This is a genomic window from Streptomyces sp. NBC_01176, assembly GCF_045039825.1.
GTDB lineage: Bacteria > Actinomycetota > Actinomycetes > Streptomycetales > Streptomycetaceae > Streptomyces.
The window spans coordinates 3,843,421-3,901,091 of the sequence record NZ_CP108600.1 but is presented as its reverse complement, the minus strand read 5'-3'; the positions used below and the strand labels follow the sequence as shown (position 1 = coordinate 3,901,091).

Here is a 57,671-nt window from a genome sequence, read left to right as displayed (position 1 = left end):
CGCCTCCCGAGCTGGCTGGACGCTGGGAACTGCCCGGCGGCAAGGTCGAACCGGGCGAGGCGCCCGAGGCCGCCCTCGTGCGCGAGCTGCGCGAGGAACTCGGTGTCGTGACCGAGGCCGTCGAACGGGTCCCGGGGGAGTGGCCCCTTCGCGTGCCGTACGTGCTGCGGGTGTGGACCGCGCGCCTGCTTCCCGGCTCGGACGACCCCGAGCCGCTGGAGGACCACGACGAACTGCGCTGGCTGACCCCGGACGAGATCTGGGACGTGGACTGGCTGGACCAGGACGTCCCCGCCGTGAAGGCCACGCTGCCCCACTGGGTCGGACCCTCCGCCTCCGCCGGCGGTCCGCCCGCCGAACACCGGTCGTAGCCCGTCGCCCTCGTCACCCCCGCGTCCGCCGCCGTACGGGGTGGGTGAGGGGGTGTGGGTCGGCGCGGTGTGCGAGACGTCTTGATCGGTTGGGATTCCGTACGCCGTTTGTGCCACAGTGCTCCTGCCCGCGCGGTAAGCAGCCGTGGATATCGGGTATGTGCCCATTAACCCCACGAAACCGGACATGCGTGGGTTCCTGTCCTGGGAAGTGATCGGCGTGATCGACACCGTAGGCGACTGCGCCGAGTGGACCTTTCCCGCGGAGCCGGGGGCCGTCCGCACGGCCCGCGCGGTCGTTCGCGGCCAGCTGCGCACATGGGAGCTGGACGTCCTCGGTGACGTGACCGCGCTCCTGGTCAGCGAGCTGGTGACGAACTCCCTGCGGTATGCCACCGGCCCCATCGGCGTTCGCCTCGTCAGACCCGCGGGCGTGCCGGACGCCCTCCTGGTGGAGGTGTCCGACCCGCTGCCCGACCCGCCCCGGGAGCGGGCCGCGGGCGCCGACGACGAGAGCGGGCGGGGTCTGCAACTGGTGGCCGGTTCCTCCCGCCGCTGGGGCACGCGCCCCGGGGACACCGGCAAGACGGTCTGGTTCGAGCTCGCGGTCCCCGGCTGACCAAACCGCGCCGAACGCGTCCCGCCGAACACGCCCTGCCGAACGTGCCGAGCTGCACATGCCCTGCCGAACGTGCCGAACGTGCCGAGCTGAACATGCCCGGCTGAGGGATCGTCGGGAAGCTCCACCCGGGAGCCTGTCGGGCATCCGTCCGAGAGCCCGTGCGCCGCCCGTCCGACGGCCCGTCGGTCGTCCGTCTGAGGGTCCGTCGGACGGGGGACGGGGCGGTCGATCGATTCGGGCCACGAGTGTTGTCCGGACTCTTTGATTCGATGGGGCGCCACCTGGTTAGAAGACTGGGAGTATGTCGCGGCCGGTCCAAAAACCATCGGGACCGTGCTGTGATCGTGAACACCGTGTTGTGCGGCGCCGTAGTGCTGGATACTGCGGGCAGCCGCCCCCGGTGACCGGTGCCGGGCGCGGTGAGCTGGAGGGGACGGTTCGCGTGAGCGAGATACCAGCGAAGGCCACGGAGTCCGAGGACCCGTCGGACCGCGCGAGGGCTGAGGCCGCGGGCGATTCCGCCATGGCCGCGGCGCCGGACGGCCCGAGCGACGGCGTGTCGGACGACGCGACGAACGGTGCGTCAGGCGGCGCCGCCGGCGGAGCCACGGGCGACGCTTCGGCCGGGACACCGGCCACGGCGACGTCCGGGACGTCCGTCGAGGTGCCGGTCGAGGCACCCGTCGAACCCCTGGCCGAAGCGGCCGGCGACGTGGTGTGGCAGAGCAGTCCACCCGGCTCCATGTACGACTACATCAAGGTCGCCTCGTTCTCCATCGGCGCCGACGGACTCGTCGACCAGTGGAGTCTGCGCGCCGAGCAGCTCTTCGGCATATCCGCGGAGCGCGCCGTGGGCATGGACCCCATCGAGGCGTTCGTCGCCGCCGACCGGCGTGAGTTCGGGCAGCGCAAGATGGCGGAGATCCTGGACGGCCGCGAGTGGACCGGCGTGGTCCCCTTCCGGTTGCCGCCCTCCGACGGCGGCGACGAGGGCGCCGAGGGCCTCGCCGAGGTCTATGTGATGCCCACCACTACGGAGGACGGCGAGCGGGCCGCCGTATGCATCGTCGTGGACGTCCGGACCCTGCGCCGGATCGAGACGGACCTCGCCGCTTCGCAGGCGATTTTCGGTCAATCTCCGTTCGGCTTCCTCCTGATCGACACGGATCTCCGGGTCCGTCGCGCCAACCAGCGCTTCGCGTCGGTGTTCGGCGGCGACGTCGACGGCCACCGGGGCCGCACGGTCCACGACTACCTGCCGCGCTCCGAGGCCGAGCGCGTCGCCGCGACACTGCGGCGGGTCCTGGAGACCGGCGACTCCATCACGGACATGCACGTCGCCGGGTTCGTGCCCGGCTCCGAGGAACGCCGTCACTGGTCGGTCAACCTCTACCGCGTCCACAGCGGCAGCGGCCGCCCCATCGGCATCGCCTGGCTCGGAACCGACATCACCAGCCGGCGTGCCGCGGCGCGGGAAGCGGCCGCCGCCCGCCGCAACCTCGCCCTTCTGAACGAGGCGGGCGCCCGCATCGGCAACTCCCTCGACCTGGAGACCACCGCCCGCGAGCTGCTGGACGTCGTGGTGCCCGGCTTCTGCGACCTCGCGACCGTCGACCTCTACCAGGGCCTGCTGGCCGGCGACGAGACGCCGCCCGGGTTCGCCGACGGCAGCGCGGAGCTGCGCCGGGTCGCCTTCGCCAGCGCCGTCTCCGACGCGCCGTTCGTCGGCGGACCCGCCCCGGTCGCCGTCGGCGCCGTTCACCACTTCCCGTTCAACTCGACCTGCGCGGACGCCCTGCGCACCGCCCGCCCCCAGCACGTCCCCGCCGAGGAGGGCGGGCTCATCCAGTCCACGCTCGCCGTGCCGATGGTCGCGCACGACACCGTCGTGGGACTCGCGCAGTTCTCCCGCACGAAGGGCAGTGAGCCGTTCGGCGACCGCGACCGTTCCCTCGCGGTGGAACTCGCGGCGCGCGCCGCGGTCTGTATCGACAACGCCCGCCTGTACCGCCGCGAGCACGAACGCGCCCTGATCCTGCAGCGCTCCCTGCTGCCGCCGGGCGACCCGGAGGCCTCCGGCCTCGACATCGCCTGCCGCTACCTGCCCGGCAACGCGGCCACCGAGGTCGGCGGCGACTGGTTCGACGTCATCGAACTCCCCGGGCACCGCACGGCGCTGGTGGTCGGCGACGTCATGGGCCGCGGGCTGCGCGCCGCCGTGGCGATGGGTGAACTCCGCACGGCCGTACGGACCTTGGCACTCCTCGACCTCGAACCCGCCGAAGTACTGTCGGCGTTGGACGAGATCGCTCGTGGCCTGGGCACGCCCGGCGGTGTCCAGCAGGCGACCCGCGCGGCCCGCCAGCCCCGCGACGCGGACCTCTCCGAGGTGTATCTCGCGACCTGTGTGTACGCGGTCTACGACTCCGTGACCCGCAGGATCACCTTCGCCAACGCGGGCCATCTGCCGCCCGTCCTGGTGGAGCCGGGCGAGAGCGCGCTGATGCTGGACGTGCCGCCGGGCATGCCGCTGGGCGTGGGCGGCGAGCCCTTCGAGGAGGTCGAGGTCGAACTACCCGAAGGTGCTCTTCTCGCGCTCTACACGGATGGACTGGTCGAATCGCGCGACCATCCCCTCGACGAGGGCCTGCAGGCCTTCGTCGGAGCGCTGACGGATCCCTCCCGCCCCCTGGAGGACGTCTGCGACCACGTCCTCAACACCCTCGACACCCACCACGGTGAGGACGACATCGCGCTGCTGATGGCGCGCGTCCAGGGGCTGCCCGCCGATTCCGTCGGCGACTGGACCCTGCCGCGTGAGCCGCGCAGCGTGGGCCGGGCCCGCGAGTACGCCCGTACCCAGCTCACCGCCTGGGAACTGGAACCGCTCGTCGACACCGCCGAGTTGCTGGTCAGCGAGCTGGTGACGAACGCCCTGCGCTACGGCGAGGGCGAGATCCGGCTGCGGCTGCTGCTCGACCGGACACTGGTGTGCGAGGTCTGGGACGCGGGCCTCGTACAGCCGCGCCGCCGCCGGGCCCGGGACACGGACGAGGGCGGCCGGGGTCTTCAACTCGTCGGTCTGCTCTCCGCCGCGTGGGGCTCACGGCGCACGCCGCGGGGCAAGACGGTCTGGTTCGAACTGCCCCTCCCGGACGCCGGGACGACGCTCACGGACCCGGCGGAGGCGTTGCTGAGCCTGTTCTGACCGGTGCGGGGGCCGACACCGCCCGGCGGTAGCGCGTGCGCGGGCCCCCGAAGCTCGCGACGCCGCCGGAAGCGACAGCGCCGGTAGGGACAGCGCCGGAAGCGACAGCGCCGGTTGGGACGCTGCTGGAAGCGGCACCCTCAGCAGGGGCGCTGTCGGCGGAGACGTCACCGGAGGAGATGTCAGCGGCGGCGCCACCACCGGAAGCGCCACCACCGGAGGCGCCACCGTCGGGAGCAACGCCACCGGAGGTATCGGCACTTGACGTGTCGGTGCTGGGCGCGGCACCAGCCGACATGTCGCCGTCCTGGACCGAGTTCCCGCGCAGGATCCCGCCGAGCACGGCGCCGCGGACTCCGTCGCCCTCCGGTCCGGCGTACGGATTGCCGTACGTCCGTACGTCCCGCTCCGCGAGCTGCCGGGCCTCCCGGGCGAGCGCGTCGGCCCGCTGGACGTCGGCGAAGCCGAGGGGCGAACGGGCGAGATGACGTTCCGCCTCCGCCAGCCGGGTCCGGGCCTCGGGGCCCACCACCGCCCGGTGCGTCGCGACGAAGTCGTCCGCCGCGGTGACGGCGCTGACGGCCACCGGACACGCCTCGTCGAGCAGGACCCGCTCGCGTTCCTCGTCCCGGCCGAGGGCGGGGGTGCCGGCCAGTGCAGCGGCCGTCCGGACCAACCGGCGCAGGGCGTCGAGGGGGTCGTACGGGCCGCTCTCCGTCTCCCGGCGCACGTCCGCGACGACCGAGCGGGTGTGCGCGACGCGACCGGACAGCGCCCCGCCGACCGCGCCGGCCGGAACCGCGCGGGCCCGTTCGAGGTCGGCTTCGGCGCCGGCCAACGCGGCGGGCAACCGGTCGGCCGCGGCGTCGAGTTCGGCGGCCAGCCGGTCGACACCGGTCAGCAGGACGTCCGCCTGGCCGATGGCGCCCTCGGCGGCCCGCAGATACGCCGTGGCCCGCGCGACCTCGCTCCGGTCGAGCGACTGCCGCGCCCGGTTGAGGTGGGTCGTGGCGAACACGAGCCTGTCCTTGGCCTGTTCGACGTGTCCGGCGACGGGCAGGGACGCGGACGGCGCGTACCGCTCGTGCAGCCCCGCCAGCGTCGCCTGCGCGGCGGGCGCGCGATGGGCGAGTTCCCGGAAGCGGGCCTCCGCCGACTCCACCGCGGCGGGCGTGGAGCGTTCCAGGGCGCGCAGCAGGTCGAACCCGGCGGCCTCCGCGTCCAGCCGCCGCCCCGCCTCCGCGCAGCGGGCGCGGATCTCCTCCAGCGTCCGGCGCCGGGTTTCCTCGTCGTCCGGCGCGGTGTCGTCCAGCCGCTGCCGCAGCCGGAAGGCCACCATCAGCTCGGAGCGCGCGAACGCCACCGCCTCCGCGTAGGCTCCGACCGCCTCCCGGCCGAACAGGGCCGCCGCGGAGTCGAGTTCCTCGGCACTGGTGCGCACACAGTCGTCGGTCACGACGAGCGACTTCCGGACGAGCCGGTCGAGTTCGGCGAGCGGCACGGTTCCCGGGACGGCCTTGCCCGGGGTCGTACGGGTCCTCGCGCGGCGTATTCGCCGGACGGAGGCGTAGGCGGCCAGCGAGCCGGCGACCACCACCGCGACGACGGGCAGCACCAGATCGTCGGCGGACGTACCGCCCTGCCCGGGCGCCGCCGATACCTCCTCGACGACCGGTCCCTTCCCCGGCCACTCCGGGGGATCCCCGGCGCCCGGCCGGGTGACGGGCAGCAGCAGCCACCCCAGCGCCATCAGCCCCCCGAGCACGGCATGCGCCACCCGCACGGCTATGGAGGACGTGGCTCGGCGCGACCGGGACCGGCTCAGGGGCGACGTCACATTTGGGAGCGTATGACCGCTCGCCCGCGGGCGCGACCGGGGTGCGCCGAGCCGGGCGCACCTAAGGTACGGGGGATACAGGGGCTTACGGAGGGGGCGCGGGGATGGGTGCGGGGCGGACGGAACCGGGTACGGGGCGGGGCGAGGAACCGGGCACGGAGGGCGGACCGGCACCGGCGGCGGCACCGCCCGAGCCGGACATACGAACGGGAGCGCCGGACGCGCCCACCGGAGCACCGGACGCGCCGACCGGAGGGCCGGACGCGCCGGTCGGGGGTTCGGACGCGTCGGGCGAGGTTGCGGACGCGTCGGCCGAGAGGCCGGACCCGCGGACGGCTTCCGCGCGCACCCCCACCCCCACCCCCGCTCGCCGCGCCGCGACCCCGTTCCGGCGTCTGGCCGGTGTCTGGCGGCGGCCCGCTCTGCGATGGCCCCGGCGCATCGCGTCGGCGCTCGTCCTCGTCCTGCTGCTCCCGCCGCTGGCCGCGGGCATCACCCTGCGCGTCAACTACGGCGGAGACCCGGCCGCCGGTACGTACACGAGGCACCGTGACGCCCTCTGGATGGGCCACGCCTGGGTCGACGGCCGGAAGAAGGAAGCGGACGTCAGGGCGCTGGCGGCGCGGCTGCGCACGACCGGCGTCCGGGACCTGTACGTGCACGCGGGCCCCCTGGAGCACGACGGGACGCTGCCCGCGTCCGCGTACCCGAGGGCGCGCTGGCTCATCGGGGCGATCCACCGGGAGATGCCCGGCGTCCGTGTGCAGGCCTGGCTGGGGGACGAACTCGCGACCGAGGGCCCGGTCGGGCTGCGCCTGGAACGCGCCGCGACCCGGGCAGCCGTGGTCCGCTCGGCCGGGCAGGTCCTCGACGCCGGATTCGCCGGTGCCCACTTCGACCTGGAACCGCTGCACTCCGGCGACGCCGACTATCTCTCCCTCCTCGGCGACCTGCGCCGCGTCACCCGCGCCCACGGCGCCCTGCTCTCCGTCGCCGCCCACCAGATCGACCCGCTGCCGTCGCTGCACTCCGTCTGGGGCGGCGTCACGGGACACCCCAAGTGGTGGTCCCAGGCGTTCTTCGGCCAGGTCGCCCGCCGGGTCGACCAGATCGCCGTGATGTCGTACGACACCGCGCTGCCGCTGGAGAGCCTGTACGGCGGCTACGTCGCCCAGCAGACCTCGCTCGCCCTGGAAGTCACCCCGGCGAAGACCGATCTGCTGATGGGCATGCCCTTCTACTACGAGGACAACATGGACCATCACGGGTCCGCCGAGACCGTCGCGGCGGCCGTCCGGGGCGCCCGCCTCGGCCTCTCCCGCACCGACCGCACCCGCGAGAACTTCGGCGTCGCCGCGTACGTGGACTTCGCCGCCCGCGAGAAGGACTGGACGGCGTACGAGCGGGGATGGGTCCGATGACCCGACGGCGGACCTCGAACAGGGCGTCCGGTCAGGAGGCGGTCAAGTGTCTGGAGGTCCGGGAGCCCCGCGTGCCATGATCGGAAGGCGTGCCGGGTGCGCACGCCAGGGGGAGGGAACCGATGGACATGACCTGGGTGACGGTGGGCGTGCTCGTCCTGGGCGCCCTGGCAGGAGCCGGAATCGTGGCGATCACGACGGGCCGGCTGCCGCCGCTCGGCCGCGACCGGGTCCTCCGGCCGCGACTGTGGGGGTACGGAGCACTGGTGAGCGCGGTCGGCCTCGGGGTCTTCTTGTTCCTCGGCCCGTTCCATGGGCCCGACCTCCGCATGGCGCCCTACGCGCTGTCCGGAACGGCCGTGTTCCTGGTGGGCTCGGCGCTCCAGATGGCGGCCCGCCGTCCGGGCCGCCCCGTCACGCCTCCCGCCTCCTGATCTTCGAGCCCAGCCACACCAGCGGGTCGTACTTGCGGTCGACCGCCCGTTCCTTCAGGGGAATCAGGGCGTTGTCCGTGATTTTGATGCCCTCGGGGCAGACCTCCGTGCAGCACTTGGTGATGTTGCAGTAGCCGAGGCCGTGTTCGTCCTGGGCGGTGCGTTTGCGGTCGAGGCCGGTGTCGGCCGCGGCGTCCAGCGGGTGCATGTCGAGCTCCGCCACCCGCATCAGGAAGCGCGGCCCCGCGAACGCCGGTTTGTTCTCCTCGTGATCCCGCACGACATGGCAGGTGTCCTGACACAGGAAGCACTCGATGCACTTGCGGAACTCCTGCGAACGGTCCACGTCCTCCTGCTGCATCCGGTACTCGCCGGGTCCCAGCCCGGCGGGTGGTACGAAGGCGGGCACCTCCCGCGCCTTCGCGTAGTTGAAGCCGACGTCCGTGACGAGATCCCGGACGACGGGGAAGGCGCGCAGCGGCGTGACGGTGATCGTCTCCTCCCGGGTGAACACCGACATCCGGGTCATGCACATCAGCCGGGGGCGTCCGTTGACCTCCGCCGAGCACGAACCGCACTTGCCCGCCTTGCAGTTCCAGCGGACGGCCAGGTCGGGGACCTGGGTCGCCTGGAGGCGGTGGATGATGTCGAGCACCACCTCACCGTCGTTGACGTCGACCGCGAAGTCCTCCAGGCCGCCGCCCTTCACGTCCCCGCGCCACACCTTGAAGCGGGCCTCGTAGCTGCTCACTCGTAGAGCTCCTCTTCGGCGAGGTACTTGACCAGCTCCTCCTTCTCGAAGAGGGCGAGCAGGTCGGGGCGGATGGGCTCGGTGTTCTCTCGGGTGAGGTCGATCTGGCCGTGCACCGGGTCGGTCGCCGCCAGTCCGCCGGTGGGATCCGTCAGCCGGCACAGCAGGTTGACCCGGCGCCAGACCCGCTCCATCACCGGATGGTCCTCGCGGGTGTGACCGCCGCGGGACTCCGTGCGCTCCAGGGCGGCGCGGGCCACGCATTCGCTGACCAGCAGCATGTTGCGCAGGTCGAGGGAGAGGTGCCAGCCGGGGTTGAACTGCCGGTGCCCCTCGACACCCGCCCGGCGGGCCCGTACCCGCAGGTCCGCGAGCTTCTCCAGGGCCTGCTCCATCTCGGCCTCGCGCCGGATGATGCCGACCAGGTCGTTCATGGCCTGCTGGAGTTCCTGGTGCAGGGTGTACGGGTTCTCCGGCGGCCGGCCGTTCTCCTCGCCCGGCGCCGGACCCTCCGCGGAGAAGGGTCGCAGCGCCTCCGCGGCGGCCGTGTCGACCTGGACGTCGTCGACGGGCGGGCGGTCCCCGGCCAGGCCGGCGGCGTACTCGGCGGCGTGCAGTCCCGCCCGCCGTCCGAACACCAGCAGGTCGGAGAGGGAATTGCCGCCGAGCCGGTTGGAGCCGTGCATACCGCCCGCTACCTCGCCGGCCGCGAACAGACCCGGGACGCCACGGGCCGCCGCCGACTCCGAGTCGACCGCGATGCCGCCCATGACGTAGTGGCAGGTGGGACCGACCTCCATCGCCTCGGCCGTGATGTCGACGTCCGCCAGCTCCTTGAACTGGTGGTACATGGACGGCAGTCGGCGCCGGATGACGTCCGCGGGCATGCGTGTCGACACGTCGAGGAAGACGCCGCCGTGCGGCGATCCGCGGCCGGCCTTCACCTCGGAGTTGATGGCGCGCGCGACCTCGTCACGGGGCAGCAGCTCGGGGGGACGCCGGTTGTGGTCCGGGTCCTCGTACCAGCGGTCGCCCTCCTCCTCGGACTGCGCGTACTTCTCCTTGAAGACGTCCGGGATGTAGTCGAACATGAACCGCTTGCCGTCGGAGTTGCGCAGCACGCCGCCGTCGCCGCGGACGGACTCGGTGACCAGGATGCCCTTCACCGAAGGGGGCCAGACCATGCCCGTCGGGTGGAACTGCACGAACTCCATGTTGAGCAGCGGGGCGCCCGCCAGCAGCGCGAGCGCGTTGCCGTCGCCCGTGTACTCCCACGAGTTGGACGTCACCTTGAAGGACTTGCCGATGCCGCCGGTGGCGATGACGACGGAGGGCGCCTCCAGAACGAAGAAGCGTCCGGACTCGCGCTCGTAGCAGAAGACCCCGGAGACACGGTTGCCGTCCTTGAGGACCCGGGTGACAGTGCACTCCTGATAGACCTTCAGGCGGCTCTCGTAGTCGCCCGTCTCCCTCATGTCCTCCTGCTGGAGGGAGACGATCTTCTGCTGGAGGGTGCGGATGAGTTCGAGTCCCGTCCGGTCGCCGACATGGGCGAGCCGCGGGTACTCGTGTCCGCCGAAGTTGCGCTGGGATATCCGCCCGTCCGCCGTGCGGTCGAAGAGAGCACCCCAGGTCTCCAGCTCCCAGACCCGGTCGGGGGCCTCCGTGGCGTGCAGCTCGGCCATCCGCCACTGGTTGAGGAACTTGCCGCCCCTCATGGTGTCGCGGAAGTGGACCTGCCAGTTGTCACCGGAGTTGACGTTGCCCATCGCGGCCGCGATGCCGCCCTCGGCCATCACCGTGTGCGCCTTGCCGAACAGCGACTTGCAGATCACGGCGGTACGGGCGCCGCGCTCGCGTGCCTCGATGGCGGCCCGCAGCCCCGCGCCGCCGGCGCCGACCACGACGACGTCCCACTCCTGTCGATCGACCACGGACATCAGAAGAACCTCGGATCGTCGAAGGCGCCGGACGCGACCAGGAACACATAGAAGTCGGCGAGCGCCACACTCACCAACGAAGCCCAGGCGAGCAGCATGTGACGGGCATTCAGCTTCCCGACCCACTGCCACATCCGGTACCGCACGGGATGCTTGGAGAAGTGTTTGAGCTTTCCGCCGACGATGTGCCGGCAGGAGTGGCAGGAGAGGGTGTACGCCCAGATCAGCGTGATGTTGAGCAGGAAGACCAGGGTGCCCAGGCCCATGTGTCCCCAGTGGTGGTGCTCGTCCCGGAAGGAGAGCACGGTGTCGTACGTGAGGGTGCCGGCGACGAGGATCGCGGCGTAGAAGAAGTACCGGTGGATGTTCTGGAGGATCAGCGGGAAGCGGGTCTCGCCGGTGTACTTCTTGTGCGGCTCCGCCACCGCGCAGGCCGGGGGAGACGCCCAGAAGCCCCGGTAGTAGGCCTTGCGGTAGTAGTAGCAGGTCAGCCGGAAGCCCAGCGGGAAGACCAGGATGATGATCGCGGGGGAGATGCCCCACCAACTGCCGAACAGGTCCGCGTTCGGCCCCGCGTCCATGGCCCGGCAGCGTTCCGCAAGGCACGGCGAGTAGAACGGAGAGACGTACGGCGCCGCGTAGTAGTCCGTGTCCGCGAAGGCCCGCCAGGTCGAGTACACGATGAAGGCCAGCAGCCCGGCCGCGGTCGCGGCGGGCGCCAGCCACCAGCGGTCGGTGCGCAGATGCGGGGCGGCGATCGCGGCGCGCGTACCGGTCCGTACGCCGCCGCTGTTCGGATGGGGTTCCGTACCAGTGGCCAACTTATGACTCTCCGGTCGGGTCAGGGGGCGTGCCGGTCCCGGGCGCCGAGACCTTCGTCGTCCGAGTCCGTCCACAGGGAGTTGTCGTACGGGGTGTCGGGGATGGAGACGAGGTCGGGGCGCAGGGGCTTCGCGAGCCCGGGTGCGGATTCGCGCAGCAGCGCGACGCTTTCCCGCAGGTGGTCGGCGTCGGCGCGGACGCGGCGCATGTCGAGGCCGCCGCCGATCTGCTGCTCCAGGCGCCCCATCGACCTCAACAGGTCGTCGAGACAGCGCTGGACGGACGTCAGTTCATCGTGCACGGACATGACTTGCCCTCACTTCCACGGGCTCCGTGGCCCAAGGCGGCAACGTTCATGCGCCTGCGAGTGTTGCGCGTCACACGAGCCCCTGTGAAGGCGTATGCACGGATTCCTGGATCGAACCTTTCGGAGCGCGCCCCCGCACGCTCCGCACGCGCCGGGCTCGCCGGGGTGCCGGTCCACTGCCTTGATCCAGCGGTTCGGCTCCGCCCCGAATCCGCAGACCATGCCGCGCCCCCGTCCCCGGACCATCTCCGGCCCGGCCCATCCGGCACCTCCGGCTCCCGCCCGTCCGGTACCTCCGGCTCCCGCCCGTCCCGAATTCTCGAACCCCGGCCGCCCGGATCCTCGGACCCTGGCCGCCCCGGATCCTCGGACCCCGCCCGCACGATTTAGCCCGTCCGGCGCTTGAGGACGAGCCCTTCGGGCGAGGGCCCCCGCCCCACCTGGTTCTTCGGGCTTCGCCTCGCCTGGTACCCCGGGCCTCGGCCTTCCCGGTTCTCTGGTCCCCGCCCCGCTCGTGTCCCCGGGCCCGCCCGCACCATTTAGCCCGTCCGGCGCTTGAGGACGAGCCCTTCGGGCGAGGGGCCCCGCCCCACCCGGTTCTTCGGGCTTCGCCTCGCCTGGTACCCCCGGGCCTCGCCCTTCTCGGTTCCCTGGGCCCCGCCCCACCCCGTGTCCCGGGCCCGCCCGCACGATTTAGCCCGTCCGGCGCTTGAGGACGAGCCCTTCGGGCGAGGGGCCCCGGCCCACCCGGTTCTTCGGGCTTCGCCTCGCCTGGTACCCCCGGGCCTCGCCCTTCTCGGTTCCCTGGGCCCCGCCCCACCCCGTGTCCCCGGTCCCGCCCGCATGATCCAGCCCGTCCGGCGCTTGAGGACGAGCCCTTCGGGTGAGGGGGCGCGAGGGCACCGCTCCGTGAGGAGGGGGTACGCCCGGGAGGCACAGGGGCCGCGAACCCGCCGGAAGGCACCCGCTCATTGCGCCGCACGGGTGGTCTTCCGCGCGCCCCCGCCGTGTCGGCGCCCTCACGCACTCCCCCCTGCCGTTCAGTGGGCGCATACATCTGATCAACCGCATATCCGACCAAAAATGATCAGATCCGGCCTGTTCCCCCCACCGGAGGTTGCAGTGATGTCCCACGACGGCGTCGGACTGCGCGCGGTGATGCGCTCGGTCGCGTTCCTGACCGCGGGCGCACTCGCGGTGCCCGTCCTGACCGCGTGCAGCGCGGACGACGAGGAGAGGACCAGCCCCGTCGCCGCGCAGGACATCGCGCCCGCGGGCCGCAACCTGGTCACGGACGGCGGCACCCTGCGATGGGCCGTCGACGCCGTCCCGGCGACCCTCAACACCTTCCAGGCCGACGCCGACGCCACGACCTCGCGGGTCGCCGGCGCCGTACTGCCCTCCCTGTACCGGCTCGACCGCAACGGCCGTCCACAGCTCAACCCCGACTACCTGGAATCGGCCAAGGTCGTCGACGAGGAACCGAAGCAGGTCGTCCTCTACAAGCTCAACCAGCAGGCGGTCTGGAGCGACGGCCGTGAGATCGGCGCCGACGACTTCGCGGCCCAGTGGCGCGCCCTGTCCGGCAAGGACAGCGCGTACTGGACCGCCCGCAACGCCGGGTACGACCGCATCGAGAAGATCGAGCGCGGCAAGAACAACCTGGAGGTGCGTGTCACCTTCAGCCGCCCGTACGCCGACTGGAAGTCGCTGTTCTCGCCGCTGTACCCGAAGGACGTCATGGGCGCCGCGGCCACCTTCAACGACGGAGCCCGCCGCAAGCTGAACGTCACCGCCGGCCCCTTCGCCCTGCAGAGCATCGACAGCAAGGCCGGCGAGATCCACCTCACCCGCAATCCCCGCTGGTGGGGCCGCCCCGCCAAGCTCTCGGAGATCGCGCTGGTCGCCGTCCCGCGCGACCAGCGCGCCACCGCCCTCGCCGCGAACAAGATCGACATGGCCGACGTCGATCCCGAGGAGGCCGGGCGGATCACGCTCGCCGCCGGCGCCAAGGGCAGCACCCCGCTGCAGGGTCCGAGCACCCCGGGCAGCACGCTCAGCCCCGCCAAGGCTCTGAACTCCTGGGCCGTCGCACACGGCTCCGACAAGGACGCCGCCCGCGACGAGGCCGGAGCCCGCGAGAAGGCGCGCGAGGCCGCCGCGCAGTACACCTCCGAGCAGAACAGCCTGAGTGGCTTCGTCGTCCGCAAGTCCCTCGAACCCGCGTACACCCAGCTCGCCCTGAACGGCTCCGAGGGCCCCCTCGCCGACGAACGCGTCCGCCGTGCCGTGGCCCGAGCCCTCAACCGCGACGAACTCGCGCAGGCCGTGCTCAAGCCGCTGGGCCTGCCCGCCGTACCGGTCGGCAGCCACCTCGCGCTCGCCGGCCAGCAGGCCTACGCCGACAACAGCGACGCGCTCGGCGGCCAGGACACCAAGGAGGCGCAGGCGCTGCTCGTGGACGCCGGCTGGGTGCCCGGGGGCCCGGTGAAGGAGGAGAAGAAGGAAAAGGAGAAGGGCAAGGCGGCCGGGTCCGAGGGCAAGAAGGCGGCCCCCGGCGCCGAGCCGGACTCCGAGGACGGGAACTACATCGTCGGCGACGACAACAAGCCGGCCGGGACCGACCGGGCGAAGGCGGACCCGGCTGATCAGCCCGAGCAACCCGAGCAGCCGGAGCAGCCCGAGCAGCGCGAGGAGCACGCGACGAAGCGCTCGGGCGAAAAGGCGGCCACGCGGTTCGACGGCAAGCGGTACGCCCACCAGGACACCCGTCAGGGCGGGGCGCCCGGCGCCTACGCGCCCAAGGGCACGGCGGCCCCGGCGGGGGCGGCGTCCGGTGTGCTCGCCAAGGACGGCAAGCCCCTGACGCTCCGCTTCGTGCTGCCCTCCGGCCCCGGCTCGGAGACGCTGAGCACCGTGGCCGACCGCATCTCGCGGATGCTGGAGCGCATCGGCATCCGTACGGAGACGACCAAGGTCGCGGGCGACAGCTACTTCAAGGACCACATCGCCTCCGGTCAGTACGACCTGGCGCTGTACTCCTGGCCCGCCTCCGCCTTCCCGGCCACCGACGCCCGCCCGATCTTCGCGAAGCCGGTCCCGGCCGCCGACGGCTCCCTCTCCGTCGAGCAGAACTACACCCGGGTCGGCACCGACCAGGTGGACCAGCTGTTCGACCAGGCCATCGGCACGCTGGACGAGGACGAGGAGCGGGCCCTGGTCCGCAAGGCGGACGCCCGGATCTGGGCCGCCGCAGGATCGATTCCTCTCTACCAGCGTCCCCAGCTCACTGCCGTCCGCCCGAACCTCGCCAACGCCGGCTCCTTCGGATTCCAGACCCCTCTGTACGAGGACATGGGCTTCCTGAAGAAGGGCGCGAAGCCGTCGGCGACTCCCAGCTCCCCCTGAGGGGGGCACGGGGCGCCGACGTCGAGCGGCTGGCCGCGCACCCGCGTATCCGCGGGTCCGCGCAGGGCCCCGCCGACCGCGCCCGCAAGCCGCCCCCGCCGGGCCCAAACCCCCGGCGGGGGCGGCCTCCGTCAGGGCCACGTACCATGGGGTAAGGCCGTGGCGTGTTCAGCCCGGCAGGCCCCGCGCTGCGGAGGCCGTCCACTCACTCCGGGAGAAGCGCCTCAATATGGCCACGCGCCACGACATCCGCAACGTCGCCATCGTCGCCCACGTCGACCATGGCAAGACCACCCTGGTCGATGCCATGCTCAAGCAGGCCGGTGCCTTCGCCGCGCACGCCGCCGAGTCGCTTGACGACCGCATGATGGACTCGAACGACCTGGAACGTGAGAAGGGCATCACGATCCTGGCCAAGAACACGGCCGTGAAGTACCACCCCAAGGACGGGGGCGAGGTCATCACGATCAACATCATCGACACCCCCGGTCACGCCGACTTCGGCGGCGAGGTCGAGCGTGGTCTGTCGATGGTGGACGCGGTCGTCCTCCTCGTCGACGCCTCCGAGGGTCCGCTGCCGCAGACCCGCTTCGTGCTGCGCAAGGCGCTGCAGGCCCGCCTGCCCGTCATCCTGTGCATCAACAAGACGGACCGCCCGGACTCGCGCATCGACGAGGTCGTGAACGAGGCGTACGACCTCTTCCTCGACCTGGACGCCGACGAGGACCAGATCGAGTTCCCGATCGTCTACGCGTGTGCGCGGGACGGCGTCGCCTCCCTGACCAAGCCCGAGGACGGCACGGTTCCGCAGGACAGCGACAGCCTGGAGCCGTTCTTCTCCACGATCCTGTCGCACGTCCCGGCCCCCGAGTACGACGAGGACGCCCCGCTCCAGGCGCACGTCACCAACCTGGACGCCGACAACTTCCTCGGCCGTATCGCGCTCCTCCGCGTCGAGCAGGGCGAGCTGCGCAAGGGCCAGACCGTCACGTGGATCAAGCGCGACGGCACGATGTCCAACGTGCGCATCACCGAGCTGCTGATGACCGAGGCGCTCACCCGCAAGCCCGCCGAGAAGGCGGGCCCCGGTGACATCTGCGCCGTCGCCGGTATCCCGGACATCATGATCGGCGAGACCCTCGCCGACACCGAGAACCCGATCGCGCTGCCGCTCATCACGGTCGACGAGCCGGCGATCTCGATGACCATCGGTACCAACACCTCGCCGCTGGTCGGCCGTGGCGGCACCGGCAAGGGCGCCGAGAACAAGGCCGCGGTCAAGGACCGCAAGGTCACCGCCCGTCAGGTCAAGGACCGCCTGGACCGCGAGCTGGTCGGTAACGTCTCGCTGCGGGTGCTCGACACCGAGCGCCCGGACGCGTGGGAGGTCCAGGGCCGTGGTGAGCTCGCGCTCGCCATCCTGGTCGAGCAGATGCGCCGCGAGGGCTTCGAGCTGACCATCGGCAAGCCGCAGGTGGTCACCCAGGAGATCGACGGCAAGGTCCACGAGCCCGTCGAGCGCATGACGGTCGACGTGCCCGAGGAGCACATGGGCGCGGTCACGCAGCTCATGGGTGTCCGCAAGGGCCGGATGGACAACATGTCGAACCACGGCTCGGGCTGGGTCCGCATGGAGTTCGTCGTCCCCTCCCGCGGCCTCATCGGCTTCCGTACGGAGTTCCTGACCGGCACGCGCGGCACGGGTATCGCCCACTCCATCCACGAGGGCCACGAGCCCTGGTTCGGCGTGCTGGCCACCCGTAACAACGGTTCGCTGGTCGCCGACCGCGCCGGCGCCGTCACCGCGTTCGCGATGACGAACCTGCAGGAGCGCGGCGTGCTGTTCACCGACCCCGGCACCGAGGTGTACGAGGGCATGATCGTCGGCGAGAACTCGCGCGCGGACGACATGGACGTGAACATCACCAAGGAGAAGAAGCTCACGAACATGCGGTCGTCCTCGGCCGACTCGTTCGAGGCGATCGTCCCGCCGCGCAAGCTCTCCCTGGAGCAGTCCCTGGAGTTCTGCCGCGACGACGAGTGCGTCGAGGTGACCCCGGAGGCCGTTCGTATCCGCAAGGTCAACCTGGACGGCCGCGAGCGCGCCCGCGCCGCGAGCCGCGCCAAGAACGGCTGATTCGCCGTGTGGTGACGGCCGGCCCGCGGTCCGCCAGGACCGCGTCCACCGGCCCACCGAGCCAGGGTGCCCCCTCACGGGGGCACCCTGGCTTTTTGCTGGGCCTGGTCCGGGAGGTGGCTGGGAGGGGGCGAACGGGGCGCGAGGGGACCCGACCGCCGCCCTTACCGCGATGCGCTCGGAAACGGTAGGGAAAACCCTCGAAGCGCAGGGGGAGACCCCATCGGTTGGCCGATTCCCACTACTCTGCTGACCGGGCAGGTCATTGCTTCGGCCGGGATGGCGTGACGTCGTCCGCGCGTCGTGTCGCGGTGTGGCGCGTGTGCGCGCTTGATCGTCGAACGGCCTTGGCGCGGGCACTCGTTGGGTCGCGCAAGGGGCCGCTGCCCCGGCAGGTTCCGCGGTGCGAGAGCACGCCAAGGGCACCCCCGCATGGCGACAACGATAGTCGCAACTGAATTTCTTGCCCCTTGCGTCCGGAATACGGACAGCCGCAACCGATAGATGTGTAACAAGTCCGTTTCGCAGGGATCTTTCGTGAAACCCTTTGTCCGGATTTTGGAAGATGTGAGCGTCAGGTGTGATCGAACCGAGACCTTGTGAGTGTGGTTCGGGCACTGACCCATGGCAGATAGTTAGGCGCGTAGAGCTCGGATCAACGGGTCATGCGCTGCTGGTGGCGCCGACTCACGAGCGCGGGGGCACTTGACCGTTTCAGGCGCCGGTGACGGTGATGTGTCATGTGCCCTTCCTAGTGGTGAACCAATGGACTCATGAGGAGGAGCCCCATGCGTGGTGCCAAGAGCGCCAAGTGGGTTGCGATAGCCGCAGTTGTGGCGCTGGGTGCGACGGCCTGTGGCGGTGGCGGGGGCGACAGCAGCTCGGGCAGCGGCAAGGGCAACGGCGTCGTGTCGGTGGAGATCGGCGAACCGCAGAACTCGCTGGTTCCCTCCAACACGTACGAGACCGAGGGCGGCCAGGTCATCAATGCCCTCTTCACGGGTCTGACCAAGCTTGACGCCAGCAACAAGGTCGTCAACGCCATGGCGCAGTCGATCGAGACCAAGGACAACAAGGTCTGGACGATCAAGCTGAAGTCGGGCTACACGTTCCACAACGGCGAGAAGGTCACCGCCCAGTCCTTCGTCGACGCGTGGAACTACGGCGCGAACCAGACCAACGCGCAGCAGACCAACCCGCTGTTCAGCCACATCGCCGGCTACAGCGACCTGAACCCGGGCGAGGGCAAGAAGCCGACGACCGACAAGCTGTCGGGTCTGAAGGCCGTCGACGACAGCACGCTCCAGGTCACTCTGAGCGGCGCGTTCTCGGCGTTCCCGTCGCAGCTGTCCTTCACGGCGTTCGTTCCGCTGCCCAAGGCGTTCTTCAAGGACCCGAAGGGCTTCGGCGAGGCCCCGATCGGCAACGGCCCCTTCGAGATGAAGGGCAAGTTCAAGCACAACGAGGAAATCGACACCACGAAGTACGACAAGTACCCGGACGCCTCGAAGATCGAGGTCAAGGGTGTCAACTTCAAGATCTACTCGAACCCGGACACCGCCTACAAGGACCTCGTCGCCGGCAACCTCGACAGCCTGCTGACGATCCCGACCTCGGGCCTGCCGACGTACAAGAAGGACCTGCCGAACCGCACGATCGACGAGGCCGACTCGGCCGTCGGTTACATCGGCTTCCCGATCAAGTACAACAAGGCGTTCCAGAACGCCGACCTGCGCAAGGCCATCTCCATGGCCATCGACCGGCAGACGATCGCCGACAAGGTCTTCCTCGGGGCCCGTACGCCCGCGGACGACTACATCAGCCCGATCATCGACGGTTACCGCAAGGGCGCCTGCGGTGACGCCTGCACCCTGAACGTGGCCAAGGCCAAGGAGCTCTACAAGCAGAGCGGTGGCCTGCCGGGCAACAAGCTGGAGCTCGGCTACAACGCCGACGGCGGCCACAAGGAGTGGATCGAGGCGGTCGCCAACCAGCTCCAGCAGAACCTGGGTCTGAAGGTGACGGCGAAGCCGTTCGAGCAGTTCCAGACCATCCTCAACGACCTGGACGCCAAGAAGTACCAGGGCGCCTTCCGTATGGCGTGGAGCATGGACTACCCGGACGCCGAGGACTACCTCCGCCCGGTCTTCTCCAAGGAAGCCATCGCCAACGGCTCGAACTACTCGGGCTACGTCAACGAGGACTTCGAGAAGCTGCTCGTCAAGGGCGACCAGGCTCCGACGCACGAGGAAGCGGTCAAGAACTACCAGCAGGCCGACGACGTCCTTCTGAAGGATCTGCCGTACATCCCGGTGTACTTCTACACCCTGAACGCGGGCTTCAGCGACAAGATCAAGTCGATGAAGGTCGCCGGCCACCAGATCCTGTGGGACACGGTCAAGCTCAGCTGAGCCGTATCTGAGCAGGTCCGACACACGGACAGGGGGTGAGCAGGGGAGGAGCTCAAAGCCTTCCCCTGCTCACCCCTTCTGCCGTCTTCCGTCCGACAGTGCCGCCGCCCCGGCCACCGGGCGGGTTGAGCACCCCCCTCTGGAGTACCCATGGGCCGATACGTCGTGCGCCGCCTCCTGCAGGTGATCCCTGTGGTGATAGGCGTCACGTTCATCATCTTCTGCTTGGTCTTCGCGTTGCCCGGCGACCCGATCCAGGCACTGGCCGGCGACAAGCGCGCCGACCCCAACATCGCGGCGATCCTCCGCGCGCACTACCACCTGAACGAACCGCTGTACCAGCAGTACTGGCACTACATCAGCGGCGTCTTCACCGGTGACCTCGGTGAGACGTACAACGGACGTGCCATCTCCGACATCGTGTCCGAGCGGTTCCCGGTCACCCTGAAGCTGGGTCTGACCGCCTTCGCCATCGAGGCCGTCATCGGCGTCGTCGCGGGCATCCTCTCCGCGCTGAAGCGGGGCAAGTTCCTCGACAACGTGGTGCTGGTCGCGACCCTCGTACTGATCTCGATCCCGGTCTTCGTGTTCGGTAGCGTGCTCCAGCTCGAGTTCGGCATGAACCTCAAGCTCACCCCGGTCGCCGGCATCGAGAAGGGCTGGCCGCAGAGCTACATCCTTCCGGCCGTCGTGCTCGCCGCGACCTCCATGGCGTACATCGCGCGCCTGGTGCGGTCGAGCATGACGGAGTCGATCCGCGCCGACTACGTCCGTACGGCGATCGCCAAGGGTCTGCCCCGGCGCCGCGTCATCGGCGTGCACGCCCTGCGCAACTCCATGATTCCGGTCGTCACCTTCCTGGGCTTCGACCTCGGCGCCCTCATGGGCGGCGCCATCATCACCGAGCGCGTGTTCAACATGCCCGGTCTCGGTGGCCAGCTGGCTCAGTCCTTGTATCTGCGCGAGCGACCCGTCGTGGTCGGCCTGGTGACCCTGCTGGTGCTGATCTACCTGGTCGCCAACCTCGTCGTAGACCTGATGTACGCCGTGCTCGACCCGAGGATCCGTTATGAGTGAGAAGACGATAGAGAGGCCCACCACCGACGAGGCCGCCCTCGCCAAGGAGACCGAGGCCGAGGAGAAGGCGGCGGCCCGTCAGGCGAGCCTCCTCAAGGACGGCTGGTCGGACCTGCGCAAGCGGCCGATGTTCATCGTGACCGCCTTCGTCATCGTGTGCCTGCTCGCGCTGGCGATCGCGCCCAGCCTGTTCACGGCGCGCTCCCCGTTCTCGGACGGCTTCTGCCAGCTGCAGAACTCCATGAGCGGGCCGTCGTCCGCGCACCTGTTCGGCTTCGACGTGCAGGGCTGCGACATCTACACGCGGACCGTGTACGGCACGCGCAACTCGATCGTCGTCGGTGTGGTGACCACCATCGCCACCACCCTGATCGGCGGCCTGGTGGGCATGCTGGCCGGCCTGATCGGCGGCTGGGCGGACGCGGTGCTGTCCCGGATCACCGAGGTGTTCGCGGGCCTGCCGCTGCTCATCGGTGGTCTGCTGATCATGTCGGTCTGGGGTGGCGGTGACGTCTGGTCGGTGTCGCTCATCATGGCGATCCTCGGCTGGCCGCAGGTCTTCCGGATCATGCGCGGCGAGGTCATCGCGAACAAGTACAACGACTACGTGATGGCCGCCCGTGCGCTGGGCGCGGGTTCGTGGCGGATCGCCTTCCGGCACATCCTGCCGAACACGCTCGCCCCCGTCATCGTCATCACCACGATGAACCTCGGTGTCTACATCGGCGCCGAAGCCGCCCTGTCCTACCTGGGCATCGGCATCCAGTACCCGAACATCTCCTGGGGCGTGATGATCAGTGACGCCCAGGACCGGTTCCTGACCTCGCCGCACGCCCTGCTGTTCCCGGCCGGTGCCCTGAGCCTTACCGTGCTGGCGTTCATCATGCTCGGCGACGTGGTTCGCGACGCCTTCGATCCCAAGATGCGCTGAGGGAGGCGTACGTGACCGACATCGACACCAAGGACGCCATCCCGGCTCCGCGATCCGGCGACGGCGGCAAGACCGCCCCGCTGCTCGAAGTGCGTGACCTGCACGTCGAGTTCCAGACCCGTGAGGGTGTGGTCCGAGCCGTCAACGGCGTCAACTACTCGGTGAACTCCGGGGAGACGCTCGCCGTGCTCGGCGAGTCCGGCTCCGGCAAGTCCGTGACCGCGCAGGCGATCATGGGCATCCTGGACATGCCGCCGGCCCGCATCCCCAAGGGGGAGATCCGCTTCCACGGCCAGGACATGCTCACCATGTCCAACGAGGAGCGGCGCAAGCTGCGCGGCGCGCGGATCGCGATGATCTTCCAGGACGCGCTGTCCTCCCTCAACCCGGTGCTCAGCGTGGGCTACCAGCTCGGTGAGATGTTCCGCGTCCACCAGGGGCTTTCGCGCAAGGACGCCAAGGCCAAGGCCGTCGAGCTGATGGACCGGGTGAAGATCCCGGGCGCCGCCGCCCGGGTGAACGACTACCCCCACCAGTTCTCCGGCGGTATGCGCCAGCGCATCATGATCGCCATGGCGCTGGCCCTGGAGCCGGACCTGATCATCGCCGACGAGCCGACCACGGCCCTCGACGTGACGGTCCAGGCCCAGGTGATGGACCTGCTCGCGGAGCTCCAGCGCGAGTACCAGATGGGTCTGATCCTCATCACCCACGACCTCGGTGTCGTCGCGGACGTCGCCGACAAGATCGCGGTGATGTACGCGGGGCGGATCGTCGAGACGGCGCCGGTGCACGAGCTCTACAAGCGCCCGGCCCACCCCTACACCAGCGGCCTGCTCGACTCGATCCCGCGCCTGGACCAGAAGGGCCAGGAGCTCTACGCGATCAAGGGCCTGCCGCCCAACCTGCTGAAGGTGCCGAGCGGCTGCGCCTTCAACCCGCGCTGCGAGATGGCACAGGACATCTGCCGCACCGAGCGTCCCGCGCTGGTCCAGGTGACCGAGCGGGACGGAACGGAACTGCCGGGCCGCGCCAGCGCGTGCCACTTCTGGAAGGAGACGATCCATGGCTGACCCGACCAAGTCCGCCGAGCCGACGGACGCGACGCCGAACGTCTCCGAGGTGGAGATCGCCGACGCGCACTCCGTGGAGGAGGAGATCGCTGCCCTGGACGCGCCGGTCGACCGCGGTGAACCGATCCTGCAGGTGCGCAACCTCGTCAAGCACTTCCCGCTGACGCAGGGCATCGTCATCAAGCGGCAGATCGGCGCGGTGAAGGCCGTCGACGGTGTCTCCTTCGACCTGTACCAGGGCGAGACCCTGGGCATCGTGGGCGAGTCCGGCTGTGGCAAGTCGACGGTGGCCAAGCTCCTGATGAGCCTGGAGCAGGCGACGGCCGGCGAGGTCTTCTACAAGGGCCAGGACATCACCAAACTGTCCGGGCGTGCCCTGAAGGCGGTCCGCCGGAACATCCAGATGATCTTCCAGGACCCGTACACCTCGCTCAACCCGCGTATGACGGTGGGCGACATCATCGGGGAGCCCTTCGACATCCACCCCGAGGTGGCCCCGAAGGGTGACCGGCGCCGCAAGGTGATGGACCTCCTGGACGTCGTCGGTCTCAACCCCGAGTACATCAACCGTTACCCGCACCAGTTCTCGGGCGGCCAGCGCCAGCGCATCGGCATCGCCCGTGGTCTCGCGCTCAACCCCGAGATCATCATCTGCGACGAGCCGGTGTCGGCCCTCGACGTGTCGGTGCAGGCACAGGTCATCAACCTGATGGCGCGACTGCAGGACGAGTTCAACCTCTCCTACATCTTCATCGCGCACGACCTGTCGATCGTCCGGCACATCTCGGACCGGGTCGGCGTGATGTACCTCGGCAAGATGGCGGAGATCGGCTCCGACGAGCAGATCTACGAGCACCCGACGCACCCCTACACCCAGGCGCTGCTGTCGGCCGTGCCCGTGCCGGACCCGGACGCCCGTGAGCAGCGCGAGCGGATCATCCTGACCGGCGACGTGCCCTCCCCGGCCAACCCGCCGTCCGGCTGCAGCTTCCGCACCCGTTGCTGGAAGGCGCAGGACAAGTGCGCCGAGCAGGTGCCGCTCCTCGCGGTGCCCGAGGTCTTCCAGGGCGTGGACACCCCGGCGGCACACGAGTCCGCGTGCCACTTCGCCGAGGAGAAGGACATCGTGCACGCCGCCTGAGCCGCGCGCCGTCCGATCCCGCCGGTTCCCGGCACCGCCAGTCCGGTGCCGGGAACCGGCTTTTTCGCTGTCATGGCGGACCTTTTCCCTGTCATGGCGGACCGTGCCGGGAAGAAGGGGCGTGATCCGCCGATCGGGCCGGCCACCGCGCCGCGCCCTCCTCCGAGTGTGTTGTCCCACGTACGGGTGGGCTGAATGTGCGTGATGTCTGTTATCGGTTGATATTGACTGGTAATGGAACAGCGCCCCGGCGCTGGCGGCACAGCGCACTTAGAGGAGGCACTCCATGCGTGGAGCCACGCACGCCAAATGGGCCGCTGGCGCGGCGGCGATCGCCCTGGCGGCGACCGCCTGCGGAAGCGGCGGTGGCGGCGGAGGCGGCGGCAGCGGCTCCGGAATCGTGAGTTCCTCCTGGGGCGACCCGCAGAACCCGCTGGAGCCGGCCAACACCAACGAGGTACAGGGCGGCAAGGTCCTCGACATGATCTTCCGGGGCCTGAAGCGGTACGACGCCAAGACCGGCGCGGCCCAGGACATGCTGGCAAAGAAGATCGACACCTCGGACTCGCAGAACTTCACGATCACGGTCAAGAGCGGCTGGAAGTTCAGCAACGGCGAGGCCGTCACCGCCCAGTCCTTCGTGGACGCCTGGAACTACGGCGCGAGCCTGAAGAACAACCAGAAGAACGCGTACTTCTTCGGGTACATCGACGGGTACGACAAGGTCCACCCCGACACCGGCACCCAGAGCGCGGACAAGCTGTCCGGGCTCAAGGTCACCGGCACCGACACCTTCACCGTGAAGCTCAACCAGAAGTTCTCGACGTTCCCCGACACCCTCGGATACGTCGCCTACGCCCCGCTGCCCAAGGCGTTCTTCGACGACCACGCGGCCTGGCTGAAGAAGCCGGTCGGCAATGGACCGTACTCCGTCGACTCGTACAGCAAGGGATCCTTGATGTCCCTGCGGAAGTGGGACGGCTACCCCGGCACGGACAAGGCGCAGAACGACGGGGTGGACCTGAAGGTCTACACCGACAACAACACCGCCTACACCGACCTGATCGCCGGCAACCTCGACCTCGTCGACGACGTGCCCGCCTCCCAGCTCAAGAACGTGAAGAGCGACCTCGGGGGCCGATACATCAACACACCGGCCGGCATCATCCAGACACTCGCCTTCCCGTTCTACGACAAGAACTGGGACAAGAGCGGGTCGGAGAAGGTCCGCAAGGGCCTGTCCATGGCGATCGACCGCGACCAGATCACGAACACGATCTTCCAGAAGACCCGCACCCCGGCCACCGACTGGACCTCACCGGTGCTCGGCAAGGACGGCGGCTTCCAGGACGGACTGTGCGGTGGTTCCTGCACGTACAACCCGACCGAGGCCAAGAAGCTGATCCAGGAGGGCGGCGGCCTGCCCGGCGGCCAGCTCAAGATCTCCTACAACGCGGACACCGGCTCCCACAAGGAGTGGGTGGACGCCGTCTGCCACTCCGTCAACAACGCCATGGGCAACGACAAGGCCTGCGTCGGCAACCCGATCGGCACCTTCGCCGACTTCCGCAACCAGATCACCCAGCACAAGATGTCGGGTCCCTTCCGGGCCGGCTGGCAGATGGACTACCCGCTGATCCAGAACTTCCTCCAGCCGCTGTACTACACGAACGCCTCCTCCAACGACGGCAAGTGGTCCAACAAGGACTTCGACAAGCTCGTCGACCGGGCGAACGCCGAGACCGACCGGGCCAAGGCCGTCTCGCTCTTCCAGCAGGCGGAGGGCGTCGTACGGGACAACATGGCCGCGATCCCGCTCTGGTACCAGAACGGCAGCGCGGGCTACTCGGACCGCGTCTCCCACGTGGCGCTCAACCAGTTCAGCGTCCCCGTCTACAACGAGATCAAGGTCAGCTGAGCCGAAGGGCGGGCAGTCCCGGGAAGTCCTGGGCGCCCGCCCGCACCTATCTCCGGAGCCCTCATGGGACGGTACGTGATCCGGCGCCTGCTGCAGATGATCCCGGTCTTCATCGGTGCCACGCTGTTGATCTTCCTGATGGTGAACGTGATGGGCGACCCCATCGCGGGTCTGTGCGGCGAGCGGCAGTGCGACCCCGCCACCGCCACCCAGCTGCGCAAGGAGTTCGGTCTCGACCAGCCGGTGTGGCAGCAGTACCTGACCTACATGGGCAACGTCTTCACCGGCGACTTCGGCACCGCGTTCAACGGACAGCCCGTCACTGAGCTGATGGGGTCCGCGTTCCCGGTCACCATCCGGCTGACGATCGTCGCGATCCTCTTCGAGATCGTCATCGGCATCACGCTCGGCGTCATCACGGGTCTGCGCCGCGGACGGCCCGTCGACTCGGGGGTCCTGCTGCTCACCCTCGTCGTCATCTCGGTGCCCACCTTCGTGACCGGTCTGCTGCTCCAGCTGCTGCTGGGCGTCGAGTGGGGCTGGATCAAACCCTCGGTCTCCCCGGACGCCGCCTTCGGCGAGCTGATCGTGCCCGGCCTGGTCCTCGCCTCCGTGTCACTGGCCTACGTGACCCGCCTGACCCGGACCTCCATCGCGGAGAACAGGCGGTCCGACTACGTCCGTACGGCCGTGGCCAAGGGCCTGCCCCGGCACCGGGTCATCACCAAGCACCTGCTGCGCAACTCGCTGATCCCCGTGGTCACCTTCATCGGCACGGACATCGGCGCGCTCATGGGCGGCGCGATCGTCACCGAGCGGATCTTCAACATCCACGGCGTCGGCTTCCAGCTCTACCAGGGCATCCTGCGCCAGAACACCCAGACCGTCGTCGGTTTCGTGACCGTCCTGGTCATCGTCTTCCTGGTCGCCAACCTGCTCGTAGACCTCCTCTACGCCGTACTCGACCCGAGGATCCGCTATGCCTGAGCAGCCGCCGTTCGACCAGCAGGGCGCCATCGCCGCGACCGGGATGGGCGGCGCCATGGACCTCGCCGCCAGCGAGGCCGAGACCCTGGAGAGGACCCCCGGCGGGCCGCTGGGCACGGGCCCGCAGGAGAAGCCCCGGAGCCTGTGGTCCGACGCCTGGCGGGACCTGCGGCGCAACCCCGTCTTCATCATCGCCGGACTGGTCATCCTCTTCCTGGTCGTCATCTCCATCTGGCCCTCGCTGATCGCCGGCCAGAACCCCCTCAAGTGCGACCTCGCCAAGGCCCAGCAGGGCTCGCAGCCGGGCCACCCCTTCGGGTTCGACGGACAGGGCTGCGACGTCTACACACGGACGGTGTACGGGACCCGGGTCTCGATCACCGTCGGCGTCTGCGCCACCCTCGGCGTCGCGATCCTCGGCTCCGTACTCGGCGGCCTCGCCGGGTACTTCGGCGGGGCGTCGGACGGGGTCCTGTCCCGGATCACCGACATCTTCTTCGCGATCCCCGTCGTGCTCGGCGGTCTGGTCCTGCTCTCCGTGGTGACCAGCAACACGGTCTGGCCCGTCATCGGGTTCATGGTGCTGCTCGGCTGGCCCCAGATCTCCCGCATCGCGCGCGGCTCCGTCATCACCACCAAGCAGAACGACTACGTCCAGGCCGCCCGCGCCCTCGGCGCCTCCAACTCCCGGCTGCTGCTGCGGCACATCACGCCCAACGCGATCGCGCCGGTGATCGTCGTGGCGACCATCGCGCTCGGCACGTACATCTCGCTGGAGGCGACGCTCTCCTACCTCGGGGTCGGCCTCAAGCCCCCGACGGTGTCCTGGGGAATCGACATCTCCTCGGCGTCCGCGTACATCCGCCAGGCCCCGCACATGCTGCTGTGGCCCGCGGGCGCCCTCGCGATCACCGTGCTCGCGTTCATCATGCTCGGCGACGCGGTGCGCGACGCCCTCGACCCGAAGCTGAGGTGACCGCCGTGCTGCTCGAAGTGCGCGACCTGCACGTGGAGTTCAGAACCAGGGACGGGGTCGCCAAGGCCGTCAACGGAGTCACCTACGGCGTGGACGAGGGCGAGACGCTCGCCGTGCTCGGCGAGTCCGGCTCGGGCAAGTCCGTGACCGCGCAGGCCGTGATGGGCATCCTCGACATGCCGCCCGGCAGGATCACCGGCGGCGAGATCCTCTTCCAGGGCAAGGACCTGCTGAAGTTCAAGGAGGACGAGCGGCGCAAGGTGCGCGGCGCCGAGATGGCGATGATCTTCCAGGACGCGCTGTCCTCCCTGAACCCGGTGCTCAGCGTCGGCGACCAGCTCGGCGAGATGTTCACCGTGCACCGCGGGATGTCCCGCAAGGACGCCCGGGCGAAGGCGGTCGAGCTGATGGACCGGGTACGGATCCCGGCCGCCGCCCAGCGGGTGCGGGACTATCCGCACCAGTTCTCCGGAGGCATGCGCCAGCGCATCATGATCGCCATGGCGCTGGCGCTCGAACCCGCGCTGATCATCGCCGACGAACCCACCACCGCCCTCGACGTCACGGTCCAGGCCCAGGTCATGGACCTCCTCGCCGAGCTGCAGCGCGAGCTCAACATGGGGCTCATCCTCATCACCCACGACCTCGGCGTGGTCGCCGACGTCGCGGACCGGATCGCCGTCATGTACGCGGGCCGGATCGTCGAGTCGGCGCCGGTCCACGACATCTACAAGGCTCCGGCCCACCCCTATACGAAGGGCCTGCTGGAGTCGATCCCCCGGCTCGACCAGAAGGGCCACGAGCTCTACGCCATCAAGGGCCTGCCGCCGAACCTGATGCACATCCCGCCCGGCTGCGCCTTCAACCCCCGCTGCCCGATGGCCCAGGACATCTGCCGGACCGAGGTGCCTCCGCTCGCCGAGGTGGACGAGGGGGGCGGCGAGCGCACCAGCGCCTGCTTCTTCTGGCGGGAGACGCTCGACGCCGGGACCACCGGGGGAGGCCCCCGTGCCTGAGGCACTGCTGGAGGTCAGCGGACTGGTCAAGCACTACCCGCTCACCCGGGGAATCCTGTTCAAGAAGCAGATCGGCGCGGTCCGGGCCGTCGACGGGGTCGACTTCCACCTCGGCCGTGGCGAGACCCTCGGCATCGTCGGGGAGTCCGGCTGCGGCAAGTCCACGGTCGCGAAGATGCTGGTCAACCTGGAGCGGCCGACCGCCGGGGTGATCAAGTACAAGGGCGAGGACATCACCCGGCTGTCCGGCCGCGCCCTCAAGGCCGTCCGCCGCAACATCCAGATGGTCTTCCAGGACCCGTACACCTCGCTCAACCCCCGGATGACCGTCGGCGACATCATCGGGGAGCCGTACGAGATCCACCCCGAGGTCGCGCCGAAGGGCGACCGCAGGAAGCGCGTCCAGGACCTGCTGGACGTGGTCGGGCTCAACCCCGAGTACATCAACCGCTATCCGCACCAGTTCTCCGGCGGCCAGCGCCAGCGCATCGGCATCGCGCGGGGGCTGGCGCTGCGCCCGGAGATCATCGTCGCGGATGAGCCGGTCTCCGCTCTCGACGTCTCCGTGCAGGCTCAGGTGATCAACCTGATGGCGAGGCTCCAGGACGAGTTCGACCTCAGCTACGTGTTCATCGCGCACGACCTCTCCATCGTGCGGCACATCTCCGACCGGGTCGGCGTCATGTACCTCGGGCGGATCGTGGAGACGGGCAGGGACGCCGAGATCTACGACCATCCGACGCATCCCTACACCCAGGCCCTGCTCTCCGCCGTGCCCGTGCCCGACCCCGAGGCCCGCGAGCACCGTGAGCGGATCATCCTCAGCGGAGATGTGCCCTCCCCGGCGAACATCCCGTCCGGCTGCCGCTTCCGCACCCGTTGCTGGAAGGCGCAGGAGCGGTGCGCGCTGGAGGTGCCGCTGCTCGCCGTGCCCGCGGAGTTCCGTCACACCGAGGGGCCGGCCGCGCACGCCTCGGCCTGCCATTTCGCCGAGGAGAAGCAGGTCGTACCTCCCGAGGGCGCCCTGGACGACACACCGCCCAGGGCGCCGGACGACCCGCCGGACGCGCGTACATAGGCTGAAAAATGCCCATCAATTTCGTTAACACGCAGGCAACTCGGCTGTCTCGACACCGATATACGGACGCGTCAGTCTGAGCGGCGTACGGCCGTGCGGGTGCCGTAGACCGGCCGGAGCGCGCCATGTCGCTCCGGCCGGTCGCACGACCGGACCCGGCCGCCGGTCCGGTCCTCAGCGCATCCCGAGCGAGCGTTTCAGGAAGTCCACCTGGAGCAGCAGCAGGTTCTCCGCGACCTGCTCCTGCGGGGTCATGTGTGTCACGCCCGAGAGCGGCAGTACCTCGTGCGGGCGGCCCGCGGCCAGCAGTGCCGAGGACAGCCGCAGCGCGTGGGCCACCACCACGTTGTCGTCGGCCAGTCCGTGCACGATCATCAGCGGCCGGTGCGGCTCCGCGGGCTCGGAGAGCCCTCCTTCGGTGATCAGCGAGCTCTTCGCGTACGCCTGCGCCGCCGTCGCCGGGTCGCCGAGGTACCGCTCCGTGTAGTGGGTGTCGTACAGCCGCCAGTCCGTGACCGGGGCGCCCGCGATGCCCGCGTAGAAGACGTCCGGGCGGCGCAGTACGGCGAGCCCCGCGAGCCAGCCGCCGAACGACCAGCCGCGGATCGCCACCCGGGACAGGTCCAGCGGATACCTCTCGGCCAGTCCGTGCAGCGCGTCGATCTGGTCGTCGAGGGTGAGGGTGAAGTCGTCCCGGACCGCCTTCTCCCAGGCCGGGGAGCGGCCGGGGGTGCCGCGGCCGTCCGCGACGACCACCGCGAAGCCCTGGTCCGCGAACCACTGCGAGGTGAGGTGCGCGTTGTGCGCGGCCAGGACGCGGGGACCGTGCGGACCGCCGTAGGGATCCATCAGAACCGGCAGGGGGCTCTCGCCGTCGTAGTCCGTAGGCATAAGCAGGGCGCATGGGATTTTGCGTGCGCCCCCCTCGGTGAGCGTCACGCGCGGGGACAGACCGGGGTGTTCGGCGTACGAGGTGACGACCGCCGCCCGCTTGCCCTCCCGGAGCACCTGCACCTGGGTCCCCGGTTCGCCCGGCACCGCGGAGACGAGCACGGTGACCCGCCCGGAACGCACCGCCGAGTGCACCCCGGGCTCCTGGGAGAGGCGCTCGACACCCAGCTCGTTGACCCGGTAGACGTGCACCTCCCCGGTCTCCGGGGAGGCCGCGGCCCCTCCCGCCGACGCCGCGACCAGCACATCGTCGTCCGAGACGTCGAGCACCGCGCGCACGTGCAACTGCGGTCCGGTCAGGAGGCGTTCGCCGAATGCGAGGACCCGCGCGCCGCCCTCGTCGGCGATCCGCACGAGCTGTCCGCCGGGGCTCCAGCAGGGCACTCCAGGGAAAAGATCAAGCCATTGTCGATCTTCGTCCGCATGCACCATCCGGGTCGTCCCGGTGTCCGGGTCGACGGCCAGGAACAGCTGGCTGCGCTGGTCCCGGGCCTGCACCAGGATCAGCGGCGCCCCCGCCGCTGACCAGTGCACATGCGCCAAGTACGGGTACTGCGCCCGGTTCCAGGCGACCTCCGTGCGCGTCCCGTCGAGGGCGATCACGAAGAGCCGTACGTCCGCGTTGTCCGTACCCGCCGACGGGTAGGCGACCTGCTGCGGAGCGTGTTCCGGCTGGGCGGGGTCGGAGATCCACCAGCGGCGTACGGGCGCGTCGTCGACGCGGGCGACGAGCAGCCGGTCCGACTCCGGCGACCACCAGAAGCCGCGGGAACGGTTCATCTCCTCGGCGGCGATGAACTCGGCCAGTCCATAGGTCACCGACGCCGGGTCCGTCCCGGGGTCCCGCTGCGCGAGCGCCCGGTCGTCCTCGCCCTCCGCGCCGACGACCCGCAGCGCGCCCTTGGAGACGTACGCGACGAGCCGTCCGTCGGGCGAGGGGCGTGGGTCGATCACCGGTCCGGGGACGCGGAGTTCACGTGCCGTACCGGCCCGCAGCTCCGCCGTGAAAAGCCGCCCTGACAAGGCGAAAGAGGCCAACTCCACGGCGCTGTCGGTGGCATAGCCGACCACTCCGGCGCCGCCCTCACGGCTGCGTTCACGGCGCGCCCGCTCCGCGGCGGAGAGGCGCTCGCCGGCGCCCTTGAGCAGGGCTCCGGGATCGGCCGCGACGCGTTCCTGCCCGCCCGCGACATCGAGGACCCACAGCTGGTTCGCCCGGTCCGTGCCGGACGGGGACCTCAGGAACACGACCCGGGAACCGTCCGGGGAGACGGTGAACGCGCGGGGCGCGCCCAGGGTGAACCGCTGCGTCCGGGCGTACCGGCGCGGGAAGGAAAGAGGCTCGGTCGTCATGCCCCGACCATATTGGCCATGCGCCCCCTTGTGCGGCCGTGCGCCGATCAATGCGCGCGTACGGATAGTTATGATCACTAGCGGTGCGTGGGTAAGAACCTGCTGCCCGCTGTAGGGAACGACCGACCCCCATGACCAACCCCCCATGTCCCTGGGATCTTTGGAGGTGATCCGCCGTGGCACTCTCGATTTCGGCGGTGGTGCTGCTGGCGATCATCGTCTTCATCCTGGTGAAGAAGTCAGGACTGAAGGCCGGGCACGCGGTCGTGTGCGTCCTGTTCGGCTTCTATCTCGCTTCCTCGACGGTCGCTCCCACCATCAGCGACCTCACGACGAACGTCGCGGACATGATCGGCAGCTTCAAGTTCTGACCCGCGGGCATCGGGGGCTCCGTGGGACGAGCGACCGGAGCCCGTTCCTCCGCGCCGGTCAGCCCTCGGACACGTACGACACGAAGCCGGCCCACGCCTCCGGCGCCAGCGCGAGCCGGGGGCCGTCCCCGTGCTTGGAGTCGCGGACGTGGACGGTGCCGGGGGTGGTGGCGATCTCGACGCAGGACTCGCCGTCGGTGCCACCGCTGTAGCTGCTCTTGAACCACACCGGTTCGGCGGCCTCGCGGATCATTTGTCTCCCAGCAGTTGCTCGATGAGGACCAGCGACTCCCGTGGTGGGAGAGCCTGCGCCCGGATGGTGCCATATCGCAGTTCAAGGATGCGCAGCTGTTTCGGGTCGGTGATCGGCCGCCCGTTGAAGGCACCGTCGGAACGTCCTGTCGCCGTCCCGTCCGGGAACTTCAGCAACTCGATCCTGCCGTCCAGGCCCGGATGGGGGTCGGTGTTCGTCGGCATGACCTGAAGAGTGACGCTGTTCAATCGCCCCACTTCAAGCAGACGTTCGAGCTGCTGTCGCCAGACCATTGTGCCCCCAACCTGACGGTGCAGTGGAGCCTCTTCCAGTACGAAGTGGATCGACGGGGACGGGTCTCGTTCGAAGACCGACCGCCTGGCCAGGCGAGCGGCGACCATGCGTTCCACGTTGTCCGGCGAGTACGGCGGCTGCGCTGCCTCGATCAAGGCGCGGGCGTGCTCTGGTGTTTGCAACAACCCAGGGACGATGTTGCATTCGTACACCCCGATCTCGACCGCCTGCCCTTCCATCTTCGCCAGATCCCGCACCTTCTTCGGGTACCGGACCTTCGCCACGTCCTCCTTCATCGCCGAGAGCAACCCGCCCGCGCCCAGTACCTCGTCCGCCCTGTCCAGGAACTCGGGCTGAGGGATCCGCTTGCCGCCTTCGATCTTGTAGATCATGTCCTCGCCGTAGCCGACCGCCCTGCCGAACTCGGCCGCGCGCATCCCCACCGCCTCCCGCCGCAGCTTCAGCTGCCGCCCCACGGTCGCGACGACGGCCACCCCCCAGTCGTCGTCCGGGTCCACCTCCCAGCCCGGCTCGTCCGCCTCGCTCCTGAGCCGCCCCACGTCGCCGTCCACACGCATCGCACACCCCTCCGCCGTACCGCCGAGCCTCAACGCCCCTACCCGCGGGCCCTCCCGGACCGGCCGGACACGACCGGACAACGTCCGGACAGTCACCGTACGCAGTGGAGCTGTCACTGTTCACGGTACGTGTGGGCGGCCACGCTGAGTCACGTGAACCAAGAAACCGTCGGCCCCGCCCAAACCGCCGCCCCCGTACGCAGTTTCAGCGTGCTCCTGTCGCCCACACCGCGCGGCGCCCGTCTCGCGCGGCTGCTGGCCGTCGAGCAACTCCGTTTCTGGACACTCCCCTTGGACCCGGCGGCGCACATCGTCGCCGAACTTGCGGCCAACGCGGTGACGCACGGACGAGTTCCGGGACGGGACTTCCGGCTCACGCTCCACGTCGTCGGCGAGACCCTCCGCATCGAGGTCAGCGACACGCGCGGTGACCGTCTCCCGCGGACCGGGCGCGCGGACCCGGACGCGGTGTCGGGGCGGGGTCTCGTCCTCGTCGACGCCCTCGCCGACCGCTGGGGTGCCGCACCGGGGCCGCCGCCGCGCAAGACGGTGTGGGCGGAGGTCGGCCTCCCACCGGAACCCGTTCGCTCGGGCTCCGGTGCCAGGAGCGGTCTTCCCCAAGGAACACGAGGGTGAAAGAACCCGACCGAGCCCCACCCCTCCCGCCCGCCGGGCGCTCTCACCCGCGAGGGTGAACATCACCGACTCGGCTGGATTCAGGGCCCGTTGCGTGCCCTACGCTCAGCGCGACACAACCGCAAACATGCGACGGCCCCCGCCGGGACGGCAATCCCAGTGCGAGGGCCTGACCACCGAGGAAGTAGGAGCTTCCCGATGGATACGCAGAACCCTAGCGTGCGCCCGCACGCCCAGCCCGGGCTTGCCGGTAACAAGCGCCCGAACCGGCGCCCCGCGCACCCCGGCGGTCTCACGCACGACAACACCCGCCACACCACCCGCTTCACGGTGATCGGCAACCACCTCGCCCAGCATCCCGAGCTCTCGCTGCTCGCGATCGGGCTGGCCGTGCACCTCCAGTCGCTGCCGAAGGGGGCCCGGGTCGACATCAAGACCCTCACCGCGCGCTTCCCCGAGGGCGCGACCCGAATCGCCGCCGCCCTGCGCGAGCTGGAGGCCCACCGTTATCTGCGGCGCGTTCGCGAACGCGTCCCCGGCGGCCGCATCGTCACCCGCACGGTCTCCTGCAACCAGCCCGGACGCGGCCGGGAGGAGGAGCCCGTGCGGTCCGCCCCGGCTCGCCCGGCGGTGGCCCGCAAGCGCGAGGAGCGCGCACCCCGCAAGCCGCTCCCCGCCGTACCCCGTCCCGTCTGCCCGGCGCCCGCCCTCCTGCGGACGGCCACCGATCTTCTCGCGGACCTCCGCCGCCACGATCCCCGCCTGCTGCTCTCCGCCTGCGACACGGCTCACCTCGCCCCCGGCGTCGCCGCCTGGCTGGAGCGCGACGTCGGCCCCGGCGCCGTACGCCACGCGCTGACCAGTGACCTGCCACCCGAAGGGCTCCGACGCCCGGCCGCCCTGCTCGCGCACCGGCTCGCCGCCCAGCTGCCGCCTCCGCCGCCGTTCCGCGCCCCCGCGCGGCCGCCGGGCGTCCGGCACCCGCTCCAGACCTGCGACGGCTGCGAACGGGCCTTCCGGGCGCCCGACCCCGGCCGCTGCCGCGACTGCCGGTCCGCCCGCCGGGCGGCCGTCTGATGCGAAGCCGCCGCCTCTGTGTCCCGCTCGTGCCTCAGGCCGCCCCGATACGCTGGCTGAGGCACCCGCTGGTGGGAGTACGCCTTCGGCGCCGAAGAGGCCGCCCGGACCGCTCCCGCAGACTTCCTCGCCGCCGTGGAAAGCATGGCCGACGAACTGGGCAGGGCAGCGGAAGCCCTGCAGGTACACGGTCAGGCCTACAACGGGATCGATCCGCGGGGTCACGAAATGATCGTCACCAGTGGCAGGTTCGGGTACGAGGTCGTCGTACGGAGCGAGCGCGTCCACATCGTTCAGATCACGCATCTGGGCCTCTGAGCGTCCTGCCCCACTTGATGGCCGGCCGCGGGAGAAGTCCGGTCACCGGCCGGCGCTCGTGTGCTCGGCGTCTTCGACCGACCCGGAGCGACCAGAGGCCGGGCAGCTCCCAGGGGGACGGGCGCCTCGTAGGGTGGGTGTCATGACGGAACTGCCCGACCGGCGTCTTCTCCTGGTGCACGCGCACCCGGACGACGAGTCGATCAACAACGGCGCGACCATGGCCAGGTACACGGCCGAGGGCGCCCTCGTGACGCTGGTGACCTGCACCCTCGGCGAGGAGGGCGAGGTCATTCCGCCCGGACTCGCGCACCTCGCACCCGACCGGGAGGGCGGGCTCGGCGCGCACCGCGTCGGTGAACTGGCCGCGGCCATGAAGGAGCTCGGGGTCACCGACCACCGCTTCCTCGGGGGCCCCGGCCGCTTCCACGACTCCGGGATGATGGGCGTCGAGCAGAACCACCGCGCGGGCGCCTTCTGGTCCGCCGACGTGGACGAGGCCGCCGCCCACCTCGTCGAGGTGATCCGCGAGGTACGCCCCCACGTGCTCGTCACCTATGACCCCGACGGGGGCTATGGGCACCCCGACCACATCCAGGCGCACCGCGTCGCCCTGCGCGCCACCGAACTGGCCGCGGACCCCGCCGTCCGCCCCGACCTCGGCGCACCCTGGGAGATCGCCAAGGTCTACTGGAACCGCGTACCCCGCTCGGTCGCCGAGGACGGCTTCGCACGGCTGCGTGAGGCCCTCCCGGGGCTGCCCTTCGACGCGTCCGCCGCCCTGGACGACGTACCGGGTGTCGTCGACGACGCGGTGATCACCACCGAGATCGACGGGACCGCGTACGCCGCCGCGAAGGCCGCCGCCCTGCGCGCTCACGCCACCCAGATCGAGGTGGCCGAGCCGTGGTTCGCGCTCTCGAACGCGCTGGCCCAGCCACTTTTCACCACCGAGTACTACCAGTTGGTACGCGGGGAGCACGCCGGAGCGGACCGGGAGACCGATCTGTTCGCCGGCACCGGTGACCGGACGGAGACGGAGACACGATGAGTACGAGCGGACAGCGCGGGAACGCGCTCGCCCAGCCACTGCGGACCCCCTCGCCCGGTCGGGCGGCCGCCTGTACGGGGCTGTTCGTGCTCGGCGCCGTGGTCGGGACGGCCGGAACGCTGGTGCAGTCCGGCTGGTTCCCGGGCGGCCTGCTGCTCGCCCTGGTGGGCGCGGCCGGGCTCTTCCTGGGCGGCTCCCGCGCCACCGACTCCCGGGCCGGCGCCGTCGCGCCCGCCGCGGGCTGGATGGTCGCGGTCGTGCTGCTCACCGCCACCCGTCCGGAAGGGGACTTCCTCTTCGGCGCGGGCCTCGGCTCGTACCTTTTCCTGCTCGGCGGGATGGCTGTCGCTGTGATCTGCGCCACCCTCGGGCTGGGGCGGCAACCGGACCGCTCCGGCGTCCGACTTGGGAAGTGACGTACCACTTCGCCGTATCGGACCGGTGCGGGTCCTGTGGCAGTTTCCTTCGCGGGCGAGGTTTGCGGGCCGGAGACGGCCAGTATGGTGGTGCGCGCCGCCGAGCTGCCCGAGATGAGGTCGAGTAAACGGGCGGCGGAGCCAACCGGGAGAACCTGCCTTGAGTCGTGAAACTGACAGTTCGTCCTCCGGGCCCAACGGGCGCGGTGGAGCCGCGTACCCGTCGGGGACACCCCCGTACGGAACCCCCATGGCTTCCGAGATCGGTGCCGACGCGGGCCGTTCGGCCGGCGGCACCCCGCCGGAGGAGCGCAAGACCGAGACCACACTGACGACACGGATCCGGATCAACATCCCCGGATCGCGGCCCATCCCGCCGGTCGTCGTCCGCACACCGGTCGGGGACGCCGACGCGCCCGCCGAGCCCGCGGCCCCCACGGGACCGCCCGCGGAGCCGCAGCGCGCCATAACTCCGCCGGCGGCCGCGGCCCCCGCGACCGACGGTGCGGCCGAGGCCGGGGAGAAGTCCAGCGACTGGTTCGCACCCCGCAAGTCCGGTGCGCCCAAGGGCGGCCCGGGCGGCGGGTCCACCAACGGTGCGGGCCTGCCCGGTGGTTCGGGTCCCGCCGGCCCCTCGGCGCCGCAGGGCGCGGGTGCGCCGGGCGGTCCTGGAGCCGGCGGCGCACGTCCGGGTGCTCCGGGCGGCAACGGCGCTCCGGGTGCTCCCGGTGGCGCGAACGGTGCCGGTCCGCTGGGCATCACCGGCGGGGTCCGGCCCGGCGGGGCGAACATTCCCCGTCCCGGCGGGGGCGGTGCCACCGGCGCCGGACCCGTGGCCCCCGGTCACGGCGGCGGTACCGGTTCCTTCGACGTCTCCGCCGCGCTGGGCAACACGGCGTCCTTCCCGGCCATCGGCACCGACGGTCCCAGCGGTCCGGGCGGTCCGGGCGGCCACGGTGGTCCGGCCGGCAACGGGGGCCCGGGCGGCTCCGGCGGTCCGGGCGGCGAACCGCGCCGAGACGACCTCCCGTACTTCGCGGAGAACTTCTCCGACAACGGCATGGGCGGCCCGGTGGGTCCGACCGGCGGTCCGGTCACCGGAGACGGCCCGATGGTGCCCCCGGCCGGCCCCGGCGCGGCTCCGGGCAGCCTGGCGGCGGGTGGACCGGGTGGACCGGGTGGACCGGGTGGACCGGGCGGACCGGGTGGTGCGCGTGGCCCGCGTGGTCACGGTGGACCCGGTGGCCTCGGTGGTCCGAGCACGGGAACCGGCTACTCCGGTGGCGGTCTCAGCGACGACACCGCGATCCTCACCCCGCAGAAGCCCGCGCCCGACCCGGGCGGCCACGGCTACGGCGGCGCCGGGGACAACGTCTCCGGTCACACCCTGACGAGTGGCATCCCCGTCGTGCCGCCCGCCCCGAACTCCCCGTTCGGTCCGGGCACGCACACCGACGGCCCGTTGCCGCACACCCCGCCGAAGGCGCCCGCGCCGGCCCCGAAGCCGGCCGCGTCGTCCAAGCCGACCAAGAAGAAGGGCCGCAACAAGCCGGCCCTGCTGGGCGTCCTCGTGGTGGTCCTCGCCGGTGGCGCCTACGGCGCCGGGCTCCTGATGAACCACTCGGACGTGCCCAAGGGCACCACCGTGCTCGGCGTCGACATCGGCGGCGGCACCCGGGACGAGGCGGTCCAGAAGCTCGACGACGCCTTCCGGGCCAATACGAACAAGCCGCTCAAACTGGCGGTGAACGGCACCACGGTCTCGCTCAAGCCGGACCAGGCCGGGCTCCAGCTGGACAGCCAGGCCACCGTCCGTGCCGCCGCGGGCAGCGACTACAACCCCGTCTCCGTGATCGGCTCGCTGTTCGGCCAGAAGCGCGTCGTCGAGCCGAACATGCCCGTCGACAAGGAGAAGCTCCAGGCCGCCCTGGAGCAGGTCGGGGGCGGCGCCGGCTCGGCCAACGACGGCACGATCAGGTTCGAGTCCGGCAAGGCCGTCGCGGTCTACGGCAAGACGGGCAAGGGCGTCGACGTGGCGGCCTCCACCCAGGCCGTCGAGGACGCGTACCGCACGCAGGTCGAGACCGGTACCGCCACCCCGGTGAAGGTCGCCACCACGACCCGTCAGCCGACCGTCTCGAACGCCGAGGTCGACCGGATGATGGCGAAGTTCGCCCAGCCCGCGATGTCGGCTCCCGTGACCGTCCGGACGGACGTGGCGCACTCGATCCCGCTGAGCCCGCAGAAGTCGCTGTGGAAGTTCCTCCGGGTGACGGCCACCGACGGCAAGCTCGTCGACAAGCCCGACCTGAACGCCCTGAAGGCGCTCTACGGCCAGACGTTCGACGGTGTGCTCATCACCCGGGGCAACGGCGAGAAGACGCCGGTCACGCCCGAGGACGTCTACGGTGCCCTGCGCCAGGCGCTGATGAGCAAGACCGACCGGGTCGCGGTCATCGCCACGAACCCGAGCTAGGCCCGCTTCGACCGTACGAGGGGGGCGTCCACCGGGCGCCCCCCTCGTCGTGTCCGCCGCCGCGTCCGTCACCCGCTCCGTATGACATCTGTCATCCGGCACTCGGGACCGCCGACACTGCCCGGCGCCCGGCCCCCGCGGCCACCATGGGGGCCATGACAACGACAGCGGCACCGCCGACCACCCCGGTGGTCGGATTCGACCAGGTGACCAAGACGTACGGCAGCGTGCGCGCCGTGGACGGGCTCACGCTCGACCTGCACCCGGGCGAGACCGTCGCCCTGCTCGGGCCGAACGGAGCGGGCAAGTCGACCACCCTGGACCTGCTCCTCGGCCTCAAGCACGCCGACAGCGGCGCCGTCCGGGTGTTCGGCACCAGCCCCCGTGAGGCCATCGTCGGCGGCCGGGTGGGCGCCATGCTGCAGAGCGGCGGCCTGATGGACGAGGTGACGGTGGGCGAACTGGTCAAGCTGGCCTGTGCGTTGCACCCGAAGCCGTACCGGGTCACCGAGGTGCTGGCCCGCGCGGGCATCTCGCAGATCGCCGACCGCAAGGTCAACAAACTCTCCGGCGGCCAGGAACAGCGCGTCCGCTTCGCGCTCGCGACCGCCGGGGCCAACGATCTGATCGTGCTCGACGAACCCACCACGGGCATGGACGTCTCCGCCCGCCAGGCCTTCTGGGCCACCATGCGCGAGCAGGCCGAACAGGGCCGGACCGTGCTGTTCGCCACGCACTACCTGGAAGAGGCCGACGCCATCGCCGACCGGGTGCTCGTGCTGCACCGGGGCCGGCTGCTGGCCGACGGCACCGCCGCCGAGATCAAGGCGAAGGCCGGCGCCCGCCGGATCGCCTTCGACCTGGAGGACCCCATCGACGAGACCTCGCTGCGGGCGCTGCCCTTCCTGACGACGATCGACGTGTCCGGGCACACCGTCCGCATCCAGTCCTCCGACGCCGACGCGACCGTGCACGCGCTGTACGGGCTCGGTCTCTACCCCCGCAACCTCGAAGTCGCCGGGCTCGGCCTTGAGCAGGCCTTCGTCGCCATCACCGCCGCCGAGGAGGCGAAGTCGCAGTGAACAGCCTCATCCGCCTCGAGATCACCCGGGCCCTGCGCAACAAGAAGTTCCTGTTCTTCTCGGTGATCTACCCCTCGGCCCTGTTCCTGCTGATCGCGGGCAGCGCCGACGACACCACCAAGGTCGACGGCACCGGGCTCACCCTGCCGACCTTCTTCATGGTCTCCATGGCCTCCTTCGGCGCGCTGACGGCCGTCCTGATGGGCAACAGCGAGCGGATCGCCAAGGAGCGCGAGAGCGGCTGGGTACGGCAGCTGAGGCTCACCACGCTGCCCGGCCGCGGCTACGTCCTGGCGAAGACCGCCAGCGCCGCCGTGATCAGCCTGCCGTCGATCGTGGTCGTCTTCGCGGTCGCCGCCGCCGTGAAGCACGTACGGCTGGACTCCTGGCAGTGGCTCGCCCTCACCGGCGCGATCTGGGCCGGCAGCCTCGTCTTCGCCGCGCTCGGCGTGGCGGTCGGCTATCTGGCGAGCGGTGACGCGGTCCGCCCGATCACGATGATCCTGTACTTCGGACTGTCGGTGCTCGGCGGTCTGTGGATGCCCTCGACCACGTTCCCGGACTGGCTGCAGAAGATCGCGTCCTGGCTGCCGACCCACGCGTACGCTGGCCTCGGGCGGTCGATCGAGCTGGGCGACGCCCCGCACGCGAAGGACCTCGCCATCCTCGCCGTGTCCTTCCTCTTCTTCGCGGGCGGCGCGGCCTGGCTGTACCGGAAGGACACGCTGAAAGCGTGAGCAGCGTCGGCATCGGGCAACCCCCGCAGAACCACAGACAGCGGTTGGTCAAGGCCGTCTGGACGGGCATCTGGCTCGTCTATCTGAGCGCGCCCGTCAGTGACCTGGTGCACGGCGGCCACAGCACCGGTGTCGTCGTGCTCGGCTGGATCGGCCTGGTGGTCTTCGTCGCCTGGTACGCGATGCTCGTCTTCCGTACCGGCCGCGGCGAGGCCACCCCCCTGGTTCTGGGCTCGCTGGCGGTACTGGCGGCCCAGTCCGGCCTCCTCGCCGTCACCCTGGGGCGGGAGTGGCTCGTCCTGTTCGTGTACGTCTCGATCGCGTCCGGCGCCGTGCTCCCGCTGCGGATGTCCCGCTGGGCCATCCCGGCCGTGTCCGCCCTGCTGACGGCGATCGCGCTGGCGGTCCCGGACGGCAAGGCGTATCTGGCGGGGCTGCTCATCCCGGCCTTCCTCGGCGGGTTCGCGATGACCGGCGTACGCGAACTGGTCCGCACGACGATCGCGCTGCGCGAGGCCCGCGCGACGGTCGCCCAACTGGCCGCGAACGAGGAGCGCCTGCGGCTGGCCAGGGACCTGCACGACCTGCTCGGCCACTCGCTGTCGCTCATCACGCTCAAGAGCGAGCTGGCCGGACGGATGCTTCCCGGCCAGCCCGAGAAGGCGGCCCAGCAGGTCGCCGACATCGAACAGGTCAGCCGGCAGGCCCTGGTCGACGTGCGCGAAGCGGTCACCGGCTACCGCAGGCCCCGGCTGTCCGGCGAACTCGCCGGCGCCCAGGTCGCGTTGACGGCGGCCGGCGTCACGGCGGACCTGCCGACCGAACCGGACCGCGCCGACCTCGCCGGCGTCGCCGAGGAGAGCGAGTCCGCGCTGGCCTGGGCGCTGCGCGAGGCGATCACCAACGTCGTACGGCACAGCGGGGCCCGGCGCTGCGCGGTGGAACTCGTCCGCCGTCAGACGCTGGACGGGCCGGTGCTCGAACTGGTCGTGGAGGACGACGGCTCGGGCGGTTCCGGCGACGGCCCCGGAAACGGGCTCACGGGCCTGTCCGAGCGCCTGGAGAAGGCCGGCGGGACGCTGGAGGCGGGCCGGGTGCGCCGGGGCTTCCGGCTGGTCGCCAGAGTGCCTGCCGAGGCCCCTCCCGACGCCGGGGGGCACCCCGTAGGATCCGGTGCATGAGCCGCACGATCAAGGTCCTGCTCGCCGAGGACCAGTCGATGGTCCGCGAGGCGCTGGCGGCCCTGTTGGGCCTCGAACCGGACATCGAGGTGGTCGCCCAGGTGGCGCGCGGCGACGAGGTGCTGGCCGCGGCACGCGCGTACGACGTCGACGTGGCGCTCCTCGACATCGAGATGCCGGGAAAGACGGGCATCGAGGCCGCGGCCGAGGTCCACAGGGAACTCCCCGGCATCAAGCTGCTCATCCTCACCACCTTCGGACGCCCCGGCTATCTGCGCAGCGCCATGGAGTCCGGCGCCGACGCCTTCCTGGTCAAGGACGCCCCGGCGGCCCAACTCGCCGCCGCGGTACGCAAGGTGCTCGCCGGTGAGCGCGTCATCGACCCCAGCCTGGCGGCCGCGGCCCTCGCCGAGGGCGCCAATCCGCTGACCGACCGCGAGCGCGAGGTGCTGCGCGCGGCGGCCGACGGTTCCACGAACGCGGAGCTGGCCAAGGCACTTCACCTCTCCCAGGGCACGGTCCGCAACTACCTCTCCACGGCGATCCAGAAACTCGCGGTCCGCAACCGCGCGGAGGCGGTGCGGATCGCGCGGGAGAAAGGCTGGCTGTAGGCCGTGTCCGCCTCCTCCGCCGGAGCGGGCGGGCGGCGCGGGCCGGTCCGGCGCGAAGGGCGCGAAGGGTCCGGGAGCCGCCCGGCACCCCGGCGTCCTCAGTTCAGCATCGCCCGCGCCGCCCGGGCCTGCCCCCGCACCCGGTCCGCGGTCGGCGGATCCACCGCGGTCACGACGTCCGCGTACGCGTCCAGTTCCGCCGCACCCGCGAGGAAGTCGCCGCGCTGCACCAGGAGTTGGGCCCGTTCGTAACGCAGCCGGGCGGGGTGCGAGGGCATCAGCAGACACAACTCGACGGCCCACAGGGCCACGTCCGACCGCTCCGGCCGCACGGCCGCCCACGCCCGGACGTTGTTCAGGACCCGCACGACCACGTCGAGCGGATCGGCGGGACCCAGCATCGACGGCCGCAGGGGCGCACCGGTGGCCCCCTGCACGAGCAGCTCGGCGTCCGGGCCGCTCAGCACCCGGCCGCCGTCGAAGGGATCGGCGAGCACCTGCTGCTCGGGCGGTCCGAAGCCCACCACGAAGTGCCCGGGCAGGGCGACCCCGTACACCGGCGCCCCGGCCCTCCTGGCCACCTCCACCCACACCACCGACAGCAGGATGGGCAGTCCCCGGCGCCGCCGCAGCACCTGGTGCAGCAGTGACGACTCGAGCCGCTGGTAGTCGCCGGGCGAGCCCCGGAACCCGCAGCGCTCACCGAGCAGTTCGGCCAGCGCCGTCGCCCAGGACCCCGGTCCGCCGGGCCGGAACGGCACCTGTCCGGCCAACTCGTCCAACTCGATCTGTGCCGCGTCGATCCCCGCCTCGTCCAGCTCCCCGTCCGCGGCGGCCCCCACCAGCAGACACAGCAGCGCCAGGTCGGGCCGCTCGGACCGTGCCTCCTCGGCGAACAGCCGCCGCACCTCGGCGGCACGCTCCGGCTCCGGCGGACGAGGGGAACCCATCGCGGCCTCGCCCCCCGTCACGCCGACGCGGAGCGGTCGCCACCGGCCACCGGCGGGGCACCGCGCGAAGGGTCGCCGCCGGAGCCCTGTGCGGATCCGCGGGCGTCGTCGGCTCCGGTCCCGGTGGGCCGGCCGGGCTCGTCCGGCGTCCGTGGTGCGCGGTAGTGGTGGTACGCGTGATGCGGGGCGAAGCCCAGACCGGCGTACATCGCCCGCGCCCCCGTGTTGTCCGACTCCACCTGGAGCCAGGCCGCCGAGGCGCCCTCGTCCAGGGCCCGGCCGGCCAGCGCGGCCATGACGGCGGTGGCCAGACCCCGCCGACGCTGCGCCGGATCGACCTCGACGGCCGCGAAACCGGCCCACCGCCCGTCCACGACGCACCGCCCGATCGCGGCCGGCGCCTCACCGGCCGCGCCCGGAACCGTCGCGAACCACACCGAGGGTCCGCCTCCCAGCACCTTCAGGGCGACGTCGCTCAGCCCCTTGCGCTGATAGCGGCCCAGCCACGCGGCGTCCGCCGTGCGGGACAGGACGACGTCGGGAGCCGCACGGTCGGCGAGGGGGGCCAGCGGGCCGATCCACAGCTCGGCCGTCACCTCACGCGTCCAGCCGCGCGCCTCCAGCTCCGCGCACAGCACCTCCTGCGTGCCCTCCGCGCCGGTGGCGGTCTGCACATAGGCGGGCAGCCCACGGGCCGCGTACCAGCCGCGTACGCGGGTCAGCGCCTCGTCCAGCGGGACGCCGGGCCCGTCGAGGGGCAGCACGGAGTTGGCGCGCCGGGTGAAGCCGGAGGCCGCCCGCAGCTCCCAGCCGCCGAGCCGTTCGCTCTCCACCGGCCGCCAGGCGCGCGCGGCGACCCGCGCCAGCTCCTCGTACGAGGCCGCCGGCCCGCGCCGACGCGCCGGGGCGGCCGGTACGACCTTGCCCGCCACCAGCGCGGACTCCGGAATCCGGACACTTTCCCCGCCGCGTCGTGTGATCAGCAGCACGCCGCCGTCCCATGATGTGAGAACGCCTACCGTGTCGCTGAACTTCTCACCCGCACCACCATCTTCGATCAACTGCCGAACAGAGACGCGTTTGCCCACGTCAGCAGTGGTGATATGGACCTTGAGCCGTCCGGCCGCAGAGATTTCCACAGGTCAGTTCACCCCTCCTGTTCGGATCATGCCCCGGAACGGAGATACTAGGTGCGGGCATCGACGACGCCGCGCTCCCGCGCGCCAGGCGGCGGAGCCTACGGAGGCCCGCCAGCGCCCTATCGAGGAGGAACGACAGCGTGACCTACGTCATCGCGCAGCCTTGTGTCGACGTCAAGGACAAGGCGTGCATCGAGGAGTGCCCGGTCGACTGCATCTACGAGGGCTCCCGGTCCTTGTACATCCACCCGGACGAATGCGTCGACTGCGGAGCCTGTGAGCCGGTGTGCCCGGTCGAGGCGATCTTCTACGAAGACGACACTCCGGAAGAGTGGAAGGACTACTACAAGGCGAACGTCGAGTTCTTCGATGAGCTCGGCTCGCCCGGCGGCGCCAGCAAGCTCGGTCTGATCGAGCGCGACCACCCCTTCATCGCAGCGCTGCCGCCGCAGAACCAGTAAGCGGCCCGCACACGCGCCGCCTCGGTCCCGTACGGCCTCACCGCCGTACGGGACCGAGGCGTTTGCCGTGGCAGTCCGTGACCGTCACACGTACGGGTGGTCGTCCGTACGAGAAAGTGAGCCCGATCCCGTGTCCGCAGTCTCCGACCGGCTTCCCACCTTCCCCTGGGACAAGCTGGAGCCCTACAAGGCGACCGCCGCAGCTCACCCGGGCGGCATCGTCGACCTCTCCGTCGGCACTCCGGTCGACCCGGTGCCCGAGCTGATCCAGAAAGCTCTGGTCGCGGCCGCGGACTCGCCGGGCTACCCCACGGTGTGGGGCACGCCCGAACTGCGGGACGCGCTCACGGGCTGGGTGGAGCGACGCCTCGGGGCCCGCGGGGTCACCCACCACCACGTGCTGCCGATCGTCGGCTCCAAGGAACTGGTCGCCTGGCTCCCGACCCAGCTGGGCCTCGGCCCCGGCGACAGGGTGGCGTACCCGCGCCTGGCGTACCCGACGTACGAGGTCGGCGCGCGCCTGGCCCGCGCGGACCACGTCGCCTACGAGGACCCCACCGAGCTGGACCCCACGCACCTCAAGCTCCTGTGGCTGAACTCCCCGTCGAACCCGACCGGCAGGGTGCTCTCCGCGGCGGAACTCACCCGGATCGTCGCCTGGGCCCGCGAGCACGGCGTCCTCGTCTTCTCCGACGAGTGCTACCTCGAACTGGGCTGGGAGGCCGACCCGGTCTCGGTCCTGCACCCGGACGTGTGCGGCGGCTCGTACGAGGGGATCGTCGCGGTCCACTCGCTCTCGAAGCGCTCGAACCTGGCCGGCTACCGCGCCGCGTTCCTCGCCGGTGACCCCGCCGTCCTCGGTGAGCTCCTGGAGATCCGCAAGCACGGCGGCATGATGACGTCGGCGCCGACCCAGGCCGCCGTGGTCGCCGCCCTGTCGGACGACACCCATGTGCGCGAACAGCGTGAGCGCTACGCCGCCCGCCGTGTCGCCCTGCGTGAGGCCCTGGTGCGCCACGGCTTCCGCATCGAGCACAGCGAGGCGAGCCTGTACCTGTGGGCGACGCGTGACGAGTCCTGCTGGGACACCGTGGCCCATCTGGCGCGGCTCGGCATTCTCGTCGCCCCGGGCGACTTCTACGGCCCGGCGGGCGACAGGTTCGTCCGTGTGGCGCTGACGGCGACGGACGAGCGGGTCGCCGCGGCGGTGGACCGCCTCTAGGGCGTGTGCCGGGCGTCGCGAGGCAGGCGGGGCTTTCGCCACACGCCCCAGGGCGTGCCGGGCGTCGCCAGGCACGCGCGACCTCGCGGACACCGCGTAGCGCCGCGGCAGGCACGCGGGCAGCGGCCGCGCACACGGATACGGATACGGATACGGCGGAGGGACCCGGGAGGTTTCCCGGGTCCCTCCGCCGTACCGCGGTCGTACGGACCGTGGCGTCAGCCGAGCGGCAGGCCCTTCAGAGGCAGCTGTCCCGTCGGCAGGCCGCCCTTGGTCACGGCGTCGGTCGGCAGGCCGCCGCCCGTCGCCGTCTTCGTGGTGTCACCGAGCAGACTCCCGGCCTGCCCGGCGGTGTCCCCGGCCACCTTCTGCGCGGCCGGCGTGGCCGTCCTGGCGACCTTGCCGCCGGTCCTGCCCGCGGCCGGCACGGCCTTCTTGACCGCCTTGCCACCGGCCGTGCCCGCCAGCCCGGTGACGTTCTGCGTCGCACCGTCGACCGTGCTGCCGACGTGCGCCCCGTCCAGGGCGGTGAGGCCGCCGAGGTCGGGAGTGGCCGGCAGTGCGGTCGCCGCGCCGGCGGAGCCGGCCGCACCGACCACGGGCGCCGCTCCCGCCGCGATGAGCAGCGCGGCACGGGCGATCCGACGGGTCAGGGGGAGGGACATGATGCTCCTTAGACGGGAGAGAACGGTGAAGTGCCCGATCGCGCCCCGGGGTTGAAGGACGGCCCCCGACCGGCCGGCTGCCGGTCGAGCCGTGATCGTTCCGGGCTCGGACGCAGTGACTACCGCTCGAAACCCGCGAAGGTTGCGGTGGCCCGACGCAAAGAATTGGCAATGCGTCGCATAATCGGCTGTGGATAAAAACGGGCAAAGGGCAACCGGGCGGATAGTCTGCTGAATCCTTACGGCCCTTTGTCCGCAAGGGATCCGACGGATTCGGGCACGCTCTCGCGAAAACCCGCTCATCCCGGTGCCCGGCGCCGCCGCGCGTCCCTCTGGAGAGTGAGCCCCCGTACTACTGAGCGGTGACGATACGGACCTCGGAGGCGGCTTCCTTCGCGGCCGGGGCGCCCTGGGCGCCGGACCTGAGCCACTCGCCCTCCCTGCGCCCGGCCGTCCACTCCCGTCCCGCGTAGGAGACCCGCTCGATGTGCAGCGCCGAGGAGTTGGCCACGGCCCAGTGCGCCAGCTCCCAGCCGCGCACCCCGGTCCCGGCGGCGTCCTTGCGCACCGGCACGGTGACGGTCCGCGCGGACACGGTCGACGACGGGGAACCCGATGCCGGTGCCGACGCCGATCCGGACGCCGCCGAGGGCGAGGACGACGACGCGTCGGCCGGCGCGGAGTCGCCCTGGCCGGAGATGTCGGCGCCCGCCTCCTGGAGCACCTCGTGCCCGAAGTCGCGTACGAGAGCGGCCCGCACCGAGTCCGGGCCGCCGGCCGGCGTCGCCCCGGGGCGCCCCTCGCAGGTCAGGGTGGCCGCCGCGCGCCCGGTCAGGGCCGCGGCCAGCAGTGTGGCGTCCGGCTCGTGCTTCGCGTACGCCTGCGGAAAGCCGCTGCGCTGCACACGCTGCGCGGCGACGGTGAGCGGCAGCCGTGTGTAGTCCGGCACCTTGGCCAGGTGCTCGTAGAACACGCCGGCCGCGTACGCCGGGTCCATGATCTGTTTCGTCGTGCCCCAGCCCTGCGAGGGCCGTTGCTGGAACAGGCCGAGCGAGTCCCGGTCGCCGTGCTGGATGTTGCGCAGATTCGATTCCTGGAGCGCGGTCGCCAGGGCGATGGCCACCGCGCGCTCGGGCAGGCGGCGGGAGGTGCCGACCGCCGAGATCGTCGCCGCGTTCACCGCCTGCTCGGGTGTGAACTCGTACGACGCGTCGTCGCCCTTGCCCGAGACGACCCGGCAGCGCGGCGCACCGGCCCCTCCCGTGAGGTACTGCACGGCGAGATAGCCCGCGAGCGCGAACAGGACCGCGACGGCCGCTCCGAAACGAAGGAGGCGGCCGCGCCGGGCGGGAGTGGGGGACGGCTCTGGCACGACGTACAAGGTACTGGAGGACTCTGTTGACGGCGTGTGAGGTTGTGGACAACCGTGGTGCGAACCGCGGCGCCCGGTGCCGACGGGACGGGGCGCTAGGGTCGGAGGCATGGCCGACACCCCACTTGACCTCACACTGGACGCCGCCGAGCTCACCGCCCGGCTCGTCGACTTCCCCTCCGAGAGCGGCAGCGAGAAGCCCCTCGCGGACGCCATCGAAGGCGCCCTGCGGGCCCTGCCGCACCTCACGGTCGACCGTTACGGCAACAATGTCGTGGCGCGGACGAATCTGGGGCGGTCCGAGCGTGTGATCCTCGCCGGTCACATCGACACCGTGCCCATCGCGGGCAACGTGCCCTCCCGGCTCGACGAGGACGGCGTCCTGTGGGGCTGCGGCACCTGCGACATGAAGTCGGGTGTGGCGGTGCAGCTGAGGATCGCGGCCACGGTCCCCGCCCCCAACCGCGACCTCACCTTCGTCTTCTACGACAACGAAGAGGTCGCCGCCCACCTGAACGGCCTGAAGCATGTGGCGGAGGCCCACCCCGACTGGCTGGAGGGCGACTTCGCGATCCTCCTGGAGCCGACGGACGGGGAGGTCGAGGGCGGCTGTCAGGGCACGCTCAGGATGTTCCTGAAAACCACGGGGGAGCGGGCGCACTCCGCGCGTGCCTGGATGGGTTCCAACGCGATCCACGCGGCGGCCCCGATCCTGGCGAAGCTCGCCGCGTACGAGCCGCGCACGCCGGTCGTGGACGGCCTCCGCTTCCACGAGGGCCTCAACGCCGTCCGTATCGAGGGCGGCGTGGCCACCAACGTCATCCCCGACGCCTGCACCGTCGTCGTCAACTTCCGCTACGCGCCGGACCGCACGGAGGCGGAGGCGGAGGCCTTCGTCCGCGACTACTTCGCGGACTGCGGCGTGGACGAGTTCGTCGTCGACGACCACACCGGCGGGGCGCGCCCCGGCCTGACCCACCCCGCGGCCGCGGCCTTCATGGCGGCCGTCGGCGGCGAGGCCCGCCCCAAGTTCGGCTGGACGGACGTCGCCCGCTTCAGCGCGCTCGGGGTGCCCGCGGTGAACTACGGACCCGGGGCCCCGCTGCTCGCGCACAAGGAGGACGAGCGGGTACGGGCCTCGGCCGTCCCCGAGGCCGAGGAGCGGCTGCGGGCCTGGCTGGCCTCCTGACGCGCGGGCACACCGCCGCGGTGCGCGGCGGACATGCGCATGTCCCCCCTCCGTAACCCCCTGAGATCTACGCTGGGGCTGAACAATTGCAAGCGGAGGGAGCGCACATGGCTACTGGCAACCCCGAGGGCAAGAAGCGGCCACCGGAGGAGCAGCGGCTGGGTCCGGTGCTGCGCAGGCGGGGCCAGGTCCAGTCGAGCACCACGGACCAGCGACTGCTGGACGCCGGCGGGCCCTCGGACTGGGTGCACACCGACCCCTGGCGGGTCCTGCGCATCCAGTCGGAATTCATCGAAGGCTTCGGCACGCTCGCCGAACTCCCCGCCGCGATCAGTGTGTTCGGCTCCGCCCGGACGCCGGTGGACTCTCCCGAGTACGAGGCGGGCGTCGCGCTCGGGCGGGGGCTGGTCGAAGCCGGGTTCGCCGTCATCACGGGGGGCGGGCCCGGGGCGATGGAGGCCGCCAACAAGGGCGCGTGCGAGGCCAAGGGCATCTCCGTCGGCCTCGGCATCGAACTTCCCTTCGAGCAGGGATTGAATCAGTATGTCGATATCGGGCTGAACTTCCGATATTTCTTCGTCCGAAAAATGATGTTTGTTAAATATGCCCAAGGGTTCGTGGTGCTGCCCGGTGGGCTCGGCACCCTCGACGAACTCTTCGAGGCCCTCACCCTCGTCCAGACCCAGAAGGTGACCCGCTTCCCGATCGTCCTCTTCGGGACGGCGTACTGGGGCGGTCTCGTCGACTGGCTCAAGAACACCCTCATCGCCCAGGGCAAGGCCTCCGAGAAGGATCTCCTCCTGTTCCACCTCACGGACGAGGTGGAGGAGGCGGTGGCGCTGGTGTCGAAGGAGGCGGGCCGCTGACCCCGGGGTTCCGCGCCCCCGCCGCCCCTACCTGACCCATCCCTCGGGGGCGGAGCCCCGGGACGGGACCGGCGGGGGCGGCTACGCCAGGCCGCGGCGGGCGACCGCCGGCGGCCGGTGGCCCGCGATCGACGCCACCATGTCGAGCACCTGCCGCGTCTCCGTGACCTCGTGCACGCGATACACCTGCGCCCCCAGCCACGCCGAGACGGCGGTCGTCGCCAGCGTCCCCACCACCCGCTCCTTGACCGGCCTGTCGAGCGTCTCGCCGACGAAGTCCTTGTTCGAGAGCGAGACGAGCACCGGCCAGCCCGTCGCGACCATCTCGCCCAGCCTCCGCGTCGCCTCGAGACTGTGCCGCGTGTTCTTCCCGAAGTCGTGCCCCGGATCGATCAGCACGGACTCCCGCGCGACCCCCAGCGACACGGCCCGCTCGGCCAGCCCGACGGTCACCCCCAGGATGTCGGCCATGACGTCGTCGTACGCGATCCGGTGCGGACGCGTCCGCGGCTCCGCACCTCCGGCGTGCGTGCACACCAGCCCCACCCCGTACCGCGCGGCGACCTCCGCGAGCCGCGGATCCACCCCGCCCCACGCGTCGTTGAGCAGATCCGCCCCCGCCTCGCAGACCGCCTCGCCGACCTCGTGCCGCCAGGTGTCGACGCTGATGATCACTTCGGGGAAGCGGCGTCGGACCTCGGCGACGAAGCCGACCGTACGACGCGCCTCCTCCTCGGCGGTGACCTCCTCGCCGGGACCGGCCTTGACCCCGCCGATGTCGATGATCGCGGCACCCTCGGCGATCGCCTGTTCCACCCGGGCGAGCGCCGGCTCGTCGTGGAAGGTGGCTCCCTGGTCGTAGAAGGAGTCCGGGGTCCGGTTCACGATGGCCATGATCACCGGCTCGTGCGGGTCGAATTCGTGCTTGCCCAGCCTGAGCATCCCCTGTGACCTCTCCCTGTGAATCCCGCTGCTTAGCCGCCTGCGACCTTAACTGTCAGACTCGCATGGCACGATCGGAGTCCGACGGTTCCGCCGTCAGTAAGCTTCAGTACTTTCGCGCCGACGCGACCGCGTCGGCACCAGAGCGTGGGGACCTCAGCGATGTTCATGTTCTTGTTCCTGGTCGTCGCGCTCGCCGTCGTGGTCGCCGCGGTGACACTGGCCGTGGTGGGCGGCGGCGAGAGCGCGCCCCTGCCCGAGGCGGTGCCCGACCGGCTGGACGATCCGCTGCCCGCCGCCCGGCCGGTGAACCGCGCGGACGTGGAGTCCCTGCGGTTCCCGCTCGCCGCCCGCGGCTACCGCATGTCGGACGTGGACGACGCCCTCGGCCGCCTCGGCGCCGAGCTCGCGGAGCGCGACGCCCGGATCGCCGACCTCGAGTCCGCGCTCGCCGGAGCCCGCGCGGACACCGCCCGGCCCACCTCCCTGCACAAGCACGTCGAGGGCGAGGAGCGTTGAGCGACGCCGTCGCCGGTCCCGACGGCGCCCTGCGCTGCCCCTGGGCGCTGTCCACCGAGGACTACGTGTCCTACCACGACGAGGAGTGGGGCCGCCCGGTCCACGGCGACGACGCGCTGTACGAGCGGCTCTGCCTGGAGGCCTTCCAGTCGGGCCTGTCCTGGATCACCATCCTGCGCCGCAGGCCGGGCTTCCGGGCCGCCTTCGCCGGCTTCGAGATCGCCTCGGTGGCCGCCTTCACGGACGCCGACCAGGAGCGTCTCCTCGGCGACGCCGGCATCATCCGCAACCGCGCGAAGATCGAGGCGACCGTCGCCAACGCGCGCGTGCTGAGCGGCTGGGCGCCCGGCGAGCTCGACGAGCTGATCTGGTCGTTCGCGCCCGCCCCGGACACCCGCCCGGCCCCGGAGAAGCTGTCCGACGTCCCGGCCGTCACCGACGAGTCGACCGCCCTCTCCAAGACCCTCAAGAAACGCGGCATCCGTTTCGTGGGCCCGACGACCGCGTACGCCCTGATGCAGGCGTGCGGCCTGGTCGACGACCACCTGGTGGACTGCGTCGCGCGCAAGGGCACCCACTGAGGGCTTCGAGGGGCACCCACTGAGGGCTCCGGGGGAGCGGCGCGGCCGACACAGCCGGTCCGCCGCCCCCCACGGCCCGTCACCGCCCCAAGTACTTGGGCTTCTCCTTGTTGACGAACGCCTGCACCGCGATCAGATGGTCCTCGGACGCCCCCGCCCGCGCCTGCAGCTCGTCCTCCTTCTCCAGCGTCTCGTCCAGAGAGTGGGTCAGGCCGTAGGCCACGGCCTCCTTCAGCGCGGCGTACGCGACCGTCGGCCCCGCGGCCAGTGCCCGCGCCACCTTCTCCGCCTCCGCGCGCAATTCGGCGGCGGGCACCAGCCGGTTCGCGATACCCAGCTCGTACGCCTCCTGCGCGGTGATGCTGCGCGGGAAGAGCAGCAGGTCGGCGGCGCGGCCCGGGCCCACGACCCGCGGCAGCGTCCAGGAGATCCCGGAGTCGGCGGTCAGCGCGACCCCGGCGAACGACGTGTTGAAGGCGGCCGTGTCGGCGACGATCCGGTAGTCAGCGGCGAGCGCGAAACCGAGACCCGCCCCGGCCGCGACACCGTTGACCGCGGCCACCACGGGCTTCGCGGCGCCGGTCAGGGCGCGCACGATCGGGTTGTAGTGCTCGCGCACGGTGCTCATCGTGTGCCTCGAGCCGGACTCCTTGTCGGCGGCCAGCAGCCCGATGTGCTCCTTGAGGTCCTGCCCGACACAGAACGCCCGGTCACCGGCCGCGGTGAGCAGGATCGCCCGCACCTCCGGGTCCGCCGCGGCCTGCTGCGCCGCGTCCCGCAGGGCGACCTTCGTACCGGTGTCCATCGCGTTCATCGCCCCGGGGCGGTTCAGCGTGATCGTCGCGAGTCCGTCGCTCACCTCGTAGAGCACGGTGTCGGCCATGATGGGTCCCCTCGGTGTCGCGGCTCCGTCGTACCCGTCGGTACGCCCTGCGTCCGAGGACAGCATGCAGGACGACGAAGCGGAGATCACGGTCCGAGGGACGGACGGGACATGTGACCTGCGTCAAAGAATTCCGAGCCGTGAAAGTCCATGCGGCGGCGCAGTATCGCAGCCACATCGCCGAATTGAGTGGTTTTGCTCAAGCGCGTTGCGCAAGCGATGCCGACTGATGTTGGTCATCGGGTCCTGAGATGCGGGATAATGGCCTGGAAGCAATGTGTTCGATGCCGGTGACGTGTGTCCTATGAGAGGACGTGCGTGCCCTCCAAGGGGCCGTCGGCGACGATGAGCTGGTTTCAGGAAGGGGAACGAGCATGGCGGCCATGAAGCCGCGGACGGGCGATGGCCCGCTCGAGGTGACAAAGGAGGGGCGGGGCATCGTCATGCGCGTTCCGCTCGAAGGCGGCGGTCGGCTCGTCGTCGAGCTGACGCCTGACGAGGCCGACGCGCTCGGCGACGCCCTCAAGAAGGTCGTCGGCTGACGCGGAAGCGACCATACCTTTTCACCTGCCCCGGCATCGTAAACGGTGCCGGGGCAGTGGTGTGTCAAGGGCGTTCCGGCGACGCGCCCTTTTGGTAGCAGTGCAGGTCAGCGCAGGTCAGGGCAGGTTCGCAGCGAGTCAGGGCGGGTCGGTGCGGGTGGCCCGGTGGTGCGGATCAGCGCTTGACGGCGCACAGCAGGCCGTCGCCGACCGGGAGCAGTGAGGGCACCAGGTCCTGGCTCTCGCGCACCGCGCGCAGCAGTTCGCGCAGCCGGCCGACCTCCGCCGGCTGCGGGCCCGAGTCCATGGTGCGGCCGTCCGCGAACACGCCCTCGAAGGCGACGAGCCCGCCCGGCCGCAGCAGGCGCAACGATTCAGCGAGATAGTCCAGGCACTCCAGGCGGTCGCCGTCGCAGAAGACGAGGTCGTAGCCGGCGTCCGCGAGCCGGGGGAGCACGTCCAGCGCGCGGCCGGGGATGAAGCGCGCGCGGTTGCTCGCGAAGCCCGCCGCACGGAAGGCCTGGCGGGCGAACTGCTGGCGGTCCGGCTCCGGGTCCACCGTGGTCAGTACCCCGTCCGGCCGCATGCCGTGCAGCAGATGAATTCCGGAGACGCCGGTCCCGGTCCCGATCTCCGCCACCGCTTTCGCGTCCACCGTGGCGGCGAGCAGGCGCAGCGCGGCGCCCGTGCCGGGCGACACCGAGCGCAGGCCTGCCTCGCGGGCCCGGTCGCGGGCCCAGCGCAGCGCCTCGTCCTCGGCGACAAAGGCGTCGGCGAACGCCCAGCTCGTCTGCCGGTTGCCGGTAATGACCCTCTCCTGTCCCCGTGGTTGCCTGGGCGTGACTGTATCCGTTGGTGCCGGGAACCTGCTGATGGGACCGGGCGTTTAGAGGGATGGGGAAACAGAGCGGGGGGAAGCGCATGGACCGGGTCACGGAGCGGGAGGCGGAGCGAGGTGCCGAGCACGTGCTGACACAGCCATATGAGCGCGTATCAATTTCGCGTAAAACCGCTTATCCGGAGCTAACGGGCGAGGTGGCTATGGTGGGGGCTCCACTGGACACCACCAGAGCCGACAGGGGAGGTGCGGCTGCGCCTGTGGATCGGGGACGGGTGCTGCGGCGCCTGCTGCGATCAGCGGGTGAGCCGAAATCCGTGACCGACATCGCTGACACGTTCCATGCTGCTGCCCCCGCGCAGACCGCGACGTTCACCACCGACGCGGAGTCGCAGGCGTGGACTCCGCCCACCTGGGAGGAGATCGTCAGCACGCACAGCGGCCGGGTCTACCGGCTCGCCTACCGCCTGACGGGAAACCAGCACGACGCCGAGGACCTCACCCAGGAGGTCTTCGTCCGTGTCTTCCGCTCGCTGTCGACCTATACGCCCGGCACCTTCGAGGGCTGGCTGCACCGCATCACCACCAACCTCTTCCTCGACATGGTCCGGCGCAAGCAGCGCATCCGCTTCGACGCCCTCGGCGACGACGCGGCCGAGCGCCTGCCCAGCCGTGAGCCCTCCCCGCAGCAGGTCTTCAACGACGCGCACTTCGACGCGGACGTCCAGCAGGCGCTGGACACTCTCGCGCCCGAGTTCCGCGCCGCCGTCGTCCTCTGCGACATCGAGGGACTGTCGTACGAGGAGATCGCCGCGACCCTGGGCGTCAAGCTCGGTACGGTCCGCAGCCGGATCCACCGTGGCCGCTCGCAGCTGCGCAAGGCCCTCTCGCACCGGTCTCCCGAGGCCCGTGCCGAGCGCCGCGGCTTCGCGATCACGGGAGTTCCCGCGCTGGGAGGAGGGGGCGCGACCGCGTGAGTGGATCCCGGCCTGACTCTGCGGAGCGGCTCGTTGCCGACCAGCATCTTGGGGACCGACTGTCCGCCCTCGTGGACGGAGAGCTCGGTCATGAGTCGCGCGAGCGCGTCCTGGCCCACCTCGCCACCTGTGCGAAGTGCAAGGCCGAGGCGGACGCCCAGCGCCGACTGAAGAACGTCTTCGCGGAAGTCGCCCCTCCGCCCCCCTCCGAGAGCTTCCTGGCCCGTCTCCAGGGACTGCCGGGGGGAGGTGACTTCGACGGCGGTGATGGCTCACCGCTCGGCGGGGGAGCATTCGGCGGAAGAATCCCCTCCGGATCCGGGGTGAGCGGAGTCTTCGGCGTGCGCGGCGAGCCCTTCGGCTACGTGCCCGCCGGACCGCACGCCGACGTACTGCCCCCTTCCGCCGGACGCGGCTTCCGTATCCATGACGTCAGCCGTCACGAGGCCGAGAGATCCTCCTCGCGCGGGCTGCGCTTCGCCTTCGCGGCGGCCGGCGCGGTGTCGCTGGCGGCGGTCGCGCTCGGCGGGGTGTCGACCGGTGTGCCCGGTGACACCGCGGACGCGCGCGGCGGCTCCGGCGGTAGCAATGTGACACCGATGCGCGCCCCGGGCTCCGGGGCGGCGACGGCTCCCGAGACACAGCGCCGTCGCTCCACGGGACCGCTGCTCGCCCAGGGCCAGCGTGCCTTCGGCGGCGCCCCGGTGCAGCCCACCGAGGTGTCCGCGCCGCTGCTGCCCGGAGTGCCCGCTCCGGCGCCCCAGGGCCAGGACATGATGCACACGCTGACGACCCCCGTGGTGGCCGGCGCCGCCGCGATGTCCCCGCTGATACGTCCGCTCACCGAGGTACAGCCGGCCGTGTCGGCCTCCTGGTCGATGGCGCCCGACGTCGCGACTCCGGGTCTGCTCGCCGCCCCCGTTCCGGCAGCGTCCCCCTCTTCCTCTCCGTTCCTCTCCTCCCGTACCGCCCGCTGACCCACTCTCTGCGCCGCGGCCCCGGAACCTGATTGAATCCGGGGTGGGGCGCGTCCGCCGGAGGGATTCCCGGACGCGGATGTCGGCAATCTGCGGTGACCGTCGGCGAGCTGTGCCGCGGGCCGGGTGTGGGGAGAACATGAACGAGGGGAAGCCCCCGAAGGCGAAGTGGTGGAGCCGGCCCCGGCCGGTACCTCCGGTGGTCGGCGAGGTGAGCTCGGCGGATGTTCGTCCGCCCGGGAGCGACGTCGTCCCCGACGGCGGCTTCGGGCGTGACGGCGACTTCGGGTCTGACGT

The 57,671-nt window shown here is 71.0% G+C and carries 52 protein-coding genes and 1 pseudogene (2 of these 53 only partly in view); 38 read left to right on the top strand and 15 right to left on the bottom strand.

The genetic code is table 11. The features are described 5' to 3' along the window. The 3 genes from OG199_RS16595 to OG199_RS16585 all read left to right on the top strand — a co-directional run. Positions 1-371 carry the 3' portion of a (deoxy)nucleoside triphosphate pyrophosphohydrolase gene (locus OG199_RS16595; protein ID WP_356801926.1) on the top strand. Its footprint begins 73 nt before the window's first position, so only the last 371 of its 444 coding nucleotides appear in the window; its start codon lies off the left edge, out of view; the stop codon is at positions 369-371. A 187-nt stretch (positions 372-558) separates the two neighbouring features. Continuing rightward, positions 559-990, top strand: coding sequence for an ATP-binding protein (locus tag OG199_RS16590; protein WP_168530038.1), 432 nt, complete (start codon positions 559-561; stop codon positions 988-990). Positions 991-1,435: 445 nt separating this feature from the next. Then, positions 1,436-4,201, top strand: coding sequence for a SpoIIE family protein phosphatase (locus tag OG199_RS16585; protein ID WP_405830078.1), 2,766 nt, complete (start codon positions 1,436-1,438; stop codon positions 4,199-4,201). Here OG199_RS16585 and OG199_RS16580 read toward each other — a convergent pair. Then, the gene (locus OG199_RS16580) at positions 4,164-6,038 is read right to left on the bottom strand and encodes a hypothetical protein (protein WP_405830076.1); all 1,875 of its coding nucleotides are present in this window, start codon (positions 6,036-6,038) and stop codon (positions 4,164-4,166) included. The two genes, OG199_RS16585 and OG199_RS16580, sit on opposite strands and share 38 nt — an antisense overlap. Positions 6,039-6,142: 104 nt before the next feature. Here OG199_RS16580 and OG199_RS16575 point away from each other — a divergent pair, with 104 nt between their 5' ends. Beyond that, the gene (locus OG199_RS16575) at positions 6,143-7,459 is read left to right on the top strand and encodes a hypothetical protein (protein ID WP_405830074.1); all 1,317 of its coding nucleotides are present in this window, start codon (positions 6,143-6,145) and stop codon (positions 7,457-7,459) included. Between the two features lie 122 nt (positions 7,460-7,581). Next, on the top strand, positions 7,582-7,893 hold the full coding sequence (locus OG199_RS16570) for a hypothetical protein (RefSeq protein ID WP_405830072.1): 312 nt from the start codon (positions 7,582-7,584) through the stop codon (positions 7,891-7,893). On the opposite strand, the gene OG199_RS16565 is transcribed toward OG199_RS16570, so the two are convergent. Genes OG199_RS16565 through OG199_RS16550 form a run of 4 tightly spaced genes read right to left on the bottom strand, consistent with a single transcriptional unit; the run spans position 7,874 to position 11,713 of the window. Beyond that, entirely contained in the window at positions 7,874-8,644 is a 771-nt protein-coding gene (locus tag OG199_RS16565) for a succinate dehydrogenase/fumarate reductase iron-sulfur subunit (protein WP_356801934.1), read from the bottom strand. The genes OG199_RS16570 and OG199_RS16565 overlap by 20 nt on opposite strands. After that, positions 8,641-10,584: a fumarate reductase/succinate dehydrogenase flavoprotein subunit gene (locus OG199_RS16560; protein ID WP_405830070.1), complete on the bottom strand. Its 1,944-nt coding sequence runs from the start codon at positions 10,582-10,584 to the stop codon at positions 8,641-8,643. Before OG199_RS16560 ends, OG199_RS16565 begins: the two co-directional genes overlap by 4 nt. Further along, positions 10,584-11,405 carry a hypothetical protein gene (locus tag OG199_RS16555; protein ID WP_356270633.1) on the bottom strand — a complete coding sequence of 274 codons (822 nt, stop codon included), beginning with the start codon at positions 11,403-11,405 and terminating at the stop codon, positions 10,584-10,586. The genes OG199_RS16560 and OG199_RS16555 overlap by 1 nt, the downstream gene beginning before the upstream one ends. Positions 11,406-11,425: 20 nt before the next feature. Beyond that, positions 11,426-11,713, bottom strand: a complete 288-nt coding sequence (locus OG199_RS16550; protein ID WP_266701165.1) for a hypothetical protein — start codon at positions 11,711-11,713, stop codon at positions 11,426-11,428. A gap of 1,125 nt (positions 11,714-12,838) precedes the next feature. On the opposite strand from OG199_RS16550, the gene OG199_RS16545 reads away from it, so the two are divergent. The 12 genes from OG199_RS16545 (at position 12,839) to OG199_RS16490 (ending at position 29,866) form a co-directional block, all read left to right on the top strand. Next, entirely contained in the window at positions 12,839-15,121 is a 2,283-nt protein-coding gene (locus tag OG199_RS16545; protein WP_405830068.1) for an ABC transporter family substrate-binding protein, read from the top strand. Positions 15,122-15,350: 229 nt separating this feature from the next. Then, positions 15,351-17,258: a translational GTPase TypA gene (gene typA, locus OG199_RS16540; RefSeq protein ID WP_266701167.1), complete on the top strand. Its 1,908-nt coding sequence runs from the start codon at positions 15,351-15,353 to the stop codon at positions 17,256-17,258. A gap of 788 nt (positions 17,259-18,046) precedes the next feature. Further along, positions 18,047-19,669 carry an ABC transporter substrate-binding protein gene (locus tag OG199_RS16535; protein ID WP_356802223.1) on the top strand — a complete coding sequence of 541 codons (1,623 nt, stop codon included), beginning with the start codon at positions 18,047-18,049 and terminating at the stop codon, positions 19,667-19,669. Between the two features lie 150 nt (positions 19,670-19,819). After that, positions 19,820-20,746, top strand: a complete 927-nt coding sequence (locus OG199_RS16530) for an ABC transporter permease (protein ID WP_266701169.1) — start codon at positions 19,820-19,822, stop codon at positions 20,744-20,746. Next, positions 20,739-21,677 carry an ABC transporter permease gene (locus OG199_RS16525; RefSeq protein WP_356802221.1) on the top strand — a complete coding sequence of 313 codons (939 nt, stop codon included), beginning with the start codon at positions 20,739-20,741 and terminating at the stop codon, positions 21,675-21,677. The genes OG199_RS16530 and OG199_RS16525 overlap by 8 nt, the downstream gene beginning before the upstream one ends. Before the next feature lie 11 nt (positions 21,678-21,688). Further along, complete coding sequence (locus tag OG199_RS16520; RefSeq protein WP_401799409.1) at positions 21,689-22,750, top strand: ABC transporter ATP-binding protein; 1,062 nt, start codon at positions 21,689-21,691, stop codon at positions 22,748-22,750. Continuing rightward, complete coding sequence (locus OG199_RS16515) at positions 22,743-23,891, top strand: dipeptide ABC transporter ATP-binding protein (RefSeq protein ID WP_356802220.1); 1,149 nt, start codon at positions 22,743-22,745, stop codon at positions 23,889-23,891. The genes OG199_RS16520 and OG199_RS16515 overlap by 8 nt, the downstream gene beginning before the upstream one ends. Before the next feature lie 286 nt (positions 23,892-24,177). Next, entirely contained in the window at positions 24,178-25,809 is a 1,632-nt protein-coding gene (locus tag OG199_RS16510; RefSeq protein ID WP_356802219.1) for an ABC transporter substrate-binding protein, read from the top strand. Between the two features lie 63 nt (positions 25,810-25,872). Continuing rightward, positions 25,873-26,796, top strand: coding sequence for an ABC transporter permease (locus OG199_RS16505; RefSeq protein WP_356802217.1), 924 nt, complete (start codon positions 25,873-25,875; stop codon positions 26,794-26,796). Beyond that, on the top strand, positions 26,789-27,772 hold the full coding sequence (locus OG199_RS16500; RefSeq protein ID WP_401799414.1) for an ABC transporter permease: 984 nt from the start codon (positions 26,789-26,791) through the stop codon (positions 27,770-27,772). Before OG199_RS16505 ends, OG199_RS16500 begins: the two co-directional genes overlap by 8 nt. Before the next feature lie 5 nt (positions 27,773-27,777). Next, a complete protein-coding gene (locus tag OG199_RS16495) occupies positions 27,778-28,788 on the top strand; it encodes an ABC transporter ATP-binding protein (protein WP_266701175.1) in 1,011 nt (336 codons plus the stop codon). Next, positions 28,781-29,866, top strand: coding sequence for an ABC transporter ATP-binding protein (locus OG199_RS16490; protein ID WP_401799417.1), 1,086 nt, complete (start codon positions 28,781-28,783; stop codon positions 29,864-29,866). The genes OG199_RS16495 and OG199_RS16490 overlap by 8 nt, the downstream gene beginning before the upstream one ends. Positions 29,867-30,040: 174 nt before the next feature. Here OG199_RS16490 and OG199_RS16485 read toward each other — a convergent pair whose 3' ends face one another. Continuing rightward, positions 30,041-32,170 (bottom strand): prolyl oligopeptidase family serine peptidase, encoded by a 2,130-nt coding sequence (locus tag OG199_RS16485; RefSeq protein WP_405830063.1) that lies wholly within the window; start codon positions 32,168-32,170, stop codon positions 30,041-30,043. 176 nt (positions 32,171-32,346) lie between these two features. Here OG199_RS16485 and OG199_RS16480 point away from each other — a divergent pair, with 176 nt between their 5' ends. Further along, positions 32,347-32,541 (top strand): hypothetical protein, encoded by a 195-nt coding sequence (locus OG199_RS16480; protein WP_148010299.1) that lies wholly within the window; start codon positions 32,347-32,349, stop codon positions 32,539-32,541. A 58-nt stretch (positions 32,542-32,599) separates the two neighbouring features. Here OG199_RS16480 and OG199_RS16475 read toward each other — a convergent pair whose 3' ends face one another. Together OG199_RS16475 and OG199_RS16470 are read right to left on the bottom strand one after the other, a co-directional pair. Next, positions 32,600-32,794, bottom strand: a complete 195-nt coding sequence (locus OG199_RS16475; protein WP_356802209.1) for a DUF397 domain-containing protein — start codon at positions 32,792-32,794, stop codon at positions 32,600-32,602. Further along, the gene (locus OG199_RS16470; RefSeq protein ID WP_405830061.1) at positions 32,791-33,666 is read right to left on the bottom strand and encodes a helix-turn-helix domain-containing protein; all 876 of its coding nucleotides are present in this window, start codon (positions 33,664-33,666) and stop codon (positions 32,791-32,793) included. Before OG199_RS16470 ends, OG199_RS16475 begins: the two co-directional genes overlap by 4 nt. Before the next feature lie 153 nt (positions 33,667-33,819). Between OG199_RS16470 and OG199_RS16465 the strand changes: the two genes are divergently transcribed. The 10 genes from OG199_RS16465 (at position 33,820) to OG199_RS16420 (ending at position 43,251) form a co-directional block, all read left to right on the top strand. Further along, positions 33,820-34,302, top strand: a complete 483-nt coding sequence (locus OG199_RS16465; RefSeq protein ID WP_405830059.1) for an ATP-binding protein — start codon at positions 33,820-33,822, stop codon at positions 34,300-34,302. Between the two features lie 198 nt (positions 34,303-34,500). Beyond that, positions 34,501-35,379, top strand: coding sequence for a helix-turn-helix domain-containing protein (locus tag OG199_RS16460; RefSeq protein ID WP_356802205.1), 879 nt, complete (start codon positions 34,501-34,503; stop codon positions 35,377-35,379). A gap of 144 nt (positions 35,380-35,523) precedes the next feature. Further along, positions 35,524-35,697, top strand: a complete 174-nt coding sequence (locus OG199_RS16455) for a hypothetical protein (RefSeq protein ID WP_405830057.1) — start codon at positions 35,524-35,526, stop codon at positions 35,695-35,697. A 142-nt stretch (positions 35,698-35,839) separates the two neighbouring features. Further along, positions 35,840-36,748, top strand: coding sequence for an N-acetyl-1-D-myo-inositol-2-amino-2-deoxy-alpha-D-glucopyranoside deacetylase (gene mshB, locus OG199_RS16450; RefSeq protein ID WP_356802201.1), 909 nt, complete (start codon positions 35,840-35,842; stop codon positions 36,746-36,748). Continuing rightward, positions 36,745-37,164 (top strand): DUF6113 family protein, encoded by a 420-nt coding sequence (locus tag OG199_RS16445; protein ID WP_356802199.1) that lies wholly within the window; start codon positions 36,745-36,747, stop codon positions 37,162-37,164. The genes mshB and OG199_RS16445 overlap by 4 nt, the downstream gene beginning before the upstream one ends. Before the next feature lie 160 nt (positions 37,165-37,324). After that, positions 37,325-39,640 (top strand): hypothetical protein, encoded by a 2,316-nt coding sequence (locus OG199_RS16440; RefSeq protein ID WP_405830055.1) that lies wholly within the window; start codon positions 37,325-37,327, stop codon positions 39,638-39,640. Between the two features lie 155 nt (positions 39,641-39,795). Then, positions 39,796-40,722 (top strand): ABC transporter ATP-binding protein, encoded by a 927-nt coding sequence (locus OG199_RS16435; RefSeq protein WP_405830053.1) that lies wholly within the window; start codon positions 39,796-39,798, stop codon positions 40,720-40,722. Next, positions 40,719-41,459 (top strand): ABC transporter permease, encoded by a 741-nt coding sequence (locus OG199_RS16430; RefSeq protein WP_405830051.1) that lies wholly within the window; start codon positions 40,719-40,721, stop codon positions 41,457-41,459. The genes OG199_RS16435 and OG199_RS16430 overlap by 4 nt, the downstream gene beginning before the upstream one ends. Beyond that, a complete protein-coding gene (locus OG199_RS16425) occupies positions 41,456-42,640 on the top strand; it encodes a histidine kinase (RefSeq protein WP_356802190.1) in 1,185 nt (394 codons plus the stop codon). Before OG199_RS16430 ends, OG199_RS16425 begins: the two co-directional genes overlap by 4 nt. Beyond that, positions 42,637-43,251 (top strand): DNA-binding response regulator, encoded by a 615-nt coding sequence (locus OG199_RS16420; protein WP_266701188.1) that lies wholly within the window; start codon positions 42,637-42,639, stop codon positions 43,249-43,251. Before OG199_RS16425 ends, OG199_RS16420 begins: the two co-directional genes overlap by 4 nt. Before the next feature lie 98 nt (positions 43,252-43,349). Here OG199_RS16420 and OG199_RS16415 read toward each other — a convergent pair whose 3' ends face one another. Both OG199_RS16415 and OG199_RS16410 read right to left on the bottom strand, forming a co-directional pair. Further along, the gene (locus tag OG199_RS16415; protein ID WP_356802188.1) at positions 43,350-44,201 is read right to left on the bottom strand and encodes a transglutaminase-like domain-containing protein; all 852 of its coding nucleotides are present in this window, start codon (positions 44,199-44,201) and stop codon (positions 43,350-43,352) included. 17 nt (positions 44,202-44,218) lie between these two features. Beyond that, positions 44,219-45,340 carry a GNAT family N-acetyltransferase gene (locus OG199_RS16410; RefSeq protein ID WP_405830049.1) on the bottom strand — a complete coding sequence of 374 codons (1,122 nt, stop codon included), beginning with the start codon at positions 45,338-45,340 and terminating at the stop codon, positions 44,219-44,221. Between the two features lie 140 nt (positions 45,341-45,480). Between OG199_RS16410 and fdxA the strand changes: the two genes are divergently transcribed. Next, positions 45,481-45,801, top strand: coding sequence for a ferredoxin (gene fdxA / locus OG199_RS16405; protein ID WP_018089397.1), 321 nt, complete (start codon positions 45,481-45,483; stop codon positions 45,799-45,801). Positions 45,802-45,931: 130 nt separating this feature from the next. Further along, entirely contained in the window at positions 45,932-47,023 is a 1,092-nt protein-coding gene (locus OG199_RS16400; RefSeq protein WP_356802185.1) for a bifunctional succinyldiaminopimelate transaminase/glutamate-prephenate aminotransferase, read from the top strand. Between the two features lie 218 nt (positions 47,024-47,241). On the opposite strand, the gene OG199_RS16395 is transcribed toward OG199_RS16400, so the two are convergent. Both OG199_RS16395 and OG199_RS16390 read right to left on the bottom strand, forming a co-directional pair. Continuing rightward, positions 47,242-47,688, bottom strand: a complete 447-nt coding sequence (locus tag OG199_RS16395; RefSeq protein ID WP_356809448.1) for an ATP-binding protein — start codon at positions 47,686-47,688, stop codon at positions 47,242-47,244. Positions 47,689-48,040: 352 nt separating this feature from the next. After that, positions 48,041-49,060: a heavy metal transporter gene (locus OG199_RS16390; protein WP_405830047.1), complete on the bottom strand. Its 1,020-nt coding sequence runs from the start codon at positions 49,058-49,060 to the stop codon at positions 48,041-48,043. Between the two features lie 109 nt (positions 49,061-49,169). On the opposite strand from OG199_RS16390, the gene dapE reads away from it, so the two are divergent. Continuing rightward, the gene (dapE, locus tag OG199_RS16385) at positions 49,170-50,249 is read left to right on the top strand and encodes a succinyl-diaminopimelate desuccinylase (protein WP_356809450.1); all 1,080 of its coding nucleotides are present in this window, start codon (positions 49,170-49,172) and stop codon (positions 50,247-50,249) included. A 107-nt stretch (positions 50,250-50,356) separates the two neighbouring features. Then, entirely contained in the window at positions 50,357-51,115 is a 759-nt protein-coding gene (locus tag OG199_RS16380; RefSeq protein ID WP_356809451.1) for a TIGR00730 family Rossman fold protein, read from the top strand. A gap of 81 nt (positions 51,116-51,196) precedes the next feature. Here OG199_RS16380 and folP read toward each other — a convergent pair whose 3' ends face one another. After that, entirely contained in the window at positions 51,197-52,057 is an 861-nt protein-coding gene (gene folP, locus OG199_RS16375) for a dihydropteroate synthase (protein WP_405830045.1), read from the bottom strand. Between the two features lie 162 nt (positions 52,058-52,219). Here folP and OG199_RS16370 point away from each other — a divergent pair, with 162 nt between their 5' ends. Both OG199_RS16370 and OG199_RS16365 read left to right on the top strand, forming a co-directional pair. Beyond that, positions 52,220-52,576 (top strand): DivIVA domain-containing protein, encoded by a 357-nt coding sequence (locus OG199_RS16370; protein ID WP_356797106.1) that lies wholly within the window; start codon positions 52,220-52,222, stop codon positions 52,574-52,576. After that, positions 52,573-53,157, top strand: a complete 585-nt coding sequence (locus OG199_RS16365; RefSeq protein ID WP_401799450.1) for a DNA-3-methyladenine glycosylase I — start codon at positions 52,573-52,575, stop codon at positions 53,155-53,157. The genes OG199_RS16370 and OG199_RS16365 overlap by 4 nt, the downstream gene beginning before the upstream one ends. 79 nt (positions 53,158-53,236) lie before the next feature. Here the strand turns inward: OG199_RS16365 and OG199_RS16360 are convergent, their stop codons facing one another. Beyond that, positions 53,237-54,040, bottom strand: a complete 804-nt coding sequence (locus OG199_RS16360) for an enoyl-CoA hydratase-related protein (protein ID WP_356797102.1) — start codon at positions 54,038-54,040, stop codon at positions 53,237-53,239. 374 nt (positions 54,041-54,414) lie between these two features. Between OG199_RS16360 and OG199_RS16355 the strand changes: the two genes are divergently transcribed. Further along, positions 54,415-54,582 (top strand): DUF3117 domain-containing protein, encoded by a 168-nt coding sequence (locus tag OG199_RS16355; RefSeq protein WP_003966491.1) that lies wholly within the window; start codon positions 54,415-54,417, stop codon positions 54,580-54,582. Positions 54,583-54,757: 175 nt separating this feature from the next. Here OG199_RS16355 and OG199_RS16350 read toward each other — a convergent pair whose 3' ends face one another. Then, positions 54,758-55,456 carry an O-methyltransferase gene (locus tag OG199_RS16350; RefSeq protein ID WP_148010317.1) on the bottom strand — a complete coding sequence of 233 codons (699 nt, stop codon included), beginning with the start codon at positions 55,454-55,456 and terminating at the stop codon, positions 54,758-54,760. A 239-nt stretch (positions 55,457-55,695) separates the two neighbouring features. On the opposite strand from OG199_RS16350, the gene sigE reads away from it, so the two are divergent. The 3 genes and pseudogenes from sigE to OG199_RS16335 all read left to right on the top strand — a co-directional run. Beyond that, positions 55,696-56,397, top strand: coding sequence for an RNA polymerase sigma factor SigE (sigE, locus tag OG199_RS16345; RefSeq protein ID WP_168530085.1), 702 nt, complete (start codon positions 55,696-55,698; stop codon positions 56,395-56,397). Then, positions 56,394-57,374, top strand: coding sequence for a zf-HC2 domain-containing protein (locus OG199_RS16340; protein WP_356797100.1), 981 nt, complete (start codon positions 56,394-56,396; stop codon positions 57,372-57,374). Before sigE ends, OG199_RS16340 begins: the two co-directional genes overlap by 4 nt. Before the next feature lie 139 nt (positions 57,375-57,513). Beyond that, positions 57,514-57,671, top strand: a pseudogene (locus OG199_RS16335) (trypsin-like peptidase domain-containing protein) (it continues 2,014 nt past the right edge of the window).

Coding starts and splice junctions, on each gene's coding strand:
- typA (WP_266701167.1), top strand. CDS start 15,351: ATGGCCACGCGCCACGACATCCGCAACGTCGCCATCGTCGCCCACGTC.
- OG199_RS16445 (WP_356802199.1), top strand. CDS start 36,745: ATGAGTACGAGCGGACAGCGCGGGAACGCGCTCGCCCAGCCACTGCGG.
- dapE (WP_356809450.1), top strand. CDS start 49,170: ATGGCCGACACCCCACTTGACCTCACACTGGACGCCGCCGAGCTCACC.
- OG199_RS16470 (WP_405830061.1), bottom strand. CDS start 33,666: ATGCGTGTGGACGGCGACGTGGGGCGGCTCAGGAGCGAGGCGGACGAG.
- OG199_RS16360 (WP_356797102.1), bottom strand. CDS start 54,040: ATGGCCGACACCGTGCTCTACGAGGTGAGCGACGGACTCGCGACGATC.
- mshB (WP_356802201.1), top strand. CDS start 35,840: ATGACGGAACTGCCCGACCGGCGTCTTCTCCTGGTGCACGCGCACCCG.
- OG199_RS16355 (WP_003966491.1), top strand. CDS start 54,415: ATGGCGGCCATGAAGCCGCGGACGGGCGATGGCCCGCTCGAGGTGACA.
- OG199_RS16370 (WP_356797106.1), top strand. CDS start 52,220: ATGTTCATGTTCTTGTTCCTGGTCGTCGCGCTCGCCGTCGTGGTCGCC.
- OG199_RS16525 (WP_356802221.1), top strand. CDS start 20,739: ATGAGTGAGAAGACGATAGAGAGGCCCACCACCGACGAGGCCGCCCTC.
- OG199_RS16500 (WP_401799414.1), top strand. CDS start 26,789: ATGCCTGAGCAGCCGCCGTTCGACCAGCAGGGCGCCATCGCCGCGACC.
- OG199_RS16455 (WP_405830057.1), top strand. CDS start 35,524: ATGGCCGACGAACTGGGCAGGGCAGCGGAAGCCCTGCAGGTACACGGT.
- OG199_RS16535 (WP_356802223.1), top strand. CDS start 18,047: ATGCGTGGTGCCAAGAGCGCCAAGTGGGTTGCGATAGCCGCAGTTGTG.
- OG199_RS16380 (WP_356809451.1), top strand. CDS start 50,357: ATGGCTACTGGCAACCCCGAGGGCAAGAAGCGGCCACCGGAGGAGCAG.
- OG199_RS16515 (WP_356802220.1), top strand. CDS start 22,743: ATGGCTGACCCGACCAAGTCCGCCGAGCCGACGGACGCGACGCCGAAC.
- OG199_RS16550 (WP_266701165.1), bottom strand. CDS start 11,713: ATGTCCGTGCACGATGAACTGACGTCCGTCCAGCGCTGTCTCGACGAC.
- OG199_RS16530 (WP_266701169.1), top strand. CDS start 19,820: ATGGGCCGATACGTCGTGCGCCGCCTCCTGCAGGTGATCCCTGTGGTG.
- OG199_RS16420 (WP_266701188.1), top strand. CDS start 42,637: ATGAGCCGCACGATCAAGGTCCTGCTCGCCGAGGACCAGTCGATGGTC.
- OG199_RS16575 (WP_405830074.1), top strand. CDS start 6,143: ATGGGTGCGGGGCGGACGGAACCGGGTACGGGGCGGGGCGAGGAACCG.
- folP (WP_405830045.1), bottom strand. CDS start 52,057: ATGCTCAGGCTGGGCAAGCACGAATTCGACCCGCACGAGCCGGTGATC.
- OG199_RS16510 (WP_356802219.1), top strand. CDS start 24,178: ATGCGTGGAGCCACGCACGCCAAATGGGCCGCTGGCGCGGCGGCGATC.
- OG199_RS16570 (WP_405830072.1), top strand. CDS start 7,582: ATGGACATGACCTGGGTGACGGTGGGCGTGCTCGTCCTGGGCGCCCTG.
- OG199_RS16435 (WP_405830053.1), top strand. CDS start 39,796: ATGACAACGACAGCGGCACCGCCGACCACCCCGGTGGTCGGATTCGAC.
- OG199_RS16415 (WP_356802188.1), bottom strand. CDS start 44,201: ATGGGTTCCCCTCGTCCGCCGGAGCCGGAGCGTGCCGCCGAGGTGCGG.
- OG199_RS16475 (WP_356802209.1), bottom strand. CDS start 32,794: ATGATCCGCGAGGCCGCCGAACCGGTGTGGTTCAAGAGCAGCTACAGC.
- OG199_RS16560 (WP_405830070.1), bottom strand. CDS start 10,584: ATGTCCGTGGTCGATCGACAGGAGTGGGACGTCGTCGTGGTCGGCGCC.
- OG199_RS16485 (WP_405830063.1), bottom strand. CDS start 32,170: ATGACGACCGAGCCTCTTTCCTTCCCGCGCCGGTACGCCCGGACGCAG.
- OG199_RS16460 (WP_356802205.1), top strand. CDS start 34,501: ATGGATACGCAGAACCCTAGCGTGCGCCCGCACGCCCAGCCCGGGCTT.
- OG199_RS16395 (WP_356809448.1), bottom strand. CDS start 47,688: ATGTCCCTCCCCCTGACCCGTCGGATCGCCCGTGCCGCGCTGCTCATC.
- OG199_RS16590 (WP_168530038.1), top strand. CDS start 559: ATGCGTGGGTTCCTGTCCTGGGAAGTGATCGGCGTGATCGACACCGTA.
- OG199_RS16505 (WP_356802217.1), top strand. CDS start 25,873: ATGGGACGGTACGTGATCCGGCGCCTGCTGCAGATGATCCCGGTCTTC.
- OG199_RS16545 (WP_405830068.1), top strand. CDS start 12,839: ATGTCCCACGACGGCGTCGGACTGCGCGCGGTGATGCGCTCGGTCGCG.